Here is a 57,671-nt window from a genome sequence, read left to right as displayed (position 1 = left end):
TCCTCCGGGTCGACGAAGCGGTGCATGCCCTCGCCGGTCCGGCTGTACGCGCAGCGGGCGTCGACCACGAGCACGTTCTCGCCCTCGGCGAGGCCGTCCAGCGCCACCCGCGTGCCGTCGAACACGACGGCCGGGTCGAGGGGCTTCCCGTTCAGGGTCACCGCGTCCACACCCGGCGCCACCAGGTCGGCGAAGGTCGAGGCGCCGGCCCGGGCGGAGCGGAACCGGATCGTGGTGAGCGACCGGAACGTCCGCGGACGGCCGTCCCCGTCGCCCCCGTCGGCCCCCTCGGGCTCGCCGACGGCGGACCGCAGGTCGAGGTCGACCTCGTAACCGTCGACGGTCAGCAGCTCGGCCCTCTTCTGGGCCTCGTCGCGGGACAGGTTTTCACCGGGCACGGGCACTCCTTCGTGACGCGCGTCATGTGTCGTGTTCGAACCTATTGATCCTTGCATGCGTCTCGCGGCGACGGCAGACGGGGAATGAGAGGCCTCCCGGAGACGTTCTCGCCCGAAGGTGGCACACGCCCTTCTGTGGAACAGCCCTCTGAGGAGAGACATGTCCGAGAACACCCCGGCCAACGGCAAGACCCCGGTCGACTTCTGGTTCGACCCGCTCTGCCCCTGGGCGTGGATGACCTCGCGCTGGATGCTGGAAGTGGAGAAGGTCCGCGACGTCGAGGTCCGCTGGCACGTGATGAGCCTCGCCGTCCTGAACGAGGACAAGCTGGACGAGCTGCCGGAGGAGTACCGCGACCTCCTGGAGAGCAAGGCCTGGGGCCCGGTCCGGGTCGTCGTCGCCGCCCGGCAGCTGCACGGCGACGAGGTCGTCGGCCCCCTCTACACCGCGCTCGGCACCCGCTTCCACAACAACGGCGAGGGCCCCACCCGCGAGGCCGTGGCCGCCGCGCTGAAGGACGTGGGCCTGCCCGAGGACCTCGTGGAGTACGCCGACAAGGACACGTACGACACCGAGCTGCGCGCCTCCCACAAGGAGGGCATCGACAAGGTCGGCCAGGAGGTCGGCACCCCGGTCATCGCGGTCCCCGGCGCGGACGGCGAGCAGGTCGCCTTCTTCGGCCCGGTCGTCACCCCCGCGCCCAAGGGCGAGGAGGCGGCGAAGCTGTGGGACGGCACGCTGCTGGTCGCCTCGATCCCGGGCTTCTACGAGATCAAGCGGACGCGTACGCAGGGCCCGATCTTCGACTGACGCCGGCAGCCACGCGGGGCCCGGTGTCCGACCGGCGCCGGGTGTTCCGCGGCCGCGCGTATCCGTTCCGTACGGACGGGGGACAATGCCCCCATGCGGATACGCGCGGGCGAGGCGGCCGAGGCCGCCGCACTGACGGAGCTGGCCCTGCGGTCGAAGGGCCACTGGGAGTACGACGCGGAGTTCCTGGCCGCCTGCCGCGAGGAGCTGACGATGCGCCCCGCGGAGGTGGCGGCCCGGCGGACGCTGGTGGCCGACGAGGACGGCCGGATCCTGGGCTTCACCACACTGGACGGTGAACCGCCGAGGGGCGCGCTCGGCATGATGTTCGTCGAACCGGACACCATCGGCAGAGGCGTCGGGCGAAGCCTGTTCACCCACACCATGGACGAGGCCCGCCGCCTGGGCTTCACGCACCTCACCATCGACTCCGACCCGAACGCGGAACCGTTCTACCGGTCCATGGGCGCGGTCCGGATCGGCGTCACCCCGTCCGGCTCCGTCCCGGGCCGTGAGCTGCCGCTGCTGGAGGTCGCGCTGGTCTGAGGGCGCCCGGTGCGGCCGCGGTCCGGGTTCCCGGCCGTTGTCAGTGGTGGCTCGTACGGTGGGGAGCATGCGAATCTCACCGGAGATGATCACGATCGACTGCGCCGACCCGCAGGCCCTGGCCGCCTGGTGGGCCGAGGCGCTCGGCGTCGAAGAGGTCCAGGACTACGACGCGTTCGTCGTTCTCGCGGCCACCCCGCTGGTGCTCGGCTTCCAGCGGGTGCCCGAGCCCAAGCCCGGCAAGAACCGGGTGCACGTCGACTTCGCCTCGCCCGACCGCCCGGCCGATGTGGAGCGGCTGGCGAAGCTGGGCGCGACCGTGGTCGGCGAGCAGTCGATGCAGGGGATGTCCTGGACCGTCCTCAAGGACCCGGAGGGCAACGAGTTCTGCCTCGCCGACGCGGGCGGCCACTGAAACGGGGAGCGGTGGGCCCGGAGGCCACCGCTCCCCGGAAGCGCCCTACTTGAGGCCGAGCACCTGCTCCAGCGGGTCGATGAGGAAGTAGACGAGGAAGAGCACCGCGGTGCCCCACAGCAGCCAGTGGACCTCGCGGGCCTTGCCCAGGCACGCCTTGATGACCACGTAGGCGACGAACCCGGCGCCGATGCCGTTGGTGATGGAGTAGGTGAACGGCATGACGACGATGGTGAGGAAGGCCGGGATGGCGACCTCGTAGCGGTCCCAGTCGATGTGCTTGACCTGGGTCATCATCAGGAACCCGACCACGACGAGGGCCGGTGCCGCCGCCTGCATCGGCACGATCGTCAGGACGGGCGTGAGGAAGAGGGCGAGGGCGAACAGCCCGCCGGTGATCATGTTGGCGAAGCCGGTACGGGCTCCCTCACCGACACCCGCGGCGGACTCGATGTAGGTGGTGGCCGACGACGAGGACATGGCGCCACCGGCGACGGCGGCGGCGCCGTCGATGAGCAGGACGCGGCCGAGACCGGGCACCTGGCCCCGCTCGTCGAGGAGACCGGCCTCCGCCGTGACGCCCACGACGGTGCCCATCGTGTCGAAGAAGTCGGACAGGATGAGGGTGAAGATGAGCAGGACGACGGTCAGAACGCTGACCTGACCGAACGAGCCGAACAGATCGAAGTGCCACAGCAGCCCGAAGTCGGGCGCGGCGACGGGGCTGCTGGGAATCGACGGCGAGGTCAGGCCCCAGGCCTTGATGTCGGCGATCTCGTTGATGACGATGGCGACGGCGGTCATCAGGACGATGCTGATGAGGATCGCGCCCTTCACCTTCCGGGTCATCAGGACGATCGTCAGGAGCACGCCGAGGCAGAAGACGAGCATCGGCCAGCCGGTGAGCGTGCCGGTGCCGAGCTGGACGGGCACGGTGGAGTTCGCGGCGTCGGGGATACGGGTGACGAAGCCGGCGTCCACGAAGCCGATGAAGGCGATGAACAGGCCGATGCCGACGCTGATCGCCTGCTTGAGGGGTTGCGGGATGGCGTGCATGATCGCCTCGCGCAGCCCGGTCATCACCAGAACGCAGATCAACAGGCCTTCGAGCACGATGAGACCCATCGCGTCTTCCCAGCTCATCAACGGAGCGATCTGGAAGGCGACGACGGCGTTGATGCCCAGACCCGCGGCCAGGGCCAGCGGCAGATTGCCGCCCACCCCCATGATGAGCGTCATCACCGCGGCGACCAGAGCGGTGGCGGTGACCAACTGCACGTTGTCCAGCTGCTCGCCGTACTTGTCCTCGGCCCCGCCGAGGATGATCGGGTTGAGCACGAGGATGTATGCCATCGTGAAGAACGTGGCGAATCCGCCGCGTATCTCCCGGATGTAGGTCGAGCCGCGTTCGCTTATGCGGAAGAACCGGTCGACGGCGCCCCCTGATCCGGCGGGCTTGGCGTCGGGCGGCGGGCTGGTCGTGCTGGAGTGCATGGCTGAATCTCCTGGACCTGCGAATGATGAAGGGAAGAGATGGCGCCGGTGCTGCCCGACAGAAACGGCAGGCACTGTGCGAACGCACATGCGGCACCTTGCGAGCGGATCATACGCGGCGCAACCCGGAGCGCAACTACCCGCGTAGAGCGCGCAGTTGGTACCTTTTCGGCCCTGTGGCTTCCTACGGAATCGGTGGCGACCTTTTCCGTCAAACCGGCAGGCAGCCGACAGTGGGCATGGAAGTGTCGGTGACAGCTCCCCTACGCTCCGTATGTGCACCCACCACTCCCCTTCAATGCGCGGGCAGCCCGCGCCTTGCGCGAGAAACTAGGGATGGCGCCCGGTCATGTCGCCTACGGCATGCGCGCGTCCTTCGGCACCACCCATGTCAGCCCCGAGCACGTGGTCGCGTGGGAACGCGGGACCCATGTGCCGGACGCGACCGAACTCACCGCTCTCGCAGCCGCGTTGTGGTGTCAGCCCAGTGAACTCATGGGGCGGCCGCGCACCCTGCTCGAACACCGCATCGCGCGGGGCATCTCGGCCGAGGAGGTCGCCCGCGCCACCGGCCTCTCCCACAGTGCCTACCTGGCCATGGAGGATGCCGGTCTGTGGGACGGCGACAAACGGCAGTCCGTCAGGCTGGGCGAGGTCCTCGCCCTGCCCCCACGCGACTTCATCGCCATCACCAGGCTGGAGGAGGAGCTGGCCCGCCTCCTCACCGAGGCGGTCTCCACCCGCTGGCAGGCGCACATCCGCGCCATCGCCAAGCTCATCTCCATGGACCGCCGCGACCTGAAGGCCCCCTTGCAGGCGATGGAACAGGACTACCAGGCCCTCATGACGGCCACCCTGAGCCGGGCGGGCGGCACCACCGCGTCGGGCGAGGACGGCCGCCGCTACGTCGAGAACATCGTCGACCACTTCTGGTCCCGGCTGCCGGGGTCGTCCTGACCCCCGCCACCCCCGCTCCGCCGACCGGTCCGAGAACCTCGTACAGCGTCGCGCAGCAGCGGCAGGGCCCGCTGGACGACGAAGACCGGCCGACGGGCGCCGTGGGCGGCACCTTCGGCGAATGACGGCTCGGCCCGGTCCGTACGGGCGTCCTGGGCCATGGGTCAGGACGGGGGTGGCTCGTGGGCGGCGAGTTCTGCCGCCAGTTCCATGCAGCGCAGGCGGGCCGGGGAGAAGTCGTAGGGCATCTTTCCGATGGCCTCGAACGCGCTCATGGACCCTTGCCCTCCGCCGGAGCTCCGGCCGGCCTCGGGCTCGCCCTCTTCGGCGGTAGCGGGGTGCAAGGCGTCCCAGGCGTCGAACAGCGCGTCGTCCTCCTCCGCCAGGCCCGAATCCTCGATGACGGTGTGCAGTGTCTCTTCGAAGGCGTGCCGTTCGGCGGCCACCTGGGCCACGCGGGGGTCGTCGACGGCGACCGTGTCGTCGAGCGCTTCCTCGGCGGCATCGACGCGGTCGGACTCCTCCCGCAGATCCGGGTGGGTGGCCAGGGCGATGAAACGGGAGGCCTGGACAGCCGCGCCGAGCGGGCCGAAGATCCGCTCGGTGACCAGCAGGCTGTCCAGGTCCGCCCGGCGCAACGAGCCCTCGGGCAGGCCCTTGAGACGGTCGGTGACGAAGTCGGAGAGCAGGCCCGTCCTGCTGCCTTCGGTACGCATGCGCCGCACGGCGGTCCGCTGCCGCCGCAGTTCCGCTTCCTGGGCGACGAGGGCTTCCTCCAGCCGTTCCAGGATGCCCGCGATGCCGTCGTCGCTGTCGGCACCGGCGGAAGCCGGGTCGGCGAAGGCGTCACGGATGTCGTCCAGGGCGATCCCGGCCTCGGCCGTCCTGCGGATCCACAGGAGCCGGATCATGTCCTCGTACCCGTAGCGGCGGCGGTCGTCGCTGCCTCGCTCGGGCTCGGGGAGCAGGCCGATCTCGTGGTAGTGACGGATCGCCCGCGGTGTGATGCCGACGAAGGCCGCCGCGTCACCGATCCTGACCCGGCGCGGCGGGACGAAGGACGGATGCATGAGTAGGGCCTTTCTCGGTGGGGCGGGGCAGGAGACCACCGGACCACATACCGCTGCGGAAGGTGCAACTCCCGGCACGCCGCCCCGGGCGTCCCGGTCAGCCGCCGATCGGCTTCCGGTAGCGGACGTACTCGTTCCGACGCCGGAACCCCACGCTCTCGTAGAGGTCGTAGGAGCGGTGCGGATTCGCGGTCCCGGTGTACAACCGGGCTGTCACCGCGCCGTGTTCGCGGAGACAGCGCAACCCGTCCAGCAGCAGAGCCCGCCCGAGGCCAAGACGTCTCGACTCCGCCCGGACACTCAACTCCTCGACCTCGCCCACCGTGGGGTCCTGCCGGCGGATCGAGCACAGGGCCACGCCGCCCAGGTGCTCCCCGACCCAAGCGGCCCGCCAGCAGGTCGGGTCGGCCGTGGCGAGAAAGCTCTCGTACGTCCACGTCCCGGTGAAGGCGGCATCCGCGTACGAATCGACGACCGCCTTCCAGGCCGCGTGGTAGCTGCTCCGATCGACGGCGCCCACGCGTATGCCGGGCGGCAACGGCCTGCTGTCGGGGAGCGTCCGGAGATCGGTCAGCTCCAGCTCCACCAGGCTGAAGACGCGCCGGTAGCCGGACGCGAGGAGCAGCGCGGTCGCGTCGTGTTCGCAGGCCGTGGCGTTCGCGCCGAGCACGGCCGTCCGCGCCGTTCCGTGCTGCCGTACGAGCCGGCGGATGCGGTCCTCCGCCCAGGCGAGCATGGTCGAACCGACGCCCCGGCCGCGGTGTTCGGGCAGCAGGTGGCCACGGTGCAGGTACAGCCACGTCCCGTCCCGCTCCTCCCACCAGCTGACCGTCACGTAGCCGACGACGCCACCGTCGTACTCCACCAGGACCTGGTTCCCGGACGGGTCGGCCGACGCGGCGCACGATGCGGCGATCTCGGACGCGGTCGGGACTCCTTCCACGACGGAGCCGGCGTCGATCCGGTCCCGACCCGCACAGCCCAGCCGCACGGCGGCCATCGCACCGTGGTCCTCGTCGCCGCGACAGGGCCGGAATACGTAGCCGCCCACACCGAGCCCTTCCGCCACGCCGGACACGGGGCTTCACCGGTCAGCGAGCGTACGCCGTACTGATCAGCCGGAAGAACCCGTTTTCCGGGGCATGACCGGCTTCATGTGAGGGCCGGTCAGGGCCCGCCGTGCTTCCCCCGGGCGGCGGAGGCGGATCATCACGCGGCAGGACGTGCCGGGCCGGGCGGTGCGCGAGATTCGGGTCATGACGACGACGGACCCCGCCCGGCAGGACCCCCGCCCGGAACCCCGCCGCCCGCCACCGGTGCGGCCACCGGTTCCACCGCCCCCGGCCCGCCCGCCTCTGCCGCCCGCCCCGCGCTGGGCCGTCCGTGCCGCCCGGGTCGCGGCCTGGTCGACCGTCCCCTCCGGGCTGTGGCGCGTCGCGCTCGTGCTCGGGGTGCCGGTCGGGGTGATGGAGCGCGAGGAGTTCCTCGCCGCGTTCCCCGACGACTCCGCGCTGCTCGGCCTGGCGTACGTGCTGCTGATCGGTGCGGTCGCCGAGGCCGCCTCGTACCTCACGCTCGGACTCGTGCGGCCCTGGGGCGACGTGGCGCCGCGCCGGCTTCCGCTGGTCGGAGGGCGTCCGGTCAACGCCGGGCTCGCGGTGCTCGCCGCCTCGCTGGGCGCCCTCACGGTCACCGTCCTGTGGTGGGTCTTCTTCTTCGGCGGACTGCTGACCGCCCCCGGCCCGGACCCCGGCGTCTCGGCCGGTGAAGTCCTCTTCGTCGCCGCCTACGCCCCACTTCTGCTCTGGGGCCCGCTCCTGGCGGCGGTGACCTGGTCGTACCACCGGCGGCACCGGGCCCGCCCACGGCCGTGACCGGACGCCGCTTCAGTCGTCGGCCGCGACGAGCAGGGTCAACCGCCTCGCCGACCGGTCGATGAGCACGAACTCGTGGAAGTCGCTGTGCACACCGCCCCAGTCGTGGACCGCGTCACCGTCGAGCTCGCTCAGGTAGTAGATGCGCTCGGCGGCGGCCAGCCGGTCGAACACCTCCCGCCGCAGATCCGTCGCCAGATCGCCGGGCACGTCCTCGAACTGGTTCGCCCACTCCCGCAGGACGAGGTCGCTCTCCTCCCGGCCGATGCTTCCGTACGCGTCCGGAGTCACCGCTTCCACCCAGTACGGGCCGTGCCGGAGCCCGTCCGGCAGCACCCCGCCGCCCGCGTAGTCGTCCCGGAACTGCTCATGCCCGATGAGCGCGGCGAGCAGCTCCGTATCGTCGGCCGGTTCCGCCGCGAACCGCAGCCGCTTGACGTCGACCCACCGGAAGGCGGCCGACCTCGCGTCCTGGAAGGTGTAGTTCCGGAAGTTGATGAAGGTGTCGCCCTCGTGGCTGAGCTCGTTCGGCACACCTGTCAGCCTAGACAGCGGCCCGCCCCGTCACACCTCCGGCGCGGCCGCCTCCAGCTCCGCGACCGTGCCCGACATCACCGTACGGATGTGGCGCGTCAGGTGCTCCGCCGGCCAGTCCCACCAGGCCACCGCCAGCAGGCGCGCGATGTCCGCCTCCTCGTACCGGGTACGGATCAGGCGCGCCGGGTTGCCGCCGACGATGCCGTAGTCCGGGACGTCCGAGACGACCACCGACCGCGAGCTGACGATCGCGCCGTGCCCGATGCGGACGCCCGGCATGATCACCGCCTCGTAGCCGATCCAGACGTCGTTGCCGATCACGGTGTCGCCCCGATTGGGGAGATCCGTGAGCAGGTCGAAGTGGTCGGCCCAGGAGCCGCCGAGGGTCGGGAACGGGAAGGTGGACGGGCCGTCCATCCGGTGGTTGGAGCCGTTCATGAGGAACCGCACCCCGGTGCCCAGCGCGCAGAACTTCCCGATCACCAGGCGCTCCGGGCCGTAGTGGTAGAGCACGTTCCGGGTCTCGAACTCCGTGGCGTGCTCGGGGTCGTCGTAGTACGAGTAGTCGCCGACCTCCACCAGCGGCGAGGTCACCAGCGGCTTCAGCTGCACCACGCGCGGCTGGCCGGGCATCGGGTGCAGGACGGTCGGGTCCGCCGGTACGGGTGCGGGGGAGGGGGCAGAACTCATGACGTCATCGTGGCACCCGCGCCCGCCGGTCCGCCGGTATTTTCCGCCCCGGCCCTCGGCCGCCTAGCCGCCGTACGCGGCCGCAGCCGCAGGTCCCGATCCAGACGCCGGCTCCGCCCCGCGCCCCAGCCGGAACGGCTCCCCCTGCGACCAGTCCGCCGCCACGCCCCGCATCACCAGCGCGCTGTCCAGCACCGCGCCGTCCAGGTGCGTGCCCCCGGCGTTGGGGGAGAGGCCCCGGCTGCCGAGGCGGAAGAACTCCGACGCCTCCGCCAGGTCCGCGAACAGCCCGCTGCCGTGCAGTTCCGCGGCCGGTTCCACCGTCGCGTCGACCTCCACCTCGCCGTCCCGGGTCGCGAAGGCTACCCGTACGGCGTCGGCCTCCTCCCGCACCGTGAAGTCCGCGCGGCCGTGCACGCCCGGGTAGATCCGGCCGCCCGCGAAGGCGTTGAGGCGGGAGGCGGTGGTGTTGCGGAGCACGATCTGCTCGGGGCAGACCGTGCTGAGGAAACGGCCCACGCACAGGGCGAGCCGTTCCTCGGCCAGCGCGTAGAGGATGCGGTTGGCTTCCCGGCGCTCGGTGACGAGCCCGGCGCCCTTGAGGACGCCCGGATGGCGGGAGATGGACGGGGCGCTGATCGGGAACCGGCATGGAAGAGCCCCCGCGAGTCACGTCCTCGCGGGGGCTCTTCTTTCATCCGCCTGCCGTGGTGAAGGTTGAGAAGACGATCACGAGGCAGGACGTATCCGGTGGGCCGGCGGCGCTCAGGGAGCGAGCAGCAGCACGTCCACGCGCTCCTTGGCGGCCGCGTAACGCTTCGCCACGTCCTGCCAGTTGACGACCCGCCACATCGCCTCGATGAAGTCCACCTTCTGGTTCTTGTACTGCAGGTAGAAGGCGTGCTCCCAGGCGTCGAAGACCAGGATCGGGACCGAGCCCTGGCCGACGTTGCCCTGGTGGTCGTAGACCTGCTCGACGATCAGCTTGCCGCTCACGGGCTCGTACGCGAGTACGCCCCAGCCGGAACCCTGGGTGGTGGCCGCGGCCTTCGTCAGCTGGGACTTGAAGCCCGCGTAGGAGCCGAAGGACTCGGTGATCGCGTCGGCGAGGCCGCCCACGCCGTCCGCCGCGAGGGGCTCGCCGCCGCCGTCGCCGGTCATGTTGTGCCAGTAGATCGAGTGCAGGATGTGGCCGGAGAGGTGGAACGCGAGGTTCTTCTGAAGGCCGTTGATCGCACCCCAGGCCTCCTTGTCGCGGGCCTCTTCCAGCTGCTCCAGGGTGTCGTTCGCGCCCTTGACGTACGCGGCGTGGTGCTTGTCGTGGTGCAGCTCGATGATCTGCGGGTTGATGACCGGTTCGAGCGCCGCGTAGTCGTACGGGAGTTCCGGGAGCGTGTACGTGGCCATGATGCGAGCCCTCCGACTGCTGGGAATGCCGTCCAGTTGTTATTGCAATCTATGTGCAGAAGCAGGCTAACAGCAGGAGCGTTCCGAAGTGATCAGCCCTTCGGCCTAGGACCTACGACGCGGCTCCTCCTCCGTTTTGCCCCGAAGAAGTGATTTGCTCCTTCGACGGCCCCACCGATCAGGAGGACTCGATGGCACCCACCGAAGCGCCGAACGGCCCGACCGGCCCGACCGATGCCGGAGGCGGTCGCGCTGCCCGTGGCCGCGATCCGCGACTCGCCCCGCCCCTCGCGCACACGGCCGGCTGGGGGCCGCTCGACGTCCGCGCCGTCGACACCGTGCGGGCGCTCGCGGCCGACGCCGTGCAGAAGGCGGGCCACGGCCACCCGGGCACCGCGATGAGCCTGGCCCCGCTGGCGTATCTGCTGTTCCAGCAGGTGATGCGGCACGACCCGGCCGACGACCGGTGGCTCGGCCGCGACCGCTTCGTGCTCTCCTGCGGCCACTCCAGCCTCACCCTCTACATCCAGCTCTATCTGAGCGGGTACGGGATGGAGCTGGACGACCTGAAGGCGCTGCGCACCTGGGGCTCCAGCACCCCCGGCCACCCGGAGTACCGCCACACGCGGGGCGTCGAGATCACCACCGGGCCGCTCGGGCAGGGGCTCGCCTCCGCCGTCGGCATGGCCATGGCCGCCCGGCGCGAGCGCGGCCTCCTCGACCCCGACGCGCCCGCCGGCACCAGCCCCTTCGACCACCATGTGTACGTCGTCGCCTCCGACGGCGACCTGATGGAAGGCGTGACGTCCGAGGCCAGTTCGCTGGCGGGGCATCAGGAGCTCGGGAACCTGGTCGTCTTCTACGACTCCAACCACATCTCCATCGAGGACGACACCGACATCTCCTTCAGCGAGGACGTCGCCGCCCGTTACGCCGCGTACGACTGGCACGTCCAGACGGTCGACTTCACCCGGACCGGCGACTACGTCGAGGACGTCGACGCCCTGCTCGCCGCCGTCGAGGCCGCGAAGAGCGAGCACGGCCGGCCCTCCCTGATCGTCCTGCGCACGATCATCGGCTGGCCCGCGCCCACCAAGCAGAACACCGGCAAGGCCCACGGCTCCGCGCTCGGCGACGACGAGGTCGCCGCCACCAAGAAGCTGCTCGGCTTCGACCCGGACGCCGACTTCACCGTCGAGGACGACGTACTGGAGCACGCCCGCGCGGTCGTCGAGCGCGGGGCCGCGGCCCACCGCGCCTGGGAGCCCCGCTATCAGGTGTGGCGCGCCGCCCACCCCGAACGCGCCGCACTCCTCGACCGGCTGCTGGAGCAGAAGCTGCCGGAGGGCTGGGCGGACAGCCTGCCCGTCTTCGACGCCGACCCCAAGGGCATCGCCACCCGCAAGGCCTCCGGCGATGTGCTCACCGCGCTGGCCCCCGTGCTGCCCGAACTGTGGGGCGGCTCGGCCGACCTCGCGGGGAGCAACAACACCACCATGGAGGGCGAACCGTCCTTCGTGCCGGAGCGGAAACAGACGGGCGAGTTCCCCGGCGACCCGTACGGCCGCACGCTCCACTTCGGCATCCGCGAGCACGCCATGGGCGCGATCCTCAACGGCATCGCGCTCCAGAGCCTCACCCGGCCCTACGGCGGTACGTTCCTGATCTTCAGCGACTACATGCGCCCGGCCGTCCGCCTCGCCGCCCTGATGAAGCTGCCGGTCACCTACGTCTGGACCCACGACTCCATCGGCCTGGGCGAGGACGGCCCCACCCACCAGCCCGTCGAGCAACTGGCCGCGCTCCGCGCGATTCCCGGCCTCGACGTCGTACGGCCCGCCGACGCGAACGAGACCTCCGTCTGCTGGCGCACCGTCCTCGAACACCACGACCGGCCCGCCGGCCTCGCCCTGACCCGGCAGCCGCTGCCCGTGCTCGGGCGCGGCGGGAGCGACGGCGCGTACGCCTCCGCCGAAGGGGCCGCCCGGGGCGGCTACGTCCTCGCCGACAGTCGCGGCGAGACGCCCGACGTCATCCTCGTCGCGACCGGATCGGAGGTCCACATCGCCCTGGAGGCACGGGAGTTGCTGGCCGCCGAAGGGAGTGACGCGCGGGTGGTCTCCATGCCCTGCCGCGAGTGGTTCGCCGAGCAGCCGTACGCCTACCAGGACGAGGTCCTGCCGCCCGCCGTCCGGGCCCGGGTGAGCGTCGAGGCGGCCGTCGCCCAGGGCTGGCGGGACGTGGTGGGGGACGCGGGGCGGATGGTCAGCCTGGAGCACTTCGGCGCGTCCGCCGCCTACGAGCGCCTGTACGAGGAGTTCGGCATCACGCCGCGGGCGGTCGCCGAGGCCGCCCGGGACAGCATCCGCGCGGCGGCCGGCCCCGTCCGGCCCGGCGGGGAACGGCCCGGCGCGGCACCGGCCGAGGGCGGCACCGGGGACGTGGGCTAGGTTCTGTCGTCAAATGTCACGCCCACATCAGGAGTGAGGCGAGGGTGACGGCTGCTTCGTAGGACTGGACGGTCTTGTCGTAGCGTGTGGCGATGCCGCGCCATTGCTTCAGACGGTTGAAGCACCGCTCCACGACGTTGCGGTGCTTGTAGGCCTCGCGGTCGAAGGCCGGCGGGCGGCCACCGCGGCTGCCCCGCCGGGCCCGGTTGCCGATCTGGTCGGCCCGCTCGGGAATCGTGTGGGGGATGCCGCGGCGGCGGAGCCAGGTGCGGATCGCCTTGGAGCTGTAGCCCTTGTCGCCCAGGACGTGATCGGGCCGGACGCGGGGACGGCCGGGCCGATCCGGGGCACCCTGATCGCGTCCATCACGGCGGTGAACTGGTGCAGTCGTTGGTGTTGCCGCCCGTCACGACGAAGCCGAGCGGACGGCCCCGGCCGTCGCAGGCCAGGTGCACCTGCTGGTCAGACCGCCCCTGGACCGGCCGAGGGCCGGGTCGCAGAGCCCCTCGAGCCCCGGCAGCATGCTGGTGGGCCCGGACGACCGTGGAATCGACCGACACCAGCCACTCGATGTCGCCCGCCGCGTCGGCCTCGCCTGCGCGGCCCGCAGCATCCGTTCGAACGTCCCGTCCGCCGCCCACCTGCGAAAACGCGTATGCAGCGTGGCCCACGGCCCGTAGCGCTCGGGCACATCCCGCCAGGCCGTCCCGGTCCGGAACTTCCACACGATCCCGTTCAGGACCCTGCGGTCATCCAGCCGCTTCCGCCCCCGCAACGACACGGGCAGCAACGGCCGGACGAACTCCCACTCAGCATCAGACAGTTCATGACGACGTATCACGACACCATGATCCACCAACGATGATCATTTGAAGACACCGCCTAGGGCCTGTCCGGCTGATCAGGACCCAGGCCACTCGTCAGGTGCCCGGTGACGCGAGGCCTGGGTTCCCGATCGGCCGAAGCTGCGGCTATGCGCGGTTCCCGTGGCCTGCCGGAACGTCCCCGGTGTCGTGCACGTCCTCCGGCGGGCGGCTCCTGCCCAGCGAGGTGGCTATGAGGACGGCGCCGAGCGCGAGGAGGGCGGCGGTGACGGTCAGCGCCAGGGAGAAGCCCTCCGTCGCGGCGTGCAGGGGGTCGTCCTGTGCTGCCGGGGCGTTGCTGCGGCGCGTGGCCAGAGCGACCAGCACCGCCACCCCCACCGCGCCGCCGACCTGTTGGACGGAGCTGAGCACGGCCGAGCCGATCCCGGCGTTCTCCTCCGTGGTGCCGGTGAGCGCGGCGACGGTCAGGGCGGGCAGCGCCAGTCCGCATCCGAGGCTCGTGACGAGCATGCCGGGCAGGACTCCGGAGACGTAGCCGTCGTTCGGCGCCACGCCGGACAGCAGCAGGAATCCGGCGGCGCTGATCAGGAACGAGATGAGCGTCGCATCCCGAGCCCGACGACTGCTCGGGAGGAGAGCCACATGCCCGTCAGGATGCCCGCGCAGTAGGGCAGGTAGGCGGCCGGCGTAGTCGAGAACGGTCTGCAGGTGAACCATCAGCAGGAAGGCCATCGCGTACATGGCGGCGGAGAACGTCGCACCGTTGGCGACAGCACACCGACGGCCGACATCGGGCACCGTGCTTCGACCACGACGAAGGCGGAGCTGAGCACGGCCGAGCCGATCCCGGCGTTCTCCTCCGTGGTGCCGGTGAGCGCGGCGACGGTCAGGGCGGGCAGCGCCAGTCCGCATCCGAGGCTCGTGACGAGCATGCCGGGCAGGACTCCGGAGACGTAGCCGTCGTTCGGCGCCACGCCGGACAGCAGCAGGAATCCGGCGGCGCTGATCAGGAACGAGGCGATGAGCGTCGGGCGCATCCCGAGCCCGACGACTGCTCGGGAGGAGAGCCACATGCCCGTCAGGATGCCCGCGCAGTAGGGCAGGTAGGCGAGGCCGGCGGTGAGGGGAGGGTAGTCGAGAACGGTCTGCAGGTGAACCATCAGCAGGAAGGCCATCGCGTACATGGCGGCGGAGAACAGGAGGGTCGCACCGTTGGCGACAGCACGGAACCGGACGGACAGGAACGACATCGGCAGCAGCGGCTCGGCAGTTCGTGCTTCGACCACGACGAAGGCGACGGCCAGGAACACGGACAGCACCAGGGGCCCGGCGGCGGCAGGGTCCCCCCAGCCCGAATCGCCGGTCCGGAGCAGCCCGTAGACCAGGGACACCAGGGCGCCGGTGCCGAGTACCGCACCGGGCACGTCGAGGCGTACCGCGCGCCCGGCCCGGCTCTCGGGGACCAGGCGCGGGAGCAGCACAAGGGCGACGAGAGCCACCGGCAGGTTGATCAGGAAGATCCAACGCCAGGACGCTAGGCCGGTCAGCGCGCCGGAGATCACCAGGCCCGTCGTCCCGCCCAGACCCGCGATGCCGCCCCAGATGCCGAACGCCTTGGCGCGCTCCTCGGTACCGGGGAACAGAAGGGTGATCAGCGCCAGCGCCGCGGGGCTGGCCATGGCCGCTCCGGCGCCCTGGACGAAGCGCCCCGCCACGAGCTGCCACGGTTCCTGCGCGAGTCCGCAGACCAGGCTCGCCGCACCGAACAGCGCCACACCGCTCAGGAAGACGCGTCGGCGGCCCAGCAGGTCGGCCATCCGGCCGAACAGCAGCAACAGCCCGCCGAAGGCGAGGAAGTAGGCGTTGACGACCCAGGCCAGGCCGGTGGTGCTGAAGCCGAGGTCAGCGCGCATGCTGGGAAGCGCGACGCTCACCACGTTGTCGTCCAGGACGAGCATGAACTGGACGAAGCACAGCACGACCAGGGCCGGTCCCCGGCGCCCGACGAGGGGCGCGGTGGTCGCGGTTCGCGCCGACGTCATGCCGGGCGGCCCGTCCTCGTCGACGGAGTGGGCGAACGGTGGCAGCGCCCGTGGCGCGGATGACTGATCGGCATGGAACGACGCTATCCACCGGCCGATATGGCCGCTATCCGCTACGGGGCCACGTCATAGCGCGTTGGGGACATAGGCTCGGGGGATGACCGATGCCGTCGTGGGGGCCGTTCCGGCCGGGGTGGGCGCCATCGTCGTCGGGAGCTTCCCGTTGGCGTCCGGACAGTGGTTCGTCCCGCACAGCCACCCGCAGCACCAGTTGGCCTGGGCGCGGCGCGGGACCCTCGGCGTCGCGGTCGGCCCTGCCTATTGGGTCCTGCCGCGCACACGGGCGTTGTGGCTGCCCTCGGGCGTCGTCCACCGGACCGGCGCCACCCGCGACGCGGTGCTGTGCAGTCTCTACTTCGAACCGGACCGATGCGATCTGGACTGGACGGAGCCGACACCGGTCGGCGTCGACGGGCTGCTCGCCCATCTGATCGACTACCTCGGCCGCGAGGAACTCCCCGATGACGCCCGGCTGCGAGCCGAGGCCGTCGTGCTGGATCTGCTGCACCCCTTGCCGGCCACACCCATCGATGTGCCGGACCCCGCCGACGACCGGGTACGCGCCGTGGCCGACGTACTGCTCGCCGACCCCGGAGACCCCCGGGGCCTTGAGGCGCACGCACGGGCCGTCGGCGTGAGCCGGCGCACCCTGACCCGGCTCTTCGTCCAGGACACCGGCATGACCTTCGACCGCTGGCGCACCCATGTACGGCTGCGTGCCGCCCTTCCCCTCCTCGCCGAGGGCCGGCCCGTCTCCCGGGTCGCACGTACCGTCGGATACGCGACACCGAGTGCCTTCCTCGCGGCGTTCCGGCGTACCGTCGGCACTTCCCCCGGACGCTATCTCCGTGCCGACGCTCCGCCCGAGACCTTCACCGCGAGCGCGGCCGACGCGTGACCGACCGCGGGCCGGTCCCGAACGCCCGGACGCGCTCGGCGGGCGTCACGCCCGCAGATCGTCCCTGGCCTGCACCGCGATGTCCGGGAAGTCCGTCACCACCGCGTCCACGCCCTGCCCGTAGTGGAAGGCGTACTCCGCGAACGCGTCACCGAAGGCGTTGGCGTCGGTGCCCCGGCGGTACGCGGCCGGGAGGTACTGGTTCTCCGCCCGGAAGGTGTACGCGCCGACCTTCAGGCCCGCCGCGTGGGCGTCCGCCAGCAGGGTGTTCGGCGGGACGACCGAGGACTTGTCCGGGCCGATCCACTCCGCGTACGAGGCGATCTCGCGCAGCCCGGCCGGGGTCATCATGTCGCGGTAGGTGAGCTCGTGTCCGTACGGGCCGCCGCTCGTGCCCAGCGCCTGCCACAGCGGGAGCCCGAGGCGGGCTGCGGCCACCCGCCGCAGGCTGTCGGGCTCGAAGGACTGGACGACGCAGTCCCGGGCGGTCAGCCGGTTGCGGCGGATCACCCGGATCAGCTCCTCCTCCAGCGGCAGTCCGATCGAGCGGAAGTACGTCGGGTGCTTCGTCTCCGGGAACACCGCGATCCGCCGGCCCGACTCCCGCGACAGCCGCCGGGCCAGGTCCACGACCTCCTGGAACGTCATCACCCGGCCCCGCCCGTCGAAGACCGTGTTGCGGTCGCGGACCAGCGGAAGCCGCTCCACCGTGCGCAGCGTCCGCAGCTCGCGCAGCGTGAAGTCCTCGGTGAACCAGCCGGTCACCGCCTTGCCGTCGACCGTCTTCGTGGTGCGGCGGTCCGCGAACTCCGGCCGGCCGGCCACGTCCGTCGTCCCGCCGATCTCGTTCTCGTGCCGCACGACCAGCACATGGTCCTTCGTCGGTACGAGGTCCGGCTCGATCCAGTCGGCCCCGGCCCGTACGGCATAGGTGTACGCGTCGGCGGTGTGCTCGGGCCGCCAGCCCGCCGCCCCGCGATGCCCGATGACCAGGGGCCAGGTGGGCCGCTGCGGGCGACGCCCGACGGCGGTGGCGGAGGAGGCGGCGACGGCCGGGGCGGTGGCCGCAGCGGTGACGGCGGCGGTGGCCAGCAGGATCGAACGACGCCTGGGGGCAACGGACATGACGGCTCCTCGGGTGGGTGGAGCCACCACGGAAGCGAGGGCGGATGACGGCCCGGCGTACGGTGCCCGGCCCTGCGATGTCCTGTTGGCCACGGGTGCACGCGGCGCCGGAACCCCACACCGGAACGCCGGACGCCGAAACGCCGGGCTCCGCCCCGATCGTACGAGGAGGAGCCCGGCGTTCGTAGAGGCCGTGCGGGACGTGCTGCCGTACGGCCGAGCGGGAACTACTTCCGCTGGGCCGGGATCCCGGCCGTGCGGTCGCCGCCGTCGCCGCCCCGCCGCCGCTGCCGTACGAGGCCGATACCGATCAGCACCACCGTCAGCGCTCCGGTGGCCAGCAGCTGGTCACGGGTGTCCGGCTGGCGCAGCATCAGCAGGAAGATGCCCACCATGGCGGCCAGGGCGACGATCGTGCCGATGGGGAAGAACCACATGCGCACGACCAGCTTGTCCGGAGCCTCGCGCTCCGTGCGGCCGCGCAGGATCAGCTGGGAGGCGGCGATGAAGATCCACACCACCAGGATCACCGCGCCGATCATGTTCAGCAGCCAGGGGAAGACGTCGTCCGGCCGCCAGTAGCTGAGCAGCACGCACAGGAACCCGAAGACCGAGGAGAACAGCACGGCGTTGCGCGGCACCCCGGAGGAGATCCTGCCGAGCACGGCCGGGCCCTGGCCCCGGGCGACCAGCGACCGGGCCATGCGGGAAGCGCCGTAGATGTTGGCGTTCATCGCGGAGAGCAGCGCGATGAGGATGACCACGTTCATGATCTGCGCGGCGCTGCCGACGCCCAGGTGGTCGAGCATGGCGTAGAAGGGGCCGACCTCGGCGACCTTCGGGTCGTCCCAGGGCACCAGCGTGACGATGACCGCCATCGAGCCGATGTAGAAGACCGCGATGCGCCACATCGCGGTGCGGACCGCCTTCGCGACGCCCTGCACCGGGTTCTCGGACTCGGCCGCCGCGATGGTGACGGTCTCCAGACCGCCGTACGCGAAGACGGAGGCGAGGAGTCCGATGATGAAGCCGTCCGTGCCCCGGGGCAGGAAGCCCCCGTCGCCGGTGAGGTTGGACAGGCCGGGTGCGTCCGTGTCCGGCAGCACGCCGAGGATCGCCAGCAGGCCGAGCACCAGGAACAGCGTGATCGCGATGACCTTCAGCGCGGCGAACCAGAACTCGAACTCACCGAAGTTCTTCACGGCGGCCAGGTTCGTGCCCAGGAAGATCACCATGAACAGGGCGACCCAGGCCCACTCCGGGGTCCCCGGCAGCCAGCCGCTGACGATCTGCGCGGCCCCGATGCCCTCCAGGCCCACGGCGACGCAGAGCAGGAACCAGAAGGACCAGCCCGCGGTGAACCCGGCCCACGGGCCGATCGCCCGCTCGGCGTGCACGGAGAAGGAGCCGGAGGCCGGATTGGCGGCCGACATCTCGCCGAGCATCCGCATCACCATCATGACGAGCAGCCCGGAGATGGCGTACGCGACGATGATCGAGGGCCCCGCCGAGGCGATCCCGGCGCCCGAACCGACGAAGAGACCGGCGCCGATCACCCCGCCGAGGGCGATCATCGAGAGGTGCCGCTGTTTGAGGCCGTGGGTGAGCGCGGAGTCCGTCGAGGGCCCTGCGGGGGCCGCGGAGTCTGCGGTGGGGGGAGACGCGGAGGTCCGAGGCATGGACGAGCTCTGTTCGGTAGCTGAGACAAGGGGACGAGCCCACAGTCTGAACATCCGTACCGCTCACACGGAATGGGTGTCCGCTATACGGTCACCGGGCTCACACAAGGTGCACACCCGCCTACCGGACGGTGGCGTCCGCGCTCCCCGGCGGCCCGTTTCGCCGCTCCCGCCGCTCCCGGCGCTGACGCCCCACCGCCACCAGCAGCACCAGCGCCGTCGCCCCGGCCGACCACAGCACCTGCGGCCGCGCCGCCTCGTCGGTCAGCATCAGCAGCAGCACCCCGAGCAGCCCGGTCAGCGTCACCCACGTCAGATACGGGAACCACCACATCCGCAGCGTGAGCGCCTCGGGCGCCTCCCGCTCCAGCCGGGCGCGCAGCCGCAGTTGGGAGGCGGCGATCAGCGCCCAGACGAACAGCAGCACCGCGCCGACCGAGTTGAGCAGGTAGAGGAACACGGTGTCCGGCCACAGCAGATTGAGCAGTACGGAGACGAAGCCGAAGGCCACCGACGCCAGCACCGCCCGCTGCGGCACCCCGCCCTCCGCCCCGGCCCCGCGGGACACCTTCAGCAGTCCGCGCGGAGCCTCGCCGCGCTCCGCCAGCGAGAAGATCATGCGGGAGGAGCCGTACAGATTGGCGTTGAGCGCGGAGAGCAGCGCCACGAACACCACGATGTTCATGATCTGCCCGGCCGACGGCACCCCGATCGCGTCCAGCACCTTCACATACGGGCTCAGCCCGGCCTGCTGCGCGGTCCACGGCAGCACGGTCACGATCACCAGCATCGAGCCGACGTAGAAGAAGAGGATGCGCACCACCGCGCTGCGCACCGCCCGCCCCACCGCACGCGCCGGGTCGTCCGTCTCGGCGGCGGCGATGGTGACGACCTCAAGGCCGCCGAAGGCGAAGACCACGGTCAGCACACCGGAGACGACCCCGCTCCAGCCGTTCGGCAGGAAGCCGCCCGACCCGGTCAGGTTGGTCATCCCCACCGGGTCGGTGTCCGGGAGCCACCCGAAGACCGCCAGCCCGCCGAGCACCAGGAAGACGACGATCGCGCCGACCTTCAGGGAAGCGAACCAGAACTCGAACTCGCCGAAGTTCTTCACCGCCGTCAGGTTCGCCGCGGTGAAGACCACCATGAACAGCAGTACCCACGCCCACGGTTCGACACCCGGCACCCAGCCATGGGCGATCTGCGCGGCCGCCGTCGCCTCCACGGCGAGCACCACCACCAGCAGGAACCAGTACAGCCAGCCGACGCTGAACCCGGCCCACCGCCCGAGCGCCCGCTCGGCGTGCACGGAGAACGAACCGGAGGCGGGCATCGCGGACGACATCTCGCCCAGCATCCGCATCACCAGCATCGCCAGCGCCCCCGCGATCAGATACGAGACGACGATCGCGGGCCCCGCCACCGCGATCCCGGCGCCCGAGCCGACGAACAGCCCGGCCCCGATCACCCCGCCGAGCCCCAGCATCGTCAGATGGCGCTGCTTGAGCCCGTGCGCCAGCGGCTCGGCGGGGGGAGCGGCAGGGGTGGGGGGAGCCTCGTGCATGGGTGCGGTTCACTCTCGGATCATTTATGGGGAACCTACAGTCTGCGGCCGTGGTCCCCCTCCGGCCAAAACGGACCCCACCCGCCCCACCTCCGTGACGAGCGTCACGCGGGAACGCGATTGCGCCGCAGGCTTTGTGTGAATCCCACCAACCCTTCAACCACCGCTTTGTGGGCGGCTGATGGTGATCGAGCGTTCACTCGTGGGCTAACGTCGGCGGAGCCCGACCCCACCCCGACCGGCGGGGGCCGCCCGGCCCACCTGCCCTCACCCGCGGAGTCCCGATGAGCACTGCTGCCGCCCCCGTCCGCTCCGGAGCGGTCCTCGCCGACCTGCTGCCCGCAGCCCGGCACCGCTACGCCGTGGACGCGGCCCTCGTCCTCGGCGGCGCCGCCCTGACCGGCATCGCGGCCCAGATCGCCGTCCCGGTCCCCGGCTCCCCGGTCCCGGTCACCGGCCAGACCTTCGCCGCGCTCCTCATCGGCACCGCGCTGGGCGCCCGCCGCGGCTTCCTCTCGCTCGCGCTGTACGCGCTCGTCGGCATGGCCGGCATGCCGTGGTTCGCCGAGGCCAGTTCGGGCTGGAGCATGCCGTCGCTCGGCTATGTCTTCGGCATGCTGCTGGCCGCCACCGTCGTCGGCGCCCTCGCCCGGCGCGGCGGCGACCGCTCGATGCTGCGCACCGCCGGCACGATGGTGCTCGGCTCCGCGATCATCTACGCCATCGGCGTGCCCTACCTCGCGCTGTCCACCGGAATGTCGCTGAGCGCGGCCGTCGCGGCCGGCCTGACCCCGTTCCTGATCGGCGACGCCCTCAAGGCGGCGCTGGCCATGGGCGTCCTGCCGGCCGCCTGGAAGCTGCTGGGCCGCCGCGGCTGACCGGCCCTCAGCCCTCGCAGGGCCCTCCGAAGAGGCCCGCCGGATCGTACTGGGAGACCAGACCGGCGAGCCTCTTTGCCGTTTCCGGCTCATGGAAACCGGCCGTACGGTCCCCGCCGCCGAAGGAGAAGTTCAGCGCCCGCCCCGGCACCCGCGCCCCCAGCCCCCGGAACAGCTCCGGCTCGCGCTCCGGCGTGACCCGGCGCAGGACCCCGTCGGCCGTCACCACCTCCAGCGCCCGGACATGGTCGGCGGCGTACCCGAACCGCCGGTACGGGCCCCGAACCGCCGGTACGGGCCCCGATCAGCCGGTCGGGCCGGATGGGGAAGCCGGTCCGGAAGGTGGCGGGGCCCGCGAGGGTGGGTTCCGTCAGGTACGGATCACTGGGCGACCGCCTTGCGGCTCCGCCTCTCCCGGACCAGCGAGATGCCCACCACCAGCGCCGCGACCAGCAACGACAGCACGACCTGCTCGCGCGCGGCGTCGTCGGTCAGCATGTAGACCAGGACGAAGGAGATCATCGCGATCGTCGCCCAGGTGAGGTAGGGGAAGAGCCACATCCGGACGACCAGCTTGCCGGGGGTCTCGCGCAGGATGATCCCGCGCATCCGCAGCTGGGTGAAACAGATGACCAGCCACACGAAGAGCGCGACCGCGCCCGAGGAGTTCAGCAGGAACTGGAACACCGTGTCGGGCCACTGGTAGTTGAAGAACACCGCCACGAATCCGAAGACGACCGAGGACAGGATCGCCGCCTGCGGCACACCGCGCCGGTTGACCTTGGCGAAGGACTTCGGCGCGTCCCCCCGCTCGCCGAGCGAGAACGCCATCCGGGAGGCCGTGTACAGGCCGGAGTTGAGGCAGGACAGCACGGCCGTCAGCACGATGAAGTCCATGACGTTGCCGGCCTGCGGGATCCCGATCGAGTCGAGGGCGGCGACATAGCTGCCCTTCTCCAGGATCGACGGGTCGTTCCACGGGAGCAGGGTCAGCACCACGAAGATCGAGCCGAGGTAGAAGACGGCGATCCGCCAGATCACGCTGTTGGTGGCCTTCGAGACCGCCCGCTGCGGGTCCGACGACTCACCGGCGGCCAGCGTCACGATCTCGCTGCCCATGAACGAGAAGACGACCATCAGCACACCGGTCAGGATCGCGCCCGGCCCTTCGGGGAAGAACCCGCCGGTGTCCGTCAGATGGGCCAGACCCGACCCGGGGTTGTCCGAACCGGGCAGGAGCCCGAAGACCGCGAGGAAACCGACGACCACGAACGCGCCGATCGCCACGACCTTGATCCCGGCGAACCAGAACTCGAACTCGCCGTAACTGCCCACCGAGACCAGGTTGGTGGCGGTCAGCACGACCATCACGATCAGCGCCCAGGCCCACTGCGGGACGCCCGGGATCCAGCTCTCCAGGATCTTCGCACCGGCGGTGGCCTCGACGGCGAGCACCACGACCCAGAAGAACCAGTAGAGCCAGCCGATGGAGAAACCGGCCCAACGGCCCAGCGCCTGGTCGGCGTAGGCGGAGAAGGAACCGGAGCTGGGCCGGGCCGCGGCCATCTCGCCGAGCATCCGCATCACGAGGACGACCATCAGGCCGACCATCGCGTACGACAGCAGAATCGCCGGGCCCGCGGCCGCGATGCCCGCGCTGGAACCCACGAAGAGTCCGGCGCCGATCACGCCGCCGATCGCGATCATGGAGAGGTGGCGGTTCTTCAGGCCGGCCTGAAGCCCGCCCGACGTGTCCGGCCGGTCCGGCTCACCGGGATCCTGGCCCGGCTTCGCCAGCGTCGTCTGCGACGTCATTGGGGGGATTCCTTACGTTTTCGAGCGTGAGGGTGTGCCCTGCTCCGCGGTGGGGGGTGTCCGTGGGGTGAACGCGAAGACAAGGCCACGCATTCAAGCCCGATACAAGGCGGAAGGGGAACCCCCTCATTCGGATCGTTTGCCTGATCGTTGCCCGAGTGGCGTTCGCCACACAAAACCGGGCTCAGACCTGCGAATCATCGAATCGGGCCTTCCGTCCGCCGACGACCGCCCCGTGACGGTTGCCCCGCCGCGTTCGTGCCACACTTCGCACCATGCGCGTGTACCTCGGATCCGACCATGCCGGCTACGAACTCAAGAACCACCTCGTCGAGTGGCTCGGCGCCCACGGCCATGAGGCCGTCGACTGCGGCCCCCACATCTACGACGCCCAGGACGACTACCCGCCGTTCTGCCTGCGGGCCGCCGAGAAGACGGCCGCCGACCCGGACAGCCTCGGCATCGTGATCGGCGGCTCCGGCAACGGCGAGCAGATCGCCGCCAACAAGGTCAAGGGCGTCCGCGCCGCACTGGCCTGGAGCGAGCAGACCGCCGCCCTCGGCCGCGAGCACAACGACGCCAACGTCGTCGCGATCGGCGGCCGGATGCACACGGTCGAGGAGTCCACGAAGTTCGTCGAGATCTTCCTCTCCACGCCGTACTCGAACGAGGAGCGCCACACGCGCCGCATCGAGATGCTCTCGGCGTACGAGAACACCGGCGAGCTCCCCCCGATCCCCGCCCACCACCCGCAGCAGGGCTGACCGGCCCTCCCGCACCACGCCTTCCCGTGCCGCCGGGTCCCGGACCCGGCGGCACGGCCGTGTCACCGCCCGCCCGTCCGCAGCCCGCCCTTCCGCAGGAGCCCCGCCGTGCCCGAGGGACACACCATCCGCCGCCTCGCCGACGACCACACCGAACGGTTCGCGGGCGCCCCCGTGCGGGTGAGCAGTCCACAGGGCAAGTTCTCCGACAGCGCGGCCCTCCTCGACGGACACACCCTCACCGCCACCGACGCCCACGGCAAGCACCTCTTCCTCGGCTTCGGCGACACCGGCTGGGTCCACATCCACCTCGGCCTCTTCGGCAAGCTCGGCTTCGGCGCCGCCCCGCCCCCGCCGCCCACCGACACCGTCCGTCTCCGGCTGGTCAACGCGGCCCACCACGCCGATCTGCGCGGCCCCACCACCTGCGCCCTGATCACCGAGCCCGAGAAGCGCGCGATACACGAGCGCCTGGGCCCGGACCCATTGCGCGGCGACGAGGACGGGGAGCGCGCCTGGCGGCGGATCTCCCGCAGCCGCACCACCATCGCCGCCCTGCTGATGGACCAGAAGGTCATCGCGGGCGTCGGCAACGTCTACCGCGCCGAGGTCCTTTTCCGCCACGGCATCGACCCGTACCGCACCGGCCGGGACCTCACCCGCGCCCAGTGGGACACGATCTGGGCGGACCTGGCGGAGCTGATGCGCGAGGGCGTCCGCAACAACCGGATCGACACCGTCCGCCCCGAACACCTCCCCGAGGCCATGGGCCGCCCGCCCCGCAAGGACGACCACGGCGGCGAGGTCTACGTCTACCGTCGCGCGAACCTGCCCTGCCACATCTGCGGTACGGAGATCCGCACCGCGGACCTGGTCGCCCGCAACCTCTTCTGGTGCCCCCGCTGCCAGCCCCCGGGCCCGTCCGGCGGCTGAGCCCGGCCCCCGGACTCCGGCGGCCGAGCCCACCCGGAACCGTGTCATATGCCACGCGGAACGGGGTTCCGGTGCACGGACGACCCCATTTCGAGCGCATTGTCACCGGGGTCCCCCTGCACCGGACGCGTCCGGGTGGATAAAGTCCCGGCAGTGGCCCGTAGCGGAGGAGTAGACGACTTCTGGGCCCGGTGGCGCAGAAAGACGCACCGGGTCCGCATCGGGCTGCGTAAATCCGGGGTCGACTACTTCCGCGGCGACGGCTCCGACTGGATCGCGCTGGCCGGTCTGCTGCTGACGATTCCGGCCATCACCTTCGCCACCGTCGTCAGCCCGGTCTGGATCGATCCGGCCGCCCTCGCCCTGCCCATCGTGGCGGGCGGCCTCCTGCTGCGCCCCGCCAGCCTGCTGGGCCTGTACGCGACGGCCGCCGGTGCGCTGATCGTGGAGGCGCTCACCCTCGGCCCCTATCTCGACGGCCCCGCCCGGGTCACCCCGGGCACCGTGCTGGTGGTCGCCGCCTGCGGGTTCTTCGGGCTGATCCTCGCGCAGTTCCGGGCCCGCGTCGGCGTGCCCTGGCGGCGCGGCGGCACCATGCTCTTCGACCTGCGCGAACGCATCCGGGTCCAGAGCTCCCTGCCCCGGCTGCCCCAGGGCTGGCACCGCGAGATGGCTCTGCGCCCGGCCGGCGGCCAGTCGTTCTCCGGCGACTTCGTCGTGGCGGCCCGCACCCACGGGGGCCGCACCCTGGAGGCCGTCCTCACCGATGTGTCCGGCAAGGGCATGGACGCGGGCTCCCGGGCGCTGCTGCTGTCCGGCGCCTTCGGCGGGCTGCTCGGCTCGCTGCCCTCGCACGCCTTCCTGCCCGCCGCCAACGGCTATCTGCTGCGCCAGGACTGGGACGAGGGCTTCGCCACCTCGATCCATCTGGTGCTGGACCTGGAGTCGGGCGACTACGAGATCTACTCCGCGGGCCACCCGCCCGCCCTCCAACTGCACGCCGGCAGCGGGCAGTGGGAGGAGAAGTCCGGCGAGGGCCCGCTGCTCGGCGTCTACGACGGGGCCGAGTTCGACGCGGTGAAGGGCTCCCTCGCCCCCGGTGACGTCCTCATGCTGTTCACCGACGGACTGGTCGAGGCCTCCGACCGGGACATCGCCGAGGGCATCGACCGGCTGACGGGCGAGGCCGACCGCTATGTCTCCACCGGCTTCGAGGGCGCGGCCTGGCATCTGATCGAGGCCTGCGCCAAGGACGTCAACGACGACCGGGCCCTGCTGCTGCTCTCCCGCCGCGCGTAGAGCCTGTCGCGAGTCCGGCGGATCAGGCCCGCTCGATGCGCTCCACGAATATCTGGAACAGCAGCTTCGACCACTTGCTGCTCACCGCCACGCTGAAGTCGCCCCGGCTCTCCTGCTTGATCCCGACGTAGCCGTCGAGCAGCCCTTCGCCCTTCTTGGCCTGCGGCATGCCTCCGTGGATGTTCCGGAGGGACTGGGGCGTGCGCTTCGCGGCGTTTCCGTCCACCGCCATGTACTGGGGCGAGAACAGCAGATCGTGCGCGCCGGGCCGGAGGACGAACTTCATCAGCGCCTGCTCCCCGGGACGCTTGAGGTAGGAGCGGGCCTGTTCCTCGTCGCCGAGGTGGTTGCCGATCGGCAGGGTGCCGTCCTTCGGCTCGGCGCCCGGGGCCGCCGTCTTCTTCGTTTCGCCGAACTGCTTGTTGAACGCGGCCGAAGCCTTCGGCTCGTCCTTGTGGTCGACAATCCACTGGTTCATGTCGTTCAGCTTCGCGGTCGAATCACCGTGCCCTGCCCACCAGGCCTCGATGTCCGCGGCTTCGCTCTCGTCCATCGTCCGGAACAGTTCGAGCCGGCCCATCGCGTTCAGTTCCTCCTCGGACTTCCCGGCGCACAACGCGGCCAGCTCCTCGATCAGACCGGGCCCCACCACCTGGAGGATCTCGTCGCCCCTGCGGCCGCCGGATGCCTTGGTCGGAGCCTTCACGGCCTTCTTGCCCGCCGCCTGCTCGGCCCAGTAGGCATCGCTGAGCCGGTCCTGCACGGTCCGCTGCACGGCCGGTGCGGCGGCTCCGGTGCTCCGGGTGGAGACCGCCCGCTGTACGTCGGGCCCGGCGGCGGCCGGACCCGACATCACCCGGCGGGCGTTGGCCTCGGCCTCGCGCTCGAACCGGTCGGACGGGTCGGAGACCCGCAGGCCCCGGCCGTTGTCGGTGCCCGCGACCTGCCCCTGGCGCTGCTGGATGACATGGGTGAGCTCATGGGCGAGGGTGTGCTTGTCCGCGCCGCCGTCGCCGATGACGACATGGCTGCCGGAGGTGTAGGCGCGGGCTCCGATCTCGGCGGCGGAGGCCTTGGCCGCGGCGTTGTTGTGGATGCGTACGTCGGAGAAGTCGGAGGAGTCGCGCAGCCGACCGCCGAGCGCTGCACGGTGGCCCGGTCGTGGCCGCAGCCGTCGCCGTGCTCGTGGTCCTGGAGGTCCGAGCGGTCCGCGGTCCGCATCATCTGCACGACGGGCGGACGCTGCCCAGGGCGGGGCCCGGTGGGCGGACTCGCGCGCCGGCCGCGGAGCGGGACCGTCCTGACGGTGCATGGAAACCTCTTCGCTGCTGAGAAGCTGAACCTCTCCTGCATAACCGAGGCACCCGGGGTTGGACCCGGTCGGCAGCCGGTCGTCCGTCGGTCGTCCGTGGTCTCCGGGTATCGGGCGCCTCTCCGTTTCCGCCGTTGTTCAGACCGAGACCGGTATCTGCTCCTGGTCCTGGTGGTCGTCCTTCTTGCGGCCGCCCGGCAGGATGCGGGCCAGCCAGTGCGAACGTCCGGCGGCCAGGGGCGCGAGGACGGCGAGCAGCAGGACGTAACCGGCGATGAACGGCGAGAGCCGCTCGTCCAGTCCGGCGGCCGCCGCCATCGTGGCCAGGATGAGCGCGAACTCACCGCGGGCGACGAGCGTCGTGGCGATGTTGGACGTGGCCTGCGCGCCGAAGGAGTACACCTTGGCCGCTGCCAGACCGGCCGCGATGTTCATGGCGAGCGTCAGCGCCACGGCCGCCAGCACCGGCCACAGCACGCTCGGCAGGTCGCCCGGGTCGATGGAGAGGCCGAAGGCGAAGAAGAAGATGGCGCCGAACGCGTCCCGCAGCGGGTGGACCAGCTTGAGGATGCGGTCGCCCGACGAGGTGGAGCCGAGCATCAGGCCGACCATGAACGCGCCGATCGCGTCGGCGACGCCGAACATCTCGGAGACACCGGCGACGAAGACGGCCATGCCGAGGAACGAGATGACCAGCAGCTCGTCGTCCTTGGTGTTCATGAGCTTGCCGATGAGCTTCGTGCCGAACCGGGCCGCGAGCGCGAGCAGCAGCAGGAAGCCGAAGGCCTTGCCGCCGTCGATCAGCGCGGACGAGAGGCTGTCCGCACCGGACAGGATCGGCTGGAGCGCGGCGAGGTAGAGGGCGAGGAAGATGTCCTCGACGACGATGATGCCGAGGATCGGCCGGGTCTCCGGATTACCGATGCGCCCGAGGTCCACCAGGATCTTGGTGACGATCGCGGACGAGGAGATGCCGAGGACACCGGCGAGGACCAGCGCCTCCGAGGTGCCCCAGCCCAGCGCGAAGCCGAAGCCGAGCCCGGCGCCCACGTTCAGGGCCAGATACGTCCCACCCGCGATGGCCATCTTCCGGCCACCCGTCTTGAGGTCGTCCATGTGGAACTCGAGCCCCAAGTAGAAGAGCAGGAGGACGAGTCCCAGCGCGGAGAGCATCTCCAGGTCGTGCGGGTTGGAGAGGAGGGTGTATCCGGGTGTGTGCGGGCCGAGGAGGATTCCGGCCAGGATGAACAGGGGGATCGTCGGCAGCCCGATACGGCCGCCGAGGCGGGCGAGGAAGGCAGCGGCCAGGAAGGCGCCGCCCATGGCGAGGAGGGTGTCTGCGTGTCCGATGAGCCTGATCCTTCGGGGTCGGTCAAGAGCGAGTCAAGGGGGTATCAAGAATCCATCAGTAATTAGTTTACCGAACGATTGACGCTGCAACTATGAGTCCGTCGCATTGTCAACTTTTGTCCGTTAATTCCGTATGAGTGCCGTGCGGGCGTCCTCTCGGACGCCGCGTCAACAGCCGTACGGAAGAGGTGAGTTGGTGAACGGCCGCGGGTGGGGCCTCGAACGCCGTCCCGGACGCGGTCGTAAAGTCGGGCCCATGACGGACCACGATCTGAGCCTCGCCGAGGTGGAGGCCATCGCCCGCGAGGCCCACGCGCTCCAGACCGACAAGGCGGGCCGCCCGTACGGGGAACACCTGGCGGCGGTGGCCGAAGGTGTACGGGTGCGGGGCGGCGACGACCGGCAGATCGCGGCGGCCTGGCTGCACGACGCGGTCGAGGACGACGCGCTCTCCGCCCGGTGGCTGGCCGAGGCCGCGCTGCCGCAGGAGGTGAAGGACATGGTCCTGGCGGTGACCAAGCGGCCGGGCGAGGAGCTGTCCTCGTACACCGCGCGGATCCTGGCCACCCCGGGCGCGCTGCTCATCAAGGAGGCCGACCTCGCGCACAACGCGGATCCCGCCCGCCTCGCGGTCCTGGACGAGGCGACGCGTACCCGGCTGACGGCGAAGTATGCGCAGGTGCGCGGCCTGTTGGGGCTGGTCGGCGATGAATCACCCTCGGACCGAAAGAATCAGGCCAACCCGGGAACGCACTGATCCACCCGCGGCAGGGCCACGGGTGGATCAGGGGAAAGTCGGCGAGAAGCCCGGCGAGAAGGGCGGTGGCCGGGTCCGTGAACGGCCGGCCCGCCGGGGTCTCAGCGCTTCGCGGGGTCCTTGCGGAACGCCCAGGTCATGTCCGGCTCGGTGGCCCACTTCAGGGCGCGGCCCACCAGCGGGGTGCACATCAGAGTCACCGCCACCGCCGCCGCGAGCGAGACGACGACCAGTCCGACCGGGTCGGAGAGCCAGGTGTAGCGGTCGAACAGCCCCGCGTACTCGGCCCCCTTGATCAGGAAACCGTGCAGCAGATAACCGCAGATCGTTCCGGCTCCGAGTACCGTGAACCACCTGGCCCGGCCGGGCACCCAGGCCAGGAAGCCGATCGTCAGGGCCAGGGCGCAGCCGAACATCGCGAGCGTCATCACCGCGCCCGACCACCACGGGGCGTCCATCTCCTGCGCGCTGTTGGCCCGGTAGAGCCAGCCGAGCTGCATGCGCGGGGCGATCCAGTACGCGAAGAGCAGCGCGCCCGCGAACAGCGGCACCGACAGCAGCCGCACCTCACGCCGCCTGACCAGCTGGAAGTGCTCGGGCTTCAGCAGCAGACCGAGCACGAAGAACGGCAGGAACTGCAGCACCCGCTGGAGATCGAGGTCGTCGCCGATGTCGGGGGAGACGGAGGCGAGCACGGCGATGGCGAGCGCCACCGGCAGCGGATGGCGCAGCGTGCGCCAGATCGGCGTGGTCACCCGCCAGATGAACAGGGCGATCAGGAACCAGGTCAGGAAGAACGGGTCGAGAAGGCTGATCGCCATGTCGGGCGAATCGTCCGCGTACCGCTTGAAGAGCGAATAGGCCGTCTCGAACAGCACGTACGGCACCGCGACGCCGGTGATCAGCCGCTTCACCTTGGACGGCGTCATGTCGAACGACCGCGAGAAATAGCCGGAGATGAGGATGAAGGCCGGCATGTGGAACGTGTACACGATCATGTACAGCGCCCGGGTGGCGCGGCTGCCGTCCATCACCGGTTCCCAGGCGTGGGCCACCGCGACGAGAACGATGGCCAGATACTTCACATTGTCGAAGTAGGGATCGCGCTTCCGTGCCGCCGCGGACGCCGGAGCGGCGACCCCCGGCGCACCGGGCTCGGTGGCGGGCCGGGGCGCCGTGGCGGTGAGCGTCTGCTCGTGTCTGGGCTCCGACTCCCGGGTCGACTCCCGGGTCGCCGGGGGCAGCGGGGCCCTCTGAAATACGCTCGGAGCTTGGAACATCTAAGGCACCTTAGACCGGTCGATTGCCTCGCGTAAAACTGCGGGGAGATATCGCGTGTTCCCCTCTATTCGAATGTGAAACCGTCGAACACCGCCCGCTATGACACACTTGATCCCGCTTAAATGGGGCATATCGTCCGGCTGTTGACCGGAGTGAATTACGTCGCATCCATGCCGTCAATTGGCTGTGAATGAAGTGTGGGGATGCGGAAACGATCGACGCGGTGGATATTCGGCCGCGGGCATTTCGCAGCCGACGCACAGGGAGCGCGTGGACGGCGCGAGCGCCCGGCGTGCACCGCGCGCCACCCGCGCGGGTGGCGCGCGGGCGCCGTCCGGTGGTCGTCGTCGCGACGGCGCCGACCCGTGAAGGATGGCGGGATCCGGTCAGTTCGTTCCGTCACCCGGCAGCAACCACGGGGGAGTTGGTGGCACGATGGAGTCGACGGGGCGCGCGGTGGTGCACGCTTCCGGGCCGGCAAGGCGGACCGACCGAGGGTGTGATCAGACGTGGCTATTTCACTGTCTATGGTGCTGCTGTTCGCGGTCATCCTGGTGGTAATGATCCGTGGCGGATCCATCAAGGCCGGTCCCGCGATCGTCGCCGTGCTCTTCGGCTTCTTCCTGGCATCGACCGGCATGGCCCCGTCGATCAACAGGTTCATGAACTCGATAGCCGACACCATCAACCAGATCAGCTTCTGAGGCCCGCCGCCGCCACGTCCGGGGCGGGGCCCGCACAGCACGAGGGCAAGCAAGAGGGCCGGGCCGGAGGATGATCCTCCGGCCCGGCCCTCGACTGCGTGGAGCGGGCGACGGGAATCGAACCCGCGTAGCTAGTTTGGAAGACTAGGGCTCTACCATTGAGCTACGCCCGCAAGCGTCGCACCGCAGGTCCGTGGACCGCGGCACGAAGAGCATCGTAGCGGGTCGGCGGCGGTGCCCGCACACCCGTTGTGCCGGCCGCCGGACCCGAGCCGGATCCGACGCGGACCGGACCCGCGCCCGACCCCTGACGCCGCTTCGTAAAGCGGCGGACCCACTGCTCCCGTGCATGTACCCTACGTGTCGCACCGACGGGGTGTGGCGCAGCTTGGTAGCGCGTCCGCTTTGGGAGCGGAAGGTCGTCGGTTCGAATCCGGCCACCCCGACCACCAGCAAGATCGCATTGTGGGAGTCCTCCCCCTTGCCGTTACTATGCAAAATGCGTGCCCGTGTGTCTGATGTACCGGGCTCGGTCCGCGAAGCCGCCACTCGGCGGCCCAGCAGAACCCCAAGAAGTCAGCCACCAAGGAGACCGAACCGTGAAGAGCGCCGTGGAGACCCTGAACCCGACTCGGGTTCGGCTCAGCATCGAGGTGCCCTTCGAGGAGCTCAAGGACAGCCTCGACGCGGCGTACAAGAAGATCAACCAGCAGGTCACGGTGAAGGGCTTCCGCAAGGGCAAGATCCCGGCCCGCGTCATCGACCAGCGGTTCGGCCGCGGTGCGGTGCTGGAGGAGGCCGTCAACGACGCCCTCCCGAAGTTCTACACCGAGGCGGTCAACGAGGGTGAGCTGAACGTCCTCGGCCAGCCCGAGGTCGACATCACCGAGCTGAAGGACGGCGAGCTGCTGGCCTTCACCGCCGAGGTTGACGTACGCCCCGAGATCGAGATCCCGGACTACTCCGGCATCGAGGTCACCGTCGACGCCCTCGAGGTCACCGACGAAGAGGTCGAGAAGGCCGTGGAGCAGCTCCGTGAGCGCTTCGCCGCCACCAACCCGGTCGAGCGCGCCGCCGCCGACGGCGACGTCGTCACCATCGACCTGCAGGCCAAGGTCGACGGCGAGGTCCTGGAGGACGGCGTGGCCGACGGTGTCTCGTACACCATCGGTTCCGGCGAGCTCCTCGACGGCATCGACGAGGCCGTGACCGGCCTGGAGGCCGGTGGCGAGGCCACCTTCACCTCGCAGCTGAAGGGCGGCTCCGCCGAGGGCAAGGACGCGGAGGTCACCGTCAAGGTCACCGCCGTCGCCGCCCGTGAGCTCCCCGAGCTGGACGACGACTTCGCCCAGATGGCCAGCGAGTTCGACACGCTGGAGGAGCTGAAGGCCGACAGCCGCAAGCGCCTGGAGACCACCAAGCAGTACGACCAGGCCACCCAGGCCCAGGAGCGGGTCCTGGAGGAGCTGCTGAAGCTCGCCGAGGTCCCGATCCCGGAGAAGCTGCTCGCGGACGAGGTCCAGACCCGCAAGCACAACCTGGAGCACCACCAGCTCGGTCAGATGGGTCTCGACCTGGAGAAGTACCTCGAGATCCAGGGCAAGACCCTGGAGGAGTTCGAGAACGAGACCTCCGAGCAGGCCGTCAAGGGCATCAAGACCCAGTTCATCCTGGACGAGCTCGTCAACAAGGAGAAGCTGAACGTCAACCAGGAGGAGCTCACCGAGCACCTCATGCGGCGCGCTGCCTCCTCCGGCATGAGCCCCGACCAGTTCGCCCAGGCCGTCGTCGAGGGTGGCCAGGTGCCGATGCTCGTCGGCGAGGTCGCCCGCGGCAAGGCGCTCGCCGTCGTCGTCGAGGCCGCCAAGGTCGTCGACACCAACGGTGAGGTCGTCGACCTGGAGGACGACGAGGACGAGACCGCCGGGACCACGGAGACGGCCGAGGCCGCCACCGAGGAGAAGGCGGACGACAAGGCCGAGGAGAAGAACGAGGCCTGAGCCTCGCCCTGATCCGAACGACGGGCCCCGAACGCTTCCTGTGTTCGGGGCCCGTCGTCGTAGGGCCGTACGGCCCCGGAACCCTTGTGCCCACTGCGGACCTTGCGCTCCCAGCGAACAGTTGCGGAAGCGGGATGGCGTTGTCCCACCTGCGCGTTAGGGTCCATGAAGAGGAAGGGTGGGGCAGTGACTTCACCCGCCCGGTACGAAGACGCTGAGACGGCCGGAGCCGTCAGAGACGAGCAGGTGGATACGTGACGAATCTGATGCCCTACGCCGCCGGAGAGCCGTCCCTCGGTGGAGGCCTCGGTGACCAGGTCTACAGCCGACTGCTCGGCGAGCGCATCATCTTCCTCGGTCAGCAGGTCGACGATGACATCGCCAACAAGATCACCGCACAGCTTCTCCTCCTTGCCGCCGACCCGGACAAGGACATCTACCTCTACATCAACAGCCCCGGTGGTTCGGTGACGGCCGGCATGGCGGTCTACGACACCATGCAGTACATCCCCAACGACGTCGTCACCATCGGCATGGGCATGGCCGCCTCCATGGGCCAGTTCCTGCTCACCGGTGGCGCCGCGGGCAAGCGCTTCGCGCTCCCGAACACCGACATCCTCATGCACCAGGGTTCGGCCGGTATCGGCGGCACGGCCTCGGACATCAAGATCCAGGCCGAGTACCTGCTCCGCACCAAGACGCGGATGGCGGAGATCACCGCCCGGCACTCCGGCCAGACCGTCGAGACGATCATCCGTGACGGCGACCGCGACCGCTGGTACACGGCGGAGGAGGCCAAGGAGTACGGCCTCATCGACGAGATCATCACGTTCGCGTCGGGCATCCCGGGCGGCGGCGGCACCGGTGCCTGATCCGGTCCGCACCGGACCGTCGGCACCACTCCCGCACGCCCCTCTCGTACGCCGAGACCTCCAGCCCCAGAACGCCACCAGGATGGTGAAGACCCACATGAACAACTACACCGGCGCCTCCGCGAGCGGCCTCTACACCGGCCCGCAGGTGGACAACCGCTACGTCGTCCCGCGCTTCGTGGAGCGCACCTCGCAGGGTGTGCGCGAGTACGACCCGTACGCGAAGCTCTTCGAGGAGCGCGTGATCTTCCTGGGCGTCCAGATCGACGACGCCTCGGCCAACGACGTCATGGCGCAGCTGCTGTGCCTGGAGTCGATGGACCCCGACCGCGACATCTCGATCTACATCAACAGCCCCGGCGGCTCGTTCACCGCGCTCACCGCGATCTACGACACGATGCAGTTCGTGAAGCCGGACATCCAGACGGTCTGCATGGGCCAGGCGGCCTCCGCCGCCGCCGTCCTGCTCGCCGCGGGCACCCCGGGCAAGCGCATGGCGCTCCCGCACGCCCGGGTCCTCATCCACCAGCCGTCCTCGCAGACGGGCCGCGAGCAGCTCTCCGACCTGGAGATCGCGGCCAACGAGATCCTCCGCATGCGGACGCAGCTGGAGGAGATGCTGGCCCGCCACTCGACGACCCCGCTGGAGAAGATCAGCGAGGACATCGAGCGCGACAAGATCCTCACGGCCGAGGACGCCCTCGCGTACGGTCTGGTCGACCAGATCGTTTCCACCCGCAAGACCACCGCGGGCGCATCGCTCTGACGTCGGTCTTTCCCCTTGGCACATACCGTTCGCACGACCACGGCCGTGTGAACCGTGCCAAGGGGGGCCCGAACGGGGGCCCAGGCAAGGTACCGTCGGATAGAGGCACCAGGAGCCGCTGAACCAGGCGTCTCCCAGGCGAAGGGGAAGCACCTCGTGGCACGCATCGGTGATGGCGGCGACCTGCTCAAGTGCTCGTTCTGCGGAAAGAGCCAGAAGCAGGTGAAGAAGCTCATCGCGGGACCCGGTGTGTACATCTGCGACGAGTGCATCGATCTCTGCAACGAGATCATCGAGGAGGAGCTCGCGGAGACGAGCGAGGTGCGCTGGGAAGAGCTTCCCAAGCCCCGCGAGATCTACGAGTTCCTGGAGGGGTACGTCGTCGGGCAGGAGCCCGCGAAGAAGGCCCTCTCGGTCGCGGTGTACAACCACTACAAGCGGGTCCAGGCCGGGGAGAACGGCGGCGGCGCGGGTCGTGAGGACGCGATCGAGCTCGCCAAGTCGAACATCCTCCTGCTGGGCCCCACGGGTTCCGGCAAGACGCTCCTAGCGCAGACGCTCGCCCGCATGCTCAACGTCCCGTTCGCCATCGCGGACGCGACGGCGCTGACGGAGGCCGGCTATGTCGGCGAGGACGTCGAGAACATCCTGCTCAAGCTGATCCAGGCGGCCGACTACGACGTCAAGAAGGCCGAGACCGGGATCATCTACATCGACGAGATCGACAAGGTCGCCCGCAAGAGCGAGAACCCGTCGATCACCCGCGATGTCTCCGGCGAGGGCGTGCAGCAGGCCCTGCTGAAGATCCTGGAGGGCACCACCGCCTCCGTCCCGCCGCAGGGCGGACGCAAGCACCCCCACCAGGAGTTCATCCAGATCGACACGACGAACGTGCTGTTCATCGTGGGCGGCGCGTTCTCCGGCCTGGAGAAGATCATCGAGTCCCGGGCCGGCGCCAAGGGCATCGGCTTCGGCGCCACGATCCGCTCCAAGCTGGAGATCCAGGCGAGCGACCAGTTCCAGGAGGTCATGCCGGAGGACCTGGTGAAGTTCGGGATGATCCCCGAGTTCATCGGCCGTCTCCCCGTGCTGACCTCGGTCCACAACCTGGACCGCGAGGCCCTGCTCCAGATCCTCATCGAGCCGCGCAACGCCCTGGTCAAGCAGTACCAGCGCCTCTTCGAACTCGACGGCGTGGAGCTGGAGTTCGAGCGCGAGGCGCTGGAGGCCATCGCCGACCAGGCGATCCTGCGCCAGACCGGCGCGCGCGGTCTGCGGGCGATCATGGAGGAAGTCCTCCAGTCCGTGATGTACGAGGTGCCGTCCCGCAAGGACGTCGCCCGCGTCGTCATCACCCCGGACGTCGTCCGCGACAACGTCAACCCGACGCTGGTCCCGCGCGAGCCGCGCACGATCGGCAAGAACGACGGCGGCCGGCACGAGAAGTCCGCGTAGCGGCAGACGACTTGCGTACGCCGAAGGGGCGCCCACCGGATGAACCGGCGGGCGCCCCTTCGGCGTCGAGCGGTCAGATCTTGGTGCGCGAGGTGTTGTACAGCTTGGCGGCGAGGTCGGCCATGTCCTCCTGCGGCACGGACTTCTCCGTCAGCGCCGAGGCGACGTCGAGACCGGCGACGATGCCGACCGTGCTGTAGTCGGCCCAGATGCAGACCGGCATGGTGAACTCCTTCGGCCCCTTGGCGGCGGAACCGGAGCTGTTCTGGCTGGTGTCCATCTTGAGGTCCTGGCACTTCATCAGGGCGCCGTCGAAGCCTTCCGGCTTGAACTCCTTGGGACTGCCCACCAGCGAGGCCTTGGCGCCACTGTTGTTGGTGTCCTTCGTCATGTTCTTCTCGGCCTTGGAGAAGGCGTTGTCGAGCGTCTTCGCCGGGTCCGAGACCTCACCCCAGACGCCCTCGAAGATGAGGATCTTCTGGGCGAGGGGGTTGTCCTTGGTGCCGGCCTTGTACTGGGCGCCCGCCTTGTTGGCGTCCTTGACGCCCATGGCCTCGGCCTCGGTCTTGTCCTCGCCGGTGACCGGGCCGGACACCGCAGGCTTGGAGGGGTCCTTCGTGTAGTCCTCCACGGAGGCCGGGGGCGTCAGCTTGTACCCCTTGGTGGAGTCCGCCACATCGCTGCTGCCGCCGCCGGAGGTCAGGAAGTACACCCCGCCCGCGATGACCGCCAGCGCCACCACGGAGACACCGATGATCAGCCCGGTCTTCTTCTTCGGCTGCTGCGGCTGGGCCCCGTACGGAGGCTGGCCGCCGTACGGCGGTGCGGGCGGCTGCTGGCCGTACGGGCCCGGCTGCTGGGCCTGCGGGTAGCCGTAGCCCTGCGGCGGCTGCTGGGGCTGGCCGTACGGGTTCGGCTGCTGCGGCGGGACGCCCTGAGGGGCCTGCTGCGGGTAACCGTAACCGGGCTGGCCCTGCGGGGGGCCCTGCGGCGGCTGGCCGCCGTACGGCCCGGGCTGCTGTCCGTACGGTCCGGGCTGGCCCTGCGGCGGCTGCCCACCGTACGGGCCCGGCTGGTTGTAGCTCATTGCGGTGTCCCCTCCAGAATCCTTATGTGTTGCGAACATCCTGACGGAAGCCGTCCTGACATGGGGGATCGGGCCCGACACCGTTACTGAACCAATCCGTTTCAGTGCAGACCTGTGACGGCCCTAAACTGTCTCCCGTGACCGAGAACTCATCGCAGCAGCCAGCCAGCAACCCCGAACTGCCGACCCAGTACGCGCCGGCCGATGTAGAGGGGAAGCTGTACGAGCGCTGGGTAGAGCGTGGTTACTTCGAAGCCGACGAGCACAGCGACAAGCCGCCGTACAGCATCGTCATCCCGCCGCCGAACGTCACCGGCTCCCTCCACCTGGGCCACGCCTTCGAGCACACCCTGATCGACGCCCTCGTCCGCCGGAAGCGGATGCAGGGCTACGAGGCGCTCTACCAGCCGGGCATGGACCACGCCGGCATCGCCACCCAGAACGTCGTCGAGCGCGAGCTCGGCAAGGAGGGCAAGTCCCGCCACGACCTGGGCCGCGAGGCCTTCGTCGAGCGGGTCTGGCAGTGGAAGAACGAGTCCGGCGGCCAGATCTCCGGCCAGATGCGCCGCCTCGGCGAGGGCGTCGCCTGGTCGCGTGAGCGCTTCACCATGGACGAGGGCCTGTCCAAGGCCGTCCAGACCGTCTTCAAGCAGATGTACGACGACGGGCTGATCTACCGCGCCGAGCGCATCATCAACTGGTGCCCCCGCTGTCTCACCGCGATCTCCGACATCGAGGTCGAGTACCAGGAGGACGACGGCGAGCTCGTCTCCATGAGGTACGGGGACGGGGACGAGACCATCGTCGTCGCCACCACCCGCGCCGAGACGATGCTCGGTGACACGGCCGTCGCCGTCCACCCCGACGACGAGCGCTACCAGCACCTGGTCGGCAAGCAGATCAGCCTGCCGCTGACCGACCGCACCATCCCCGTCGTCGCCGACCACCACGTCGACCCGGAGTTCGGCACCGGCGCGGTCAAGGTGACCCCGGCCCACGACCCGAACGACTTCGAGATCGGCAAGCGCCACGACCTGCCGTTCCTCACGGTCCTGGACGAGCGCGCCGTCATCACCGTCCCCGGCCCCTTCCAGGGCCTGGACCGGCTGGAGGCCCGCTCCGCCATCGTCGCCGCCCTCCGCGCCGAGGGCCGGATCGTCGCCGAGAAGCGGCCCTACGTCCACTCCGTCGGGCACTGCTCGCGCTGCAAGACCACCATCGAGCCGCGCCTCTCCCTCCAGTGGTGGGTCAAGGTCGCCCCGCTCGCCAAGGCCGCCGGCGACGCGGTCCGCGACGGCAGCGTCAAGATCCACCCGCAGGAGATGGAGAAGCGCTACTTCGACTGGGTCGACAACCTCCACGACTGGACGATCTCGCGCCAGCTCTGGTGGGGCCACCGCATCCCCGTCTGGTACGGCCCGAACGGCGAGGTCGTCTGCGTCGGACCGGACGAGGCGGCGCCCACCGGCGAGGGCTGGACCCAGGACAGCGATGTCCTGGACACCTGGTTCTCCTCCGGCCTGTGGCCGTTCTCCACCCTCGGCTGGCCCGAGAAGACCGACAGCCTCGCGAAGTTCTATCCGAACTCCGTCCTGGTCACCGGCTACGACATCCTCTTCTTCTGGGTCGCCCGGATGATGATGTTCGGCCTGTACGTCAACGACGGCGTCCCGCCCTTCTCCACCATCGTCCTGCACGGCATGGTCCGCGACGAGCACGGCAAGAAGATGTCGAAGTCCTTCGGCAACGTCGTCAACCCGCTGGACTGGATGGACAAGTACGGCTCCGACGCCCTGCGCTTCACCCTCGCGCGCGGCGCCAACCCCGGCACCGACGTCCCGATCGGCGAGGAGTGGGTCCAGGGTTCGGCGAAGTTCTCCAACAAGATCTGGAACGCCACCCGCTTCGCCCTGATGAACGGCGCGACGATCGAGGGCGAACTGCCCCCGGTCGAGGAGATGTCGGTCACCGACCGCTGGATCCTGTCCCGTCTGAACAAGACGGTCGCCGAGGTCGACGCGTTCTACGACGACTTCCAGTTCGCCAAGATCAGTGAGTCGCTGCGCCACTTCGCGTGGGACGAGGTCTTCGACTGGTACGTCGAGCTGTCCAAGACCACGTTCTTCGCGGGCGGCCGCCCGGCCGAGGTCTCGGGCCGGGTCCTCGGCGAGGTCCTGGACGTGATGCTCCGGCTGCTGCACCCGATCGTCCCGTTCGTCACGGAGGCGCTGTGGACCGCGCTCACCGGGCGCGAGTCGATCGTCATCGCCGAGTGGCCGGGCGACTCCGGCTTCCGCGACGACGCGGCCGAGAAGGAGATCGAGCTGGTCCAGCAGGTCGTCACCGAGGTCCGGCGCTTCCGTAACGACCAGGGTCTCCAGCCCGGCCAGAAGGTCCCGGCCGAGCTGACCCTGACCGGCACGGAGCTCGCCCCGCACGAGGCGGCCATCCGCCAGCTCCTGCGGCTCCAGCCTGCCGGGGACGGCTTCCAGGCCACCGCGTCCCTCCCGGTCGCCGGGGCCACCGTCGCCCTGGACCTCTCCGGCACGATCGACGTGGCGGCGGAGCGCAAGCGCCTCACGAAGGACCTGGAGGCCGCGCAGAAGGAGAAGGCCCAGGCCACCGGCAAGCTCGGCAACGAGGCCTTCCTGGCCAAGGCCCCGGACAACGTGGTCGACAAGATCCGCGGCCGGCTCGCCAAGGCCGAGGCCGACATCGAGCGGATCGGCGCCCAGCTGGCGGGCCTCCCGCAGGCCTGATCGGCCAGGGGTTGTCTGACCGTTCGGCGCGGGCGGGCGACGCCGAATGGTCAGACACCCCCCGACGAAGCCCCCGTACCCCGACCGACCGGGGATGCGGGGGCTTCCCCGTACGTCCTCCGGACCGTTCGCCGGGCGCTGCGTGCGTTGTCGGTGCCCATCCGTAGACTGGGGCCCGTGAGTGAGCCCCGCCCTTCAGACCGGCACGACGCGTCCGATCCCGACGACACCTTCGAGGAGATCGTCGACGAGGCGACCCAGCGCGACCCCGACCTGGCGGTGATCGAGGCCGGGAGCCGCACACTGCGCACCCACTCGGGCCAGCCGCAGGGCGAAGCGGTCCCGGCCCGCCCGGCCGACCCCGAGACCGACAAGGCGCTGCGCGCGGTGGAGCAGGAGCTCGCCGGACGCTGGGGCGAGACCAAGCTGGAGCCGTCCGTCACCCGGATCGCCGCGCTGATGGACGTCCTCGGCGAGCCGCAGCGCGCCTACCCCTCCATCCACATCACCGGCACCAACGGCAAGACCAGCACGGCCCGCATGATCGAGGCCCTGCTCAACGCCTTCGAGCTGCGCACCGGCCGCTACACCTCCCCGCACGTCCAGTCGATCACCGAGCGGATCAGCCTCGACGGCTCGCCGATCGCGCCCGAGCGGTTCATCGAGACGTACGAGGACATCAAGCCGTACGTCGAGATGGTCGACGCCCAGCAGCCCTACCGGCTCTCCTTCTTCGAGGTCCTCACCGGCATGGCGTACGCGTCCTTCGCCGACGCGCCCGTCGATGTGGCGGTCGTCGAGGTCGGCATGGGCGGCACCTGGGACGCGACGAACGTCATCGACTCCACGGTCGCCGTCGTCACCCCGATCTCGCTGGACCACACCGACCGGCTCGGCACCACGCCCGCCGAGATCGCCGGCGAGAAGTCCGGGATCATCAAGGAGGGCGCCACGGTCATCCTGGCGCAGCAGCCGGTGGACGCCGCGCAGGTGATGCTGAAGAAGGCCGTCGAGGTGGACGCCACCGTGGCCCGCGAGGGCATGGAGTTCGGCGTCACCTCGCGCGAGATCGCGGTCGGCGGGCAGCTGCTGACGCTGCGCGGACTCGGCGGCGAGTACGAGGACATCTTCCTTCCGCTGTACGGCGCCCACCAGGCGCACAACGCCGCCGTCGCGCTCTCCGCGGTCGAGGCGTTCTTCGGCATCGGCGCCGAGCAGGCCCGCTCCCTCGACATCGACGCGATCCGCAAGGCGTTCGCCTCGGTGCTCTCGCCGGGACGGCTGGAGGTCGTGCGCTCCAGCCCGACCGTCGTGCTGGACGCCGCGCACAACCCGGCCGGCGCCAAGGCGGCCTCCGACGGCATCTCCGAGGCGTTCAGCTTCTCCCGGCTGATCGGCGTGGTCGGCACCAGCGGCGACAAGGACGTGCGCGGGCTCCTGGAAGCCTTCGAGCCGATCTTCGCCGAGATCGTCGTCACGCAGAACTCCACCCCGCGCGCGATGGACGCGGACGAGCTGGCCGCCATCGCCGTCGAGGTCTTCGGCGACGACCGGGTGCAGGTCGAGCCGCGGCTCGACGACGCGCTGGAGGCGGCGATCACGCTGGCCGAGGAGGACGACGAGTACGCGGGCGCCGGGGTGCTGGTGACCGGGTCCGTGATCACGGTCGGCGAAGCCCGGCTGCTGCTGGGAAGGGGTTGAGACACCGATGCGGACGCTCTGCGCCTCGACGCTGATCGGCGAGTTCTTCGTGATCGGCTTCGCCGGTCTCGTCGCGATGAAGCTGGACGACGCCTCCATGGCCCTGGTCTGGACGGTGTGCGGCATCGGCATGGCCCTGTCCGTGCTGCTGTGCGGAATGATCACCCGGCCCGGTGGCGTCCAGCTGGGCTGGGCGCTCCAGGTCGCGCTGGTCCTCAGCGGTTTCGTGGTCCCGATGATGTTCATCCTGGGCCTCGCCTTCGGCGGACTGTGGTGGGCCTCGATCCACTACGGCCGCAAGATCGACGAGGCCAAGGCCGCCTGGGCCGCCCGGCAGGAGACCGGCGAGGCCGCGGCCTGAGGCCCGGAGCCGCCCGGCCGGATCACGCCGGGGCCCGTCCGACACGCGCGGCCCGCCTTCGGACCCCGGAAAACCGGGGCCCGAAGGTGACCCTGGGTGAACCCGGGCGCAGACCCGTCTCCGTACCCCTGTAATCTCGCCCTCACCGCACCCGTATGCCTGGCCTTGCAAGGAGCCGTACATGACTCAGCGCACTCTCGTCCTGCTCAAGCCCGACGCGGTCCGCCGTGGCCTGATCGGCGAGATCGTCGGCCGCATCGAGCGCAAGGCGGACTGGCGGATCACCGCGCTGGAGCTGCGCACCCTGGACCACGAGACGCTGGAGCAGCACTACGGCGAGCACAAGGGCCGCCCGTTCTACGAGCCGCTCATGGAGTTCATGGCCTCCGGCCCCGTCGTCGCCCTGGTGGCCGAAGGTGAGCGGGTCATCGAGGGCATCCGCACCCTGGCCGGCCCCACCGACCCGATCGCCGCCGCGCCCGGGTCGATCCGTGGTGACTTCGGCACGATCACCCGCGAGAACCTCATCCACGCCTCGGACTCCGAGGAGTCCGCAGAGCGAGAACTGAAGCTTTTCTTTCCGGGACTTTCCTGACCCGATCGGCCAAACAGCGCTGTATGCGAGGGGCGACCGAAGTAATTCGGTCGCCCCTCGGCATAGGGTTTGGGATCGCGGGAACGCATCCCTCCGACGTAACGTCACCATGGGTAGAACGGCCACCCGTTCCGCTCACAATGGCGAAGGACCCTCGCGCTGTGTCCGTGCATACGGCACTACGATGGAAGCTTCCACGCCCGCAGCGCCAACCTCGCCTACCAGAACCAGCCATCTTCGCTACCTGGGAAGGCCCGACGCATCCTCATGGGGAACAAGGGGAACTCAATGTCGTTCATCGGCCGTGACATGGCTATCGACCTCGGGACTGCCAACACGCTGGTGTACGTCAGGGGGCGCGGCATCGTCCTGAACGAGCCGTCCGTCGTGGCCATCAACACCAACACCGGCGGAATTCTGGCGGTCGGCTCCGAGGCCAAGAAGATGATCGGGCGCACGCCGGGCAACATCGTTGCCGTGCGACCGCTGAAGGACGGCGTGATCGCCGACTTCGAGATCACCGAGCGGATGCTCCGCTACTTCATCCTCAAGATCCACAAGCGTCGCTATCTCGCCCGCCCCCGGGTCGTCGTCTGCGTGCCCTCCGGTATCACCGGGGTCGAGCGCCGCGCCGTCATCGAGGCGTCCACGCAGGCCGGCGCGCGCCAGGTGCACATCATCGAGGAGCCCATGGCCGCCGCCATCGGCTCCGGCCTCCCGGTCCACGAGGCCACCGGGAACATGGTGGTCGACATCGGCGGCGGCACCACCGAGGTCGCCGTGATCTCGCTCGGCGGCATCGTCACCGCCCAGTCGATCCGCACCGCCGGTGACGAGCTGGACAACGCGATCATCCAGCACATCAAGAAGGAGTACTCGCTCCTCCTCGGTGAGCGGACCGCCGAACAGATCAAGATCACCATCGGTTCGGCGTTCGACCTGGAGAAGGACGAGCACACCGAGATCCGCGGCCGCGACCTGGTCTCCGGGCTGCCCAAGACGGTCGTCATCTCGGCCGCCGAGGTCCGCAAGGCCATCGAGGAGCCGGTCAACGCGATCGTCGACGCCGTGAAGACGACGCTCGACAAGTGCCCGCCCGAGCTGTCCGGCGACGTCATGGACCGCGGCATCGTCCTCACCGGCGGCGGCGCGCTGCTGCGCGGTCTGGACGAGCGGCTGCGCCACGAGACGGGCATGCCGATCCACATCGCCGAGGACCCGCTGGACTCGGTGGCGCTCGGATCCGGCAAGTGCGTCGAGGAGTTCGAGGCGCTCCAGCAGGTGCTGGACGCCCAGCCCCGCCGTTAGACCGGGCGGAGCATCACCCGATCCGGCGCGCGGACCGCGGACGCTGCGGCTCCGCCCGCCGGATCGTTGATATAGATCGTTGCTGTACACGTATCGATACCTGACGACAGACGTATCGGTGTACGGACAGCGACACCTACACAGGCACGAACATTCCGACGAGGAAGGCACGGCCGCCGCACGTGAGGGACACACGAGAGAGCCGGCTGCTCCTGGTGCTCTTGATCGCCATCGCATTCGCCCTGATCACGGTCGATATCCGAGGCGGCGAGGAGTCACCGGTCGACGGCGCGCGGCAGGCCGCGGCCACCGTCTTCGGGCCGGTCGAGAACGGCGTAGCGGCAGCGGTCGACCCGGTGGGCAACGCCATAGGGGCCGTCCGGGACTCCGGCAACCGGCACGACCGGATCTCCACGCTGGAGCAGGAGAACGCCGCGCTGAAGGCCAAGCTCGGCAGCGACGACCGCACCAACAGCCGGGTCCGTCAGCTCGACGCCATGCTGAAGAACGCGGGCGCCGGACAGTACGGCATCAAGGGCGCCGAGGTCATCGCCATAGGAGCGGCCCAGGGCTTCTCCTGGACGGTCACCATCGACGCCGGGGCCGACGACGGCATCCGCCGCGACATGACCGTCCTCAACGGGGAGGGGCTGGTCGGGCGGGTCACCACCGTCGGGCCCAGCACCGCGACGGTCCTGCTCGCCAACGACCCCGACTTCACCGTCGGCACCCGGATGGAGAAGACCGACGAGCTCGGCTTCGCCACCGGCCAGGGCTCGCGCCCGCTGTCGGTGCAGTTCCTCAACGGCAAGGCCAAGGTGAAGGCCGGCGACCGGCTCGTCACCTTCGGCTCCAGCAAGGACAAGCCCTTCGTGCCCGGCGTCCCGGTCGGCGAGGTCGTCCGTGTCGACCCCTCCGGCGGCGAACTGACCCGGACCGTCTACGTGAAGCCGTACGTCGGGTTCACCAAGCTCGACATCGTCGGCGTCGTCGTCCAGGCCCCCCGCGAGGACCCGCGCGACACGGTCCTGCCCAAGCGGCCCGCCAAGGCGAAGCCGAAGCCGACCCCCACGGTCACCGTCACCGTCCAGGCCAACGGCGATCTGGTGGACGGCTCCGGCAAGGTCGTCGGCAACATCAACGAGGAGCCGGGCGGCGACGCCGCCGGTGACGCGGCAGGCGACCAGCAGGGCAACGCCCAACCCGACAACGCGGCCAACGACCAGGAGTAGAGCTGATCCCCATGCGCATCAACCGGACTCTGCTCTCCACCGCCCTGGTCGTCGTCGCCCTGGTCATCCAGGTCTCCGTCCTCGCCCGCCTCCAGCTCCCCGGCGCCGTCCCGGACCTGCTGCTCCTCACCGTCCTCGGACTCGCCTTCGTGTACGGGCCCGTCAGCGGCTCCCTCATCGGTTTCGGCGCCGGCCTCCTCGCGGACCTCGCCCCGCCCGCCGACCACGCCGCCGGGCGCTACGCCCTGGTGCTCTGCGTCATCGGCTACCTCGCGGGCCTGGCCCGGCCGGAGAACGGGCAGCTGAAGTCGGCCTTCGCCCCGATGGCCGTCGTCGTCGCCGCCGCGATCGGCTCGACCCTGCTGTACGCGGGCGTCGGCGCGCTCGTCGGCGACACCGCCGCCCGCCATGTGGGCCTGGGCAGCCTGCTGTTCACCGCCTTGATCTACGACCTGCTGCTGGCGCCGTTCACCGTGCCGCTCATCATGGCGCTGGCCAGACGTACCGAGAACGACCCGATCGCCGAGGCCTCCTCCGGTGGCAGCGACGTCGCCGCCGGCTGGCTCTCCTCGGGCACCGGGCTCCGGATCGGCAACCAGCGCGGCGGCCTGCGCGTCAAGGCCGCCCGCAACCGCGCCGCCCGCGCGGGCAGGATCAAGGGGGTCAAGCGACTGTGAAGCCGTACGCGACAGAGGACGCCGGGGGAACCGCGTGAGCAACATTCCCGAGACCGGGCGGACCCAGCGGGTCCAGATCCGGCTCATCGTCATCCAGGTCCTCGTCTTCTCGCTGCTGCTCACCCTCGGCGGCCGCCTCTGGTACCTCCAGATCCGCAACGGCGACGAGTACACCGCCGAAGCCGCGGGCAACGGGGTGCAGCAGGTCGTCCAGCCCGCCGTGCGCGGCTCGATCCTCGACGCCCGCGGCGTACCGCTCGCCGACAACGAGACCCGCCTCGTCGTCTCCGCCAGCCGCACCGAACTGCTGAAGATGAAGGACGACGGCGTCGGCGTCCTCACCCGGCTCGCCGACGTACTGGACATGAAGGTCCAGGACGTCCGCGACAAGGTCCGCCTCTGCGACTCCAAGACCCCCCAGCCCTGCTGGAACGGATCGCCCTACCAGCCGATCCCGGTCACCGACGAGGCCACCACCCAGCAGGCCCTCCAGATCCGCGAGCGCGCCGAGGACTTCCCCGGCATCACCGCCGAACCCACCGCCGTACGCCGCTACACCGCGCCCGGCAAGGCGAAGACCGCACAGGTCCTCGGCTACCTCTCGCCCGTCACCGACGACGAGATCCAGCAGGCGCAGGACGGCCCGTCGCCCTATCTGCGCTCCGACCAGGTCGGCCGCTCGGGTCTTGAGCGCACGTACGACAAGGAGCTGCGCGGCAAGGCGGGCGTCACCCGCTACGAGGTCGACAACCTCGGCCGCGTCATGGGCGAGGCCGAGAACGACCCGGCGGTCTCCGGCTCCACCCTGGTCACCAGCCTCGACGCCCGCGTCCAGGCGGTCGCCGAGTACGAGCTCGCCCAGGCGATGAAGACCGTCCGCCAGGAGACCGACAAGATCACCGGCCGGAAGTACGAGGCCGACTCCGGCGCCGTCGTCGTCATGGAGTCGAAGACCGGGCGCGTGGTGTCGATGGCCTCCCAGCCCGACTACGACCCCAACGCCTGGGTCGGCGGCATCTCCGGCAAGGAGTACGCCAAGCTCACCAGCAAGAAGTCCAACTACCCGCTGCTCAACCGGGGCATCCAGGGCCAGGCGCCGGCCGGCTCGATCTTCAAGGTGGTCTCGGCGAGCGCGGCCGTACGCGGTGGTCACGCCTTCAACGACCGCTACGAGTGCAGCAGCTCCTACAGCCTCGGCAACCAGACCTTCGCGAACTTCGAGTCCCAGGGCCACGGCCCCATCACCCTCGGCGACGCGCTCAAGTACTCCTGCAACACCGTCTTCTACCGCCTCGGCCACGAGGAGTGGGTGAAGGACGGCGGCATAAAGCCCAAGAAGGACGCCAAGAACTGGTTCTACACGACCGCCCGTGACTTCGGGCTCGGCGCCGAGACCGGCATCGACCTGCCCAACGAGGTCAAGGGCCGCATCCCGGACCGCCAGTGGAAGCAGGACTTCTGGAAGGCGAACAAGGACGCCTGGTGCAAGGAGGGCAAGAAGGGCGGCACCTACGTCCAGCAGATCGCGTACGAGAGCTGCCTCGAAGGCAACCAGCTCAAGGCCTACGACAGCATCAACTACGCGATCGGCCAGGGTGACGTCCTCGTCACCCCCATCCAGATGGCCACCGCCTACGCCGCCATCAGCAACGGCGGCACCCTCCACGAGCCCACCGTCGGCAAGGCCGTGATCAGCCCCGACGGCAAGACCGTCCAGGAGATCAAGCCCAAGGTCAGCGGCAAGCTGCCGGTCAACGCCCAGACCATCAAGGACCTCGACAAGGGGCTCCGCTCGGTGGTCGAGCCGGGCGGCACCGCCGCCTGGCGGTTCGGCGGCTGGCCGCAGGACAAGATCCCGATGCGCGCCAAGACCGGTACCGCCCAGGTGTACGGCAAGCAGACCACCGCGTGGTTCGCGACCTACACCGACGACTACACGATCGTCATGACGATCTCCCAGGGCGGCACCGGCTCCGGCGCCGCCGGGCCCGCGGTCCGCAAGATCTACGACGCGCTCTACGGCCTCGACGCCGAGGGCAACCAGGACAAAGAGAGGGCCTTGCTGCCGAAGCCCCAGAAGGCGCTGCCGAAGATCCAGCCCGACGGCTCGATCTACGCGCCGAAGGTCAAGCCCTACGACCCCAATCCGGTCACGCCCGAGGAGCAGCCCGGGGGACAGGAACCCCAACTGCCGCTGCAGCCCGGTGGCCAGCCCGGACTCACCGGGTCACCGGCGTCGACGGGGAGGCAGCCGTAATGGCAGGTGGATTCTCCGTATCCCGGTACGGCCCCGACGAGGGCTCCTGGGCCAAGCTGACGGCCCGCGACTCCCTCGTACGGCGGCTGGACTGGCCGCTGCTCGGGGCCGCGCTCGCGCTCTCGTTCCTCGGCTCGCTGCTCGTGTGGTCCGCGACCCGCAACCGCGACCACCTCACCCAGGGCGACCCGTACTTCTTCCTCCTGAGGCACGCCCTCAACACCGGCATCGGCCTCGCCCTGATGATCGGCACGATCTGGCTCGGCCACCGCACCCTGCGCGGGGCCGTCCCGGTCCTCTACGGCATCTCGGTGCTGCTGGTCCTGGCGGTCCTCACCCCGCTCGGCACCACCGTCAACGGCGCCCACGCCTGGATCAAGCTGCCGGCCGGCTTCTCGATCCAGCCCTCCGAGTTCACCAAGATCACCATCATTCTGGTGATGGCGATGCTGCTGGCGGCCCGCGTCGACGCGGGCGACCAGGCCCACCCCGACCACCGCACCGTCGCCAAGGCCCTGGGCCTCGCGGCGATCCCGATGGCCATCGTCATGCTGATGCCGGACCTCGGCTCGGTGATGGTCATGGCCGTCATCGTCCTCGGCGTCCTGCTGGCCTCCGGCGCCTCCAACCGCTGGGTCTTCGGCCTCATCGGCGCGGGCGCGGGCGGGGCCGTCGCCATCTGGCAGCTCGGTCTGCTCGACGACTACCAGATCGCCCGGTTCGCCGCCTTCGCCAACCCCGCGCTCGACCCGGCCGGCGTCGGCTACAACACCAACCAGGCCCGCATCGCGATCGGCTCCGGCGGACTCACCGGCACCGGACTCTTCGAAGGCACCCAGACCACCGGTCAGTTCGTGCCCGAGCAGCAGACCGACTTCGTCTTCACCGTCGCCGGCGAGGAGCTGGGCTTCCTCGGCGCGGGCCTGATCATCCTGCTCCTGGGCGTCGTCCTGTGGCGCGCCTGCCGGATCGCCCGCGAGACCACCGAGCTGTACGGCACGGTCGTCGCCGCCGGGATCATCGCCTGGTTCGCCTTCCAGGCCTTCGAGAACATCGGCATGACGCTCGGCATCATGCCGGTCGCCGGGCTGCCGCTGCCCTTCGTCTCCTACGGAGGATCCTCGATGTTCGCCGTCTGGGTGGCGATCGGACTGCTCCAGTCGATCCGGGTGCAACGGCCCATGTCCGCCTGAACCCGGACGCTCGCGGGTAGGTGTCCGTACATGGCGGACACCAAACGCGAGATCGAGCGGAAGTACGAAGCCACCGACGACACCCGGCTGCCCGACCTGAGCCGGGTGGCCGGGGTCGGCCGGGTCGTCTCCCGGGGAGTGACGGAGCTCGACGCCGTCTACCACGACACCGCGGACCTCCGCCTCGCCGCCGACTCCCTCACCCTGCGCCGCAGGACCGGCGGGGCCGACGAGGGCTGGCACCTGAAGTTCCCCGTCGCGGTCGGCACCCGGGACGAGCTGCACGAACCGCTCGCCGACACCCTGCCGCGCCCGCTGGCCGCCCTGCTCCGCTCCCGCGTCCGCCACGCGGAGCTCGCCCCCGTCGTCCGGCTGCGCTCCGCCCGCGACGTCCACCACCTCACCGCCGCCGACGGCACCCTCCTCGCCGAGGTCAGCGTCGACCGAGTGCGCGCCGAGCGGCTCGCGGGGGAGGGGAGCGGCACCACGGCCGCCTGGACCGAGATCGAGGTCGAGCTGGCCGACGACGGCGACCCCGCCGTCCTGGACGCGGTCGAGAAGCGGCTGCGCAAGGCCGGGATCCGCCCCGCCGGGTCGTCGTCGAAGTTCGCGAGGGCGCTGGCGGAGACGACACCCGTACGGGACGGGAAGAAGCAGGGGAAGACCGCGCCGCACACCGCCGGCGACCACGTCCTCGCCTACGTACGCAAGCAGATCCGCACGATCGTCGACCTCGACCCCGCCGTCCGCCGCGACCTTCCCGACTCCGTGCACAAGATGCGTGTCGCCACCCGCCGGCTGCGCAGCGCCTTCAAGACCCACCGCAAGCTCCTGGACCGCGCGGTCACCGACCCGCTCGGCGCCGAGCTCAAGTGGCTCGCCGCCGAACTGGGCCTCGACCGCGACCAGGAGGTCCTGGACGAACGCCTCGGCGCCCGCGTCGAGGCGCTGCCCGCCACCCTGGCCCTCGGCCCGGTGCGCGGCCGTCTCCGCGCCTGGTCGGCCGCCCGTCGCACCGGTTCGCGCCGCAGGATCATCGACGTACTCGACGGGAAGCGGTATCTGGACCTCCTGGACGCCCTCGAAGCGCTGAGCGCCGACCCGCCGCTGCGCCCGGCCGCCCGCCGGGCACCGGGCAAGGCCCTGCCCCGGGCGGTGCTCAAGGACTACGAGAGGCTCGCGCGCCGCATGGAGCACGCCCTGGAGCACCCGCCGGGCCCCGAGCGCGACACCGCGATGCACGAGGCCCGCAAGGCCGCCAAGCGCGCCCGGTACGCGGGTGAATCGGCCCGGCCCGCGCTCGGCAAACCCGCCAAGCGGTTCGCCAAGAGGGTGAAAGCCGTACAGACCGTCCTCGGCGACCACCAGGACAGCGTCGTCGCCCGCGAGGCCCTGCGCACCCTCGCGATCCAGTCGCACGCGGCGGGCGAGACCGCGTTCACCTGGGGACTTCTGTACGCGCGGGAGGAGGCCGCCGCCGAGGCCCGGGAGCGTGAGCTGCCCGAGGTCTGGGCCCGCGCCTCGGACCCCGTACTGCGGGCGGATCTGAAGCACTGAGACGCGGGGTACGCTGGATGGTCACCCCTGCCGGCTCACGAAGGTTCGCGAGATGTCTGCCGCATCGGTCTTCCCACAGCTCGAAGCTCTGCTCCCGCATGTGCAGAAGCCCATCCAGTACGTCGGCGGTGAGCTGAACTCCACCGTCAAGGACTGGGACAGCTGCGACGTCCGCTGGACCCTGATGTACCCCGACGCCTACGAGGTCGGGCTCCCCAACCAGGGCGTCATGATCCTCTACGAGGTGCTGAACGAGCGCGAGGGCGTCCTCGCCGAGCGCACGTACAGCGTCTGGCCGGACCTCGAAGAGCTGATGCGCGAGCACAACGTGCCCCAGTTCACCGTGGACAGCCACCGCCCCGTCGGCGCGTTCGACGTCTTCGGGCTCAGCTTCTCCACCGAGCTGGGCTACACCAACATGCTCACCGCCCTGGACCTCGCGGGCATCCCGCTGGAGTCCAAGGACCGCACGGTGGACCACCCGATTGTCCTCGCGGGCGGCCACGCGGCCTTCAACCCCGAGCCGATCGCGGACTTCATCGACTGCGCGGTCGTCGGCGACGGCGAGCAGGCCGTCCTGGAGATCACCGAGATCATCCGCGCCTGGAAGGCCGAGGGCCGGCCCGGCGGCCGCGACGAGGTGCTCTTCCGGCTCTCGAAGACCGGCGGCGTCTACGTCCCGCGCTTCTACGACGTCGAGTACCTCCCCGACGGCCGCATCGGCCGCGTCGTGCCCAACCGGTCCGGCGTGCCGTGGCGGGTCTCCAAGCACACGGTGATGGACCTCGACGAGTGGCCCTACCCCAAGCAGCCCCTCGTCCCGCTCGCGGAGACCGTGCATGAGCGGATGTCGGTGGAGATCTTCCGCGGCTGCACCCGCGGCTGCCGTTTCTGCCAGGCCGGCATGATCACGCGCCCCGTGCGGGAGCGAAGCATCACCGGCATCGGCGAAATGGTCGACAAGGGTCTCAAGGCCACCGGCTTCGAGGAGGTCGGTCTCCTCTCGCTCTCCTCCGCCGACCACAGCGAGATCGGTGACATCGCCAAGGGCCTCGCCGACCGCTACACCGAGGACAAGATCGGCCTCTCGCTGCCCTCCACCCGCGTCGACGCGTTCAACGTCGACCTGGCCAACGAGCTGACCCGCAACGGCCGTCGCTCCGGTCTCACCTTCGCCCCCGAGGGCGGCTCCGAGCGCATGCGCAAGGTCATCAACAAGATGGTCTCGGAGGAGGACCTGATCCGCACGGTCGCCACCGCCTACGGCAACGGCTGGCGTCAGGTGAAGCTGTACTTCATGTGCGGCCTGCCCACCGAGACCGACGAGGACGTCCTGCAGATCGGCGACATGGCGGTCAACGTCATCGCCAAGGGCCGCGAGGTCTCCGGCCAGAACGACATCCGCTGCACCGTCTCCATCGGCGGGTTCGTCCCCAAGCCGCACACCCCCTTCCAGTGGGCCCCGCAGCTCAGCGCCGAGGACACCGACGCCCGGCTGAAGAAGCTCCGCGACAAGATCCGCGGCGACAAGAAGTACGGCCGCTCCATCGGCTTCCGCTACCACGACGGCAAGCCCGGCATCGTCGAGGGCCTGCTCTCGCGCGGCGACCGCCGGGTCGGCTCCGTCATCCGCGCGGTCTACGAGTCCGGCGGCCGCTTCGACGGCTGGCGCGAGCACTTCAGCTACGACCTCTGGATGAACTGCGCCGAGAAGACGCTGCCCGAGTTCGGCGTCGACGTCGACTGGTACACCACCCGCGAGCGCACCTACGAGGAGGTCCTGCCCTGGGACCACCTCGACTCCGGCCTGGACAAGGACTGGCTCTGGGAGGACTGGCAGGACGCGCTCGACGAGACCGAGGTCGAGGACTGCCGCTGGACCCCCTGCTTCGACTGCGGCGTCTGCCCGCAGCTCGACCTGGACATCCAGATCGGCCCGACCGGCAAGAAGCTCCTGCCGCTCAGCGTGGTCAACAAGTAGCAGCTCCGTGACACACCACAGGCCCGGTCCGGCAACCCCGGACCGGGCCTGACGCGTCCTTGACGACATGGACTACGGCAAGCACCAGGCGCCCCAGGGATACGAGCCCGGCGAGGGCATCCTGACGACCCTGATCAGGATCCCGGTCCGGATCGTCGTCCTGGTGCTCGTCCTGCCCGTCCGGATGGTCTGGGACGCGCTCACCGCGCTCTGGCACGCCGCCGACCGCGTCCTGCTCCGCCCGCTGGGCCGGGCCGTCGTGTGGCTCCTCGACACGCTCGTCCTGACCCCGCTGACCTGGCTGTACACCTGGGTCCTCGCCCCGCTCGGCAAGGCCGCCGCCCGGCTGGCCGTCGCCCTGCTCGTCTGGCCCTGGATCGGCCTGTGGCGGTACGTGATCGTCCCCGTCGCCCGCTACGGCGTCGCGGCCCCGGCGGTGTGGCTGTACAGATCCGTCCTCACCCCGCTCGGCCACGGCCTGCGGTGGATCGGCACCGCCCTGCTCCTCCCGGCGCTGTCCGGCCTCGGCAACGCCCTGGGGTGGCTGATCACCGTGCTGCTGATCGTGCCGCTGGAGTTCCTGTGGCGGTACGTGGCCGTGCCCGTGGTCCGTTACGGCCTGGTCGTCCCGGTGGTGTGGCTGTACGCCGACGTGCTCACGCCGCTCGGCCTCGGCACGGCCTGGGTCCTGGGCAGGCTGTGGCAGGGCACGGCCTGGGTCCTGGGCAGGCTGTGGCAGGGCACGGCCTGGGTCCTGGCACAGATCTGGCGGGGGATCGCGGCCACCGGGCGCGGTCTCGGCCTCGCGGTCGCCTGGCTCGTGATGACGCTGCTCGTCGCGCCCCTTGCCTGGACGTACCGCCGGATCCTCACCCCGGTCGGCCGCGAGATAGCCGCCGCGTTCGAGGTCGCCTGGCGGATCGCCGGGTACGTCTCCCGGGCCGTCGGCCGGGCCCTCGCCACTATCGCCTGGTATTTGATCGGCGCACCGGCCTCCTGGGCGTACCGCACCGTGTGCACCCCCGTCGGCCACTTCCTGCGCGACTCCGTGTGGGCCCCGGCCCGGCGCGCCGCCGCCGAGGCCCGCGACTCCGTGTGGGCCCCGGCCCGGCGCGCCGCCGCCGAGGCCGGCCGGGCCGCCCGCGCGGCCCTCGCGACCGCCCGGGAAACCGTGCGCCAGGCCCGCCGCGACGCCTGGCGGGCGCTGGTCGGCTCCACGGACGGCGCACGGTCCCGGGAACCGCGGGGGATCCCTGCGCGTACTCTGGGTAGTACAACGACTGTCCCCAGCGCGGCGCAGGCAACCGAGAGCGCCCCGCTCGGCGAGAAATTCGCCAAGCGGGTGTGAGCCGGAGCGGCACCCCGGGGGCCACCCGTATTTCGTGGGCGGCGCGCCACCGCGTCCGCCCCGCACCGAGGAGAAGAACCACTGGGCAAGCGACAGCCCGAAGGCCCGCCGCCCGCACCGGCAGTGCAGCGCATCCGTCTGCGCTACACCAAGCGCGGCCGCCTCCGGTTCACCAGCCACCGAGACTTCCAGCGGGCCTTCGAGCGGGCACTGCGCCGCTCCGAGGTGCCGATGGCGTATTCGGCGGGCTTCACGCCCCACCCCAAGGTCTCCTACGCCAATGCCGCCCCCACCGGCACGGGCAGTGAGGCGGAGTTCCTGGAGATCGCCCTCACCGAGACACGGGACCCCGAGGTCCTGCGCGGACTGCTCGACGCCTCCATGCCGGCCGGCCTCGACATCGTCGACGCGGTGGAGGCCCGCACCTCGGGCCTCGCCGAACGGCTCACCGCCTCCGTCTGGGAACTGCGCCTGGACGGCGTCGACCCGGAGGAGCTCCGCGCGGCCGTCGCCGCCTTCGACGGCGCCGAGACCGTGGAGGTCCAGCGCAAGGCCAAGAACGGCATCCGGACGTTCGACGCCCGCGCCGCCGTCGCCGACCTGCGGGTCGTCGACGATCCGGCCGATAGGCCGGGCGAGCGGCCCTGTGCGATACTGCGCCTGGTTGTTCGGCACGTGACACCTGCCGTGCGACCCGACGACGTCCTGTCCGGTCTCCGAGCTGTGGCCGACCTGGCGCCGCCCGTCCCCGCCGCGGTGACGAGGCTGGCGCAGGGGCTCTTCGACGAGGAGTCCGGCACGGTGACCGACCCGCTCGCGCCCGACCGCGAGGCCGCCCCGACCGCTCATCCCGCGGTCGCCGGGGCAGCCGTCGCGACGGCGCCGGAAGGTGCAGGTTCCGCGTAAGGCGGTCGTTGTAGCGCAGCCCTCCGACTCGGGAGCCACCTGGGTCGGGCCGCGCACTGACCCACAAGACTTTCGCCAGGCCGTACGCACACCGCATACGGAACCGGCGAGCCAGACATCAGTTCCCGTGCGGCGCCCGCGCCCCGGACGGCGGTATCGCACCACTGCGGACCGAGCCGGACCGGAATCAGACGCGGCGCCCGGGAGCACGACGGGAGAACCGCCCGCATGCCTCAGCCGAACGAACCCGGCACGACCGGGAACAACGACGAGAACACCCCCGGCGACAAGCTGCCGCCGCGCCGCAGGCGCCGCGCCGCTTCCCGCCCGGCGGGCCCGCCCGGCGGCGCCGTAGCCGCCGCCGAGGACGTCACGCCGGCCATACCGGCCGACGCGTCCGCCGCCGCCCCGGCCGCGGACGACACGCCCGGCGAGACGGTCGCCGAGACCGCCCCGCCCGCCCGTACGCGCCGTCGCGCCGTGCGTAAGGCCACCGCGCCCGCCGGCGCCCCGGAGCCGGCCGCCGAGCCCGCCCCGGTGGCCGTCGAGACCGCCGAGGCCCCCGAGCCGGCCGCCGCCAGCGACCGCCGCCGGCGCGCCGGAGACCGCCGAGACCCCCGCCCCGGTCGTCGAGACCCCGGCCGAGCCCGTCGCCGACGTCGACCCCGAGGCCGTCGAGGACGAGGAGGAGACCGTGGTCGCCATGGAGACCCCCGACGAGACCCCCGCGCCCCGCCGCCGTCGCGCCTCCCGCAAGGCCACCGCCCCCGCGGGCGCCCCGGCCGCCGCCGAGGCCGTCGTGGTCGAGCCCACCGTGGTGGCCGAGCACGCCCCTGCCGCCGAGCCCGCCGCCGTCGCCGAGCCGGAGCCCGCCGAGGCCCGCGCCCCGCCGCCGCGCCTCGGCCCCGGCCGGTGCGCCGCAGTCCGCCGCGCCCGTCGCCGAGCCGGTGACCGAGCCGACGCCGGTCGCCGAGGCGCCCGCCGCCGAGGCGGAGGCCGCGGAGGAGACCCCCGCGCCGCGCACCCGCCGCCGCGCCTCCCGCAAGGCGTCCGCGCCCGCCGGTGCGCCGCAGGCCGCCGAGCCCGTGGAGACCGCCGCCGAGACCGCCGGGGCCGGCGAGAGCCTGCCCGCCGCCGTCGCCGAGGAGCTCGCCGCCGAGGCGGACGAGGTCGAGGAGGCCGCCCCGCGCGGACGCCAGCGCCGCCGGGCCACCGCCGCCGCAGGCCGCCCCGAGTTCACCGCGAAGACCGAGGAGCCGACCCGCAAGGGCCGGCGTGCGACGCGCCCCGCCGTCGCCGTCTTCCAGGCCCCGGTCTTCGCCGAGCCGATGTTCCAGACCCCCGAGACGGCGGCCGCCGCCGCTGCCGCGGTCGGTTCCTCCGCCGCGTACGACGAGGTCGACGAGGCCGAGGAGCAGCAGACCGCCGAGGTCGAGCAGGCCGCCGCGCCCGCCGAGGCCGCGCCGCAGGGCGGCTCGCGCCGCCGTCGCCGCCGCCGTGGTGAGGCCGAGGCGACCGAGCAGGCCGCCGAAGCCGCCGCCCCGGTGGAGACGCCCGCCGAGCAGCCCGCCGACGAGGCCCCCGAGGCCGAGGCGGACGAGCACGAGGGCGAGGACACCGACGAGTACGGCGACCGCCCCTCGCGCCGTCGCCGTCGTGGTGGCCGTCGCCGCCGCCGTGGC

The 57,671-nt window shown here is 70.7% G+C and carries 46 protein-coding genes, 2 tRNA genes and 6 pseudogenes (2 of these 54 running past the window's edge); 32 read left to right on the top strand and 22 right to left on the bottom strand.

Annotated features, from left to right (window positions below):
* A protein-coding gene (pepN, locus tag KV381_RS11215; protein WP_103539018.1) for an aminopeptidase N crosses the window boundary here: on the bottom strand, positions 1–398 show its start. The gene continues 2,209 nt to the left of window position 1, outside the view; 398 of the gene's 2,607 nt are visible here — the first part of the coding sequence; its start codon is at positions 396–398; its stop codon lies beyond the left edge, outside the window.
* A gap of 160 nt (positions 399–558) precedes the next feature.
* On the opposite strand from pepN, the gene KV381_RS11210 reads away from it, so the two are divergent.
* The 3 genes from KV381_RS11210 to KV381_RS11200 all read left to right on the top strand — a co-directional run bounded on the left by KV381_RS11210 (position 559) and on the right by KV381_RS11200 (position 2,170).
* Entirely contained in the window at positions 559–1,209 is a 651-nt protein-coding gene (locus KV381_RS11210; RefSeq protein ID WP_086777706.1) for a DsbA family protein, read from the top strand.
* 93 nt (positions 1,210–1,302) lie between these two features.
* Positions 1,303–1,755 carry a GNAT family N-acetyltransferase gene (locus tag KV381_RS11205; RefSeq protein ID WP_030625930.1) on the top strand — a complete coding sequence of 151 codons (453 nt, stop codon included), beginning with the start codon at positions 1,303–1,305 and terminating at the stop codon, positions 1,753–1,755.
* Between the two features lie 67 nt (positions 1,756–1,822).
* Positions 1,823–2,170 (top strand): VOC family protein, encoded by a 348-nt coding sequence (locus KV381_RS11200; protein WP_030077708.1) that lies wholly within the window; start codon positions 1,823–1,825, stop codon positions 2,168–2,170.
* Positions 2,171–2,215: 45 nt separating this feature from the next.
* Here KV381_RS11200 and KV381_RS11195 read toward each other — a convergent pair whose 3' ends face one another.
* Positions 2,216–3,664, bottom strand: a complete 1,449-nt coding sequence (locus KV381_RS11195) for an NCS2 family permease (protein WP_030625932.1) — start codon at positions 3,662–3,664, stop codon at positions 2,216–2,218.
* 336 nt (positions 3,665–4,000) lie between these two features.
* On the opposite strand from KV381_RS11195, the gene KV381_RS11190 reads away from it, so the two are divergent.
* Positions 4,001–4,621 carry a helix-turn-helix transcriptional regulator gene (locus tag KV381_RS11190; RefSeq protein ID WP_218785140.1) on the top strand — a complete coding sequence of 207 codons (621 nt, stop codon included), beginning with the start codon at positions 4,001–4,003 and terminating at the stop codon, positions 4,619–4,621.
* A 164-nt stretch (positions 4,622–4,785) separates the two neighbouring features.
* Here the strand turns inward: KV381_RS11190 and KV381_RS11185 are convergent, their stop codons facing one another.
* Both KV381_RS11185 and KV381_RS11180 read right to left on the bottom strand, forming a co-directional pair.
* Positions 4,786–5,691, bottom strand: a complete 906-nt coding sequence (locus KV381_RS11185) for a MerR family transcriptional regulator (RefSeq protein ID WP_218785139.1) — start codon at positions 5,689–5,691, stop codon at positions 4,786–4,788.
* 97 nt (positions 5,692–5,788) lie between these two features.
* Entirely contained in the window at positions 5,789–6,691 is a 903-nt protein-coding gene (locus KV381_RS11180; protein ID WP_218787202.1) for a GNAT family N-acetyltransferase, read from the bottom strand.
* Between the two features lie 256 nt (positions 6,692–6,947).
* Here KV381_RS11180 and KV381_RS11175 point away from each other — a divergent pair, with 256 nt between their 5' ends.
* Positions 6,948–7,565, top strand: coding sequence for a hypothetical protein (locus KV381_RS11175; protein WP_256995044.1), 618 nt, complete (start codon positions 6,948–6,950; stop codon positions 7,563–7,565).
* A 12-nt stretch (positions 7,566–7,577) separates the two neighbouring features.
* Here KV381_RS11175 and KV381_RS11170 read toward each other — a convergent pair whose 3' ends face one another.
* The 5 genes and pseudogenes from KV381_RS11170 to KV381_RS11150 all read right to left on the bottom strand — a co-directional run bounded on the left by KV381_RS11170 (position 7,578) and on the right by KV381_RS11150 (position 10,199).
* Positions 7,578–8,099 carry a hypothetical protein gene (locus KV381_RS11170; protein WP_030625940.1) on the bottom strand — a complete coding sequence of 174 codons (522 nt, stop codon included), beginning with the start codon at positions 8,097–8,099 and terminating at the stop codon, positions 7,578–7,580.
* A 30-nt stretch (positions 8,100–8,129) separates the two neighbouring features.
* Complete coding sequence (locus KV381_RS11165) at positions 8,130–8,792, bottom strand: CatB-related O-acetyltransferase (protein WP_030625941.1); 663 nt, start codon at positions 8,790–8,792, stop codon at positions 8,130–8,132.
* A gap of 63 nt (positions 8,793–8,855) precedes the next feature.
* A pseudogene (locus KV381_RS11160) lies at positions 8,856–9,266 on the bottom strand (hypothetical protein); the annotation flags it as partial.
* A pseudogene (locus tag KV381_RS36915) lies at positions 9,258–9,440 on the bottom strand (ArsR family transcriptional regulator); the annotation flags it as partial. The pseudogenes KV381_RS11160 and KV381_RS36915, both read right to left, overlap by 9 nt.
* Positions 9,441–9,557: 117 nt before the next feature.
* Positions 9,558–10,199: a superoxide dismutase gene (locus KV381_RS11150; RefSeq protein ID WP_218785138.1), complete on the bottom strand. Its 642-nt coding sequence runs from the start codon at positions 10,197–10,199 to the stop codon at positions 9,558–9,560.
* 191 nt (positions 10,200–10,390) lie between these two features.
* Here KV381_RS11150 and tkt point away from each other — a divergent pair, with 191 nt between their 5' ends.
* Entirely contained in the window at positions 10,391–12,649 is a 2,259-nt protein-coding gene (tkt, locus tag KV381_RS11145; RefSeq protein ID WP_218785137.1) for a transketolase, read from the top strand.
* Between the two features lie 16 nt (positions 12,650–12,665).
* Here the strand turns inward: tkt and KV381_RS11140 are convergent.
* The 3 genes and pseudogenes from KV381_RS11140 to KV381_RS11130 all read right to left on the bottom strand — a co-directional run bounded on the left by KV381_RS11140 (position 12,666) and on the right by KV381_RS11130 (position 15,515).
* Positions 12,666–13,487 (bottom strand): annotated as a pseudogene (locus tag KV381_RS11140) (IS5 family transposase).
* Positions 13,488–13,620: 133 nt separating this feature from the next.
* Positions 13,621–14,247, bottom strand: a pseudogene (locus tag KV381_RS11135) (MFS transporter); the annotation flags it as partial.
* Positions 14,190–15,515 (bottom strand): MFS transporter, encoded by a 1,326-nt coding sequence (locus KV381_RS11130; protein WP_218785136.1) that lies wholly within the window; start codon positions 15,513–15,515, stop codon positions 14,190–14,192. The gene KV381_RS11130 and the pseudogene KV381_RS11135, both read right to left, overlap by 58 nt.
* A 157-nt stretch (positions 15,516–15,672) precedes the next feature.
* Between KV381_RS11130 and KV381_RS11125 the strand changes: the two genes are divergently transcribed.
* Complete coding sequence (locus KV381_RS11125) at positions 15,673–16,473, top strand: helix-turn-helix domain-containing protein (RefSeq protein ID WP_030625950.1); 801 nt, start codon at positions 15,673–15,675, stop codon at positions 16,471–16,473.
* Positions 16,474–16,518: 45 nt separating this feature from the next.
* Here the strand turns inward: KV381_RS11125 and KV381_RS11120 are convergent, their stop codons facing one another.
* From KV381_RS11120 to KV381_RS11110, 3 genes are all read right to left on the bottom strand, one after another.
* Positions 16,519–17,598, bottom strand: coding sequence for a glycerophosphodiester phosphodiesterase family protein (locus KV381_RS11120; RefSeq protein WP_218785135.1), 1,080 nt, complete (start codon positions 17,596–17,598; stop codon positions 16,519–16,521).
* A gap of 227 nt (positions 17,599–17,825) precedes the next feature.
* Positions 17,826–19,277, bottom strand: a complete 1,452-nt coding sequence (locus KV381_RS11115) for an amino acid permease (RefSeq protein ID WP_218785134.1) — start codon at positions 19,275–19,277, stop codon at positions 17,826–17,828.
* 121 nt (positions 19,278–19,398) lie between these two features.
* Positions 19,399–20,841 carry an amino acid permease gene (locus KV381_RS11110; protein WP_218785133.1) on the bottom strand — a complete coding sequence of 481 codons (1,443 nt, stop codon included), beginning with the start codon at positions 20,839–20,841 and terminating at the stop codon, positions 19,399–19,401.
* Positions 20,842–21,125: 284 nt separating this feature from the next.
* Here KV381_RS11110 and KV381_RS11105 point away from each other — a divergent pair, with 284 nt between their 5' ends.
* Positions 21,126–21,719, top strand: coding sequence for a biotin transporter BioY (locus KV381_RS11105; RefSeq protein WP_218785132.1), 594 nt, complete (start codon positions 21,126–21,128; stop codon positions 21,717–21,719).
* Between the two features lie 7 nt (positions 21,720–21,726).
* On the opposite strand, the pseudogene KV381_RS11100 reads toward KV381_RS11105, so the two are convergent.
* Together KV381_RS11100 and KV381_RS11095 are read right to left on the bottom strand one after the other, a co-directional pair.
* Positions 21,727–21,882: pseudogene (locus KV381_RS11100) on the bottom strand (FAD-binding protein); the annotation flags it as partial.
* 218 nt (positions 21,883–22,100) lie between these two features.
* On the bottom strand, positions 22,101–23,534 hold the full coding sequence (locus tag KV381_RS11095; protein ID WP_086780163.1) for an amino acid permease: 1,434 nt from the start codon (positions 23,532–23,534) through the stop codon (positions 22,101–22,103).
* A 275-nt stretch (positions 23,535–23,809) separates the two neighbouring features.
* On the opposite strand from KV381_RS11095, the gene KV381_RS11090 reads away from it, so the two are divergent.
* The 3 genes from KV381_RS11090 to KV381_RS11080 all read left to right on the top strand — a co-directional run bounded on the left by KV381_RS11090 (position 23,810) and on the right by KV381_RS11080 (position 26,530).
* Entirely contained in the window at positions 23,810–24,298 is a 489-nt protein-coding gene (locus KV381_RS11090; RefSeq protein ID WP_030077742.1) for a ribose-5-phosphate isomerase, read from the top strand.
* Positions 24,299–24,406: 108 nt separating this feature from the next.
* A complete protein-coding gene (locus KV381_RS11085; RefSeq protein WP_030077744.1) occupies positions 24,407–25,231 on the top strand; it encodes an Fpg/Nei family DNA glycosylase in 825 nt (274 codons plus the stop codon).
* Positions 25,232–25,384: 153 nt separating this feature from the next.
* Complete coding sequence (locus KV381_RS11080) at positions 25,385–26,530, top strand: PP2C family protein-serine/threonine phosphatase (RefSeq protein ID WP_030077746.1); 1,146 nt, start codon at positions 25,385–25,387, stop codon at positions 26,528–26,530.
* 22 nt (positions 26,531–26,552) lie between these two features.
* Here KV381_RS11080 and KV381_RS36430 read toward each other — a convergent pair whose 3' ends face one another.
* Both KV381_RS36430 and KV381_RS11070 read right to left on the bottom strand, forming a co-directional pair.
* Entirely contained in the window at positions 26,553–27,842 is a 1,290-nt protein-coding gene (locus tag KV381_RS36430; RefSeq protein ID WP_256995043.1) for a DUF4157 domain-containing protein, read from the bottom strand.
* Between the two features lie 138 nt (positions 27,843–27,980).
* Entirely contained in the window at positions 27,981–29,165 is a 1,185-nt protein-coding gene (locus KV381_RS11070) for a cation:proton antiporter (RefSeq protein ID WP_030077749.1), read from the bottom strand.
* A gap of 283 nt (positions 29,166–29,448) precedes the next feature.
* Here KV381_RS11070 and KV381_RS11065 point away from each other — a divergent pair, with 283 nt between their 5' ends.
* On the top strand, positions 29,449–29,949 hold the full coding sequence (locus KV381_RS11065; protein ID WP_098024532.1) for an HD domain-containing protein: 501 nt from the start codon (positions 29,449–29,451) through the stop codon (positions 29,947–29,949).
* 101 nt (positions 29,950–30,050) lie between these two features.
* Here KV381_RS11065 and KV381_RS11060 read toward each other — a convergent pair whose 3' ends face one another.
* Positions 30,051–31,229: an acyltransferase family protein gene (locus tag KV381_RS11060; protein ID WP_030625966.1), complete on the bottom strand. Its 1,179-nt coding sequence runs from the start codon at positions 31,227–31,229 to the stop codon at positions 30,051–30,053.
* A 528-nt stretch (positions 31,230–31,757) separates the two neighbouring features.
* On the opposite strand from KV381_RS11060, the gene KV381_RS11055 reads away from it, so the two are divergent.
* Positions 31,758–31,934: a hypothetical protein gene (locus tag KV381_RS11055; protein WP_018959195.1), complete on the top strand. Its 177-nt coding sequence runs from the start codon at positions 31,758–31,760 to the stop codon at positions 31,932–31,934.
* A gap of 99 nt (positions 31,935–32,033) precedes the next feature.
* On the opposite strand, the gene KV381_RS11050 is transcribed toward KV381_RS11055, so the two are convergent.
* Positions 32,034–32,107, bottom strand: a tRNA-Gly gene (locus tag KV381_RS11050).
* 199 nt (positions 32,108–32,306) lie between these two features.
* Between KV381_RS11050 and KV381_RS11045 the strand changes: the two genes are divergently transcribed.
* The 5 genes from KV381_RS11045 to clpX all read left to right on the top strand — a co-directional run bounded on the left by KV381_RS11045 (position 32,307) and on the right by clpX (position 37,027).
* Positions 32,307–32,383 (top strand) — tRNA-Pro (locus KV381_RS11045).
* A 150-nt stretch (positions 32,384–32,533) separates the two neighbouring features.
* Positions 32,534–33,934, top strand: coding sequence for a trigger factor (gene tig, locus KV381_RS11040; RefSeq protein WP_030625970.1), 1,401 nt, complete (start codon positions 32,534–32,536; stop codon positions 33,932–33,934).
* A 266-nt stretch (positions 33,935–34,200) separates the two neighbouring features.
* Complete coding sequence (locus KV381_RS11035) at positions 34,201–34,806, top strand: ATP-dependent Clp protease proteolytic subunit (protein WP_030077754.1); 606 nt, start codon at positions 34,201–34,203, stop codon at positions 34,804–34,806.
* 82 nt (positions 34,807–34,888) lie between these two features.
* On the top strand, positions 34,889–35,572 hold the full coding sequence (locus tag KV381_RS11030; RefSeq protein ID WP_030077756.1) for an ATP-dependent Clp protease proteolytic subunit: 684 nt from the start codon (positions 34,889–34,891) through the stop codon (positions 35,570–35,572).
* Between the two features lie 156 nt (positions 35,573–35,728).
* Positions 35,729–37,027: an ATP-dependent Clp protease ATP-binding subunit ClpX gene (gene clpX, locus KV381_RS11025; protein ID WP_030625971.1), complete on the top strand. Its 1,299-nt coding sequence runs from the start codon at positions 35,729–35,731 to the stop codon at positions 37,025–37,027.
* Positions 37,028–37,100: 73 nt separating this feature from the next.
* On the opposite strand, the gene KV381_RS11020 is transcribed toward clpX, so the two are convergent.
* A complete protein-coding gene (locus KV381_RS11020) occupies positions 37,101–38,114 on the bottom strand; it encodes a hypothetical protein (protein ID WP_030077759.1) in 1,014 nt (337 codons plus the stop codon).
* A 137-nt stretch (positions 38,115–38,251) separates the two neighbouring features.
* Here KV381_RS11020 and KV381_RS11015 point away from each other — a divergent pair, with 137 nt between their 5' ends.
* The 14 genes and pseudogenes from KV381_RS11015 to KV381_RS10950 all read left to right on the top strand — a co-directional run.
* Complete coding sequence (locus KV381_RS11015) at positions 38,252–40,873, top strand: valine--tRNA ligase (protein WP_030625972.1); 2,622 nt, start codon at positions 38,252–38,254, stop codon at positions 40,871–40,873.
* Between the two features lie 177 nt (positions 40,874–41,050).
* The gene (locus KV381_RS11010) at positions 41,051–42,574 is read left to right on the top strand and encodes a folylpolyglutamate synthase/dihydrofolate synthase family protein (protein WP_098024535.1); all 1,524 of its coding nucleotides are present in this window, start codon (positions 41,051–41,053) and stop codon (positions 42,572–42,574) included.
* Between the two features lie 7 nt (positions 42,575–42,581).
* The gene (locus KV381_RS11005) at positions 42,582–42,935 is read left to right on the top strand and encodes a DUF4233 domain-containing protein (RefSeq protein ID WP_030077765.1); all 354 of its coding nucleotides are present in this window, start codon (positions 42,582–42,584) and stop codon (positions 42,933–42,935) included.
* A 181-nt stretch (positions 42,936–43,116) separates the two neighbouring features.
* A complete protein-coding gene (ndk, locus tag KV381_RS11000) occupies positions 43,117–43,530 on the top strand; it encodes a nucleoside-diphosphate kinase (RefSeq protein WP_030077767.1) in 414 nt (137 codons plus the stop codon).
* 288 nt (positions 43,531–43,818) lie between these two features.
* On the top strand, positions 43,819–44,838 hold the full coding sequence (locus KV381_RS10995; RefSeq protein ID WP_007448937.1) for a rod shape-determining protein: 1,020 nt from the start codon (positions 43,819–43,821) through the stop codon (positions 44,836–44,838).
* A gap of 182 nt (positions 44,839–45,020) precedes the next feature.
* The gene (mreC, locus tag KV381_RS10990) at positions 45,021–46,070 is read left to right on the top strand and encodes a rod shape-determining protein MreC (RefSeq protein WP_218785131.1); all 1,050 of its coding nucleotides are present in this window, start codon (positions 45,021–45,023) and stop codon (positions 46,068–46,070) included.
* Positions 46,071–46,081: 11 nt separating this feature from the next.
* Positions 46,082–46,747, top strand: coding sequence for a rod shape-determining protein MreD (mreD, locus tag KV381_RS10985; RefSeq protein WP_030077774.1), 666 nt, complete (start codon positions 46,082–46,084; stop codon positions 46,745–46,747).
* A 34-nt stretch (positions 46,748–46,781) separates the two neighbouring features.
* Entirely contained in the window at positions 46,782–49,004 is a 2,223-nt protein-coding gene (gene mrdA, locus KV381_RS10980; RefSeq protein ID WP_030625974.1) for a penicillin-binding protein 2, read from the top strand.
* Positions 49,004–50,197, top strand: coding sequence for a rod shape-determining protein RodA (rodA, locus tag KV381_RS10975; protein WP_030077778.1), 1,194 nt, complete (start codon positions 49,004–49,006; stop codon positions 50,195–50,197). Before mrdA ends, rodA begins: the two co-directional genes overlap by 1 nt.
* A 30-nt stretch (positions 50,198–50,227) precedes the next feature.
* Positions 50,228–51,754, top strand: a complete 1,527-nt coding sequence (locus KV381_RS10970) for a CYTH and CHAD domain-containing protein (RefSeq protein WP_218785130.1) — start codon at positions 50,228–50,230, stop codon at positions 51,752–51,754.
* Positions 51,755–51,806: 52 nt separating this feature from the next.
* Complete coding sequence (locus KV381_RS10965; protein WP_030625976.1) at positions 51,807–53,735, top strand: TIGR03960 family B12-binding radical SAM protein; 1,929 nt, start codon at positions 51,807–51,809, stop codon at positions 53,733–53,735.
* 67 nt (positions 53,736–53,802) lie between these two features.
* On the top strand, positions 53,803–55,083 hold the full coding sequence (locus KV381_RS10960) for a hypothetical protein (RefSeq protein WP_218785129.1): 1,281 nt from the start codon (positions 53,803–53,805) through the stop codon (positions 55,081–55,083).
* 123 nt (positions 55,084–55,206) lie between these two features.
* Positions 55,207–55,989 (top strand): TIGR03936 family radical SAM-associated protein, encoded by a 783-nt coding sequence (locus KV381_RS10955; RefSeq protein WP_030077785.1) that lies wholly within the window; start codon positions 55,207–55,209, stop codon positions 55,987–55,989.
* A gap of 228 nt (positions 55,990–56,217) precedes the next feature.
* Positions 56,218–57,671 (top strand): annotated as a pseudogene (locus KV381_RS10950) (Rne/Rng family ribonuclease) (it continues 2,718 nt past the right edge of the window).

It is taken from the genome of Streptomyces sp. WY228 (assembly GCF_019287315.1).
In the GTDB taxonomy this organism is placed as follows: domain Bacteria; phylum Actinomycetota; class Actinomycetes; order Streptomycetales; family Streptomycetaceae; genus Streptomyces; species Streptomyces caviscabies.
This window is presented reverse-complemented; position numbering and strand designations above follow the sequence as displayed.

Bases quoted from the DNA above. Each gene is read 5' to 3' on its own strand.
- KV381_RS11210 (WP_086777706.1), top strand. From the start codon at position 559: ATGTCCGAGAACACCCCGGCCAACGGCAAGACCCCGGTCGACTTCTGG.
- KV381_RS11205 (WP_030625930.1), top strand. From the start codon at position 1,303: ATGCGGATACGCGCGGGCGAGGCGGCCGAGGCCGCCGCACTGACGGAG.
- KV381_RS11200 (WP_030077708.1), top strand. From the start codon at position 1,823: ATGCGAATCTCACCGGAGATGATCACGATCGACTGCGCCGACCCGCAG.
- KV381_RS11195 (WP_030625932.1), bottom strand. From the start codon at position 3,664: ATGCACTCCAGCACGACCAGCCCGCCGCCCGACGCCAAGCCCGCCGGA.
- KV381_RS11190 (WP_218785140.1), top strand. From the start codon at position 4,001: ATGGCGCCCGGTCATGTCGCCTACGGCATGCGCGCGTCCTTCGGCACC.
- KV381_RS11185 (WP_218785139.1), bottom strand. From the start codon at position 5,691: ATGCATCCGTCCTTCGTCCCGCCGCGCCGGGTCAGGATCGGTGACGCG.
- KV381_RS11180 (WP_218787202.1), bottom strand. From the start codon at position 6,691: ATGGCCGCCGTGCGGCTGGGCTGTGCGGGTCGGGACCGGATCGACGCC.
- KV381_RS11175 (WP_256995044.1), top strand. From the start codon at position 6,948: ATGACGACGACGGACCCCGCCCGGCAGGACCCCCGCCCGGAACCCCGC.
- KV381_RS11165 (WP_030625941.1), bottom strand. From the start codon at position 8,792: ATGAGTTCTGCCCCCTCCCCCGCACCCGTACCGGCGGACCCGACCGTC.
- KV381_RS11150 (WP_218785138.1), bottom strand. From the start codon at position 10,199: ATGGCCACGTACACGCTCCCGGAACTCCCGTACGACTACGCGGCGCTC.
- tkt (WP_218785137.1), top strand. From the start codon at position 10,391: ATGGCACCCACCGAAGCGCCGAACGGCCCGACCGGCCCGACCGATGCC.
- KV381_RS11130 (WP_218785136.1), bottom strand. From the start codon at position 15,515: ATGACGTCGGCGCGAACCGCGACCACCGCGCCCCTCGTCGGGCGCCGG.
- KV381_RS11125 (WP_030625950.1), top strand. From the start codon at position 15,673: ATGACCGATGCCGTCGTGGGGGCCGTTCCGGCCGGGGTGGGCGCCATC.
- KV381_RS11120 (WP_218785135.1), bottom strand. From the start codon at position 17,598: ATGTCCGTTGCCCCCAGGCGTCGTTCGATCCTGCTGGCCACCGCCGCC.
- KV381_RS11115 (WP_218785134.1), bottom strand. From the start codon at position 19,277: ATGCCTCGGACCTCCGCGTCTCCCCCCACCGCAGACTCCGCGGCCCCC.
- KV381_RS11110 (WP_218785133.1), bottom strand. From the start codon at position 20,841: ATGCACGAGGCTCCCCCCACCCCTGCCGCTCCCCCCGCCGAGCCGCTG.
- KV381_RS11105 (WP_218785132.1), top strand. From the start codon at position 21,126: ATGAGCACTGCTGCCGCCCCCGTCCGCTCCGGAGCGGTCCTCGCCGAC.
- KV381_RS11095 (WP_086780163.1), bottom strand. From the start codon at position 23,534: ATGACGTCGCAGACGACGCTGGCGAAGCCGGGCCAGGATCCCGGTGAG.
- KV381_RS11090 (WP_030077742.1), top strand. From the start codon at position 23,810: ATGCGCGTGTACCTCGGATCCGACCATGCCGGCTACGAACTCAAGAAC.
- KV381_RS36430 (WP_256995043.1), bottom strand. From the start codon at position 27,842: ATGCACCGTCAGGACGGTCCCGCTCCGCGGCCGGCGCGCGAGTCCGCC.
- KV381_RS11070 (WP_030077749.1), bottom strand. From the start codon at position 29,165: ATGGGCGGCGCCTTCCTGGCCGCTGCCTTCCTCGCCCGCCTCGGCGGC.
- KV381_RS11065 (WP_098024532.1), top strand. From the start codon at position 29,449: ATGACGGACCACGATCTGAGCCTCGCCGAGGTGGAGGCCATCGCCCGC.
- KV381_RS11060 (WP_030625966.1), bottom strand. From the start codon at position 31,229: ATGTTCCAAGCTCCGAGCGTATTTCAGAGGGCCCCGCTGCCCCCGGCG.
- KV381_RS11055 (WP_018959195.1), top strand. From the start codon at position 31,758: ATGGTGCTGCTGTTCGCGGTCATCCTGGTGGTAATGATCCGTGGCGGA.
- KV381_RS11035 (WP_030077754.1), top strand. From the start codon at position 34,201: ATGCCCTACGCCGCCGGAGAGCCGTCCCTCGGTGGAGGCCTCGGTGAC.
- KV381_RS11030 (WP_030077756.1), top strand. From the start codon at position 34,889: ATGGTGAAGACCCACATGAACAACTACACCGGCGCCTCCGCGAGCGGC.
- KV381_RS11020 (WP_030077759.1), bottom strand. From the start codon at position 38,114: ATGAGCTACAACCAGCCGGGCCCGTACGGTGGGCAGCCGCCGCAGGGC.
- KV381_RS11005 (WP_030077765.1), top strand. From the start codon at position 42,582: ATGCGGACGCTCTGCGCCTCGACGCTGATCGGCGAGTTCTTCGTGATC.
- ndk (WP_030077767.1), top strand. From the start codon at position 43,117: ATGACTCAGCGCACTCTCGTCCTGCTCAAGCCCGACGCGGTCCGCCGT.
- KV381_RS10995 (WP_007448937.1), top strand. From the start codon at position 43,819: ATGTCGTTCATCGGCCGTGACATGGCTATCGACCTCGGGACTGCCAAC.
- mreD (WP_030077774.1), top strand. From the start codon at position 46,082: ATGCGCATCAACCGGACTCTGCTCTCCACCGCCCTGGTCGTCGTCGCC.
- rodA (WP_030077778.1), top strand. From the start codon at position 49,004: ATGGCAGGTGGATTCTCCGTATCCCGGTACGGCCCCGACGAGGGCTCC.
- KV381_RS10970 (WP_218785130.1), top strand. From the start codon at position 50,228: ATGGCGGACACCAAACGCGAGATCGAGCGGAAGTACGAAGCCACCGAC.
- KV381_RS10965 (WP_030625976.1), top strand. From the start codon at position 51,807: ATGTCTGCCGCATCGGTCTTCCCACAGCTCGAAGCTCTGCTCCCGCAT.
- KV381_RS10960 (WP_218785129.1), top strand. From the start codon at position 53,803: ATGGACTACGGCAAGCACCAGGCGCCCCAGGGATACGAGCCCGGCGAG.